Raw genomic sequence first — 57,671 nt, forward strand, 5'->3', positions numbered from 1 at the left:
GTCGATCACTCGCTGTCGCGGGTCGCCCGCAAGGGTTGTATGGCGATCGTCCGCGCGGAGGGCGAGAAACGGCCGGAAATATTCGACGCCGACCCGCCGTAAGACGCTCCCCTTTCAATTGATGTACGTTCTGGCGACTTTGCCGAAGTGCGCTTCATTCTTCACATCGTCAGCCGATATGGCAACACTGAAACACGCTATCGGAATACGCTGTGGTCGAGTTCCCGTGTCGAGGCATTGCTAGTCAGTACGTTGGCAGGTCGGAACGGAACGGTAGTGAGTGTGGAGTTACTCAAGCGGAATCTCGACGAGAGACATCTCATCTGTCGCGAGCGCATCCCGCAACGCCTCCTCGAGTTCGTCCCATTCTCCGGGGCGATACCCCTCGATACCGAAGCTCTCGGCGAGCGTCATGAAGTCCGGATTCGTGAGTCCCGTTCCGAACGATTCGCCGCGATGAGCGCGCTGCTTCTCGGATATCAGCCCGTAATCGTCGTCGGTAAAGAGGAGGATCGTGTAGCCACACCCCACCCGCGTCGCGGTCTCGATCTCGGCAGCGTTCATCAGGAACCCGCCGTCGCCGGTCGCTGCTACCACCTCCGCGTCGACCGCGAGATCCGCCGCGATCCCGCCCGGAACCGAGATTCCCATCGACGCCAAGCCGTTCGAGATAATGCACGTGTTGGGTTCGTAGGTGAGGAAGTTCTGTGCGATCTGCATCTTGTGGCTTCCGACGTCGGAAATCAGGACGTCTTCAGCGCCCATGACGTCCCGTAACACTGGCAGTACCGTCCGGACGGTGAACGGATCCTCCCCCGATGGGTCGGCGGCGACGTCGTCGAGGATGTGTTTTCGTAAATCGCTGTACCACGTCTCGTCGAACTGCGTCTCGCTTTCGCCCATCCGTTCCGTGAGGTTCCCGAGTGCTGCCGAAAGATCGCAGATGAGTTCGAGGTTCGGGTTGTACGCATCGTACACCTCTGCCGGTTCACTGTCGATGTGCACGATAACGGTGTCCGTGCCTTTGTTCCAGCCGGCTGGATCGTGTTCGGCGATGTCGTAGCCGACGGTGAGGATGAGGTCGGCCATTTCGATCGCGTCCGAGGCCTCCTGATGGTCGCCGGAATCGAGAGTCAACAACGACTGTGGCGAGCGGTCCGAGACCGTTCCCTTTCCCATATACGTGGAAGCGACGGGGATGCCAGTCGTCTCAACGAACTCGCGGAGCCGTGCCGCGGCGTCCGTCCGTACCGCTCCGTTCCCCGCGATAATCAGCGGCCGGTCGGCTTCTTCGAGGAATGCATGGGTTCGTTGAAGCAGTTCCGAGTCCGGCGATGCGAGCCGGACACGCTCACGAGGATCCATTGGGGTGGTGTCAGTCTCCGAGCCGGCGACGTCCTCGGGGAATTCGAGATGGGTCGCGCCGGGTTTCTCGTATTCGGCGACCTTGAACGCCTTCCGGATGGATTCGCTGATGATGTCGGGATCGTTGAGCTGCGTGTTCCACTTCGTGATCGGGCCGAACATACCGACGATGTCGAGTGCTTGGTGGCTCTCCTTGTGCAGACGCTCCAATCCACCCTGTCCCGTGATCGCGACGAGAGGAGCTTTATCCAAGTTCGCGTCCGCGACGCCTGTCACGAGATTCGTCGCACCGGGGCCGAGCGTCCCGAGACAGACGCCCGCGTCGCCAGTGAGTCGCCCGTGAACGTTGGCCATAAACGCTGCTCCCTGCTCGTGTCGGACCGGAACGAACGTGATTTTGGAGTCCCGAAGCGAGAAGAGCAGATCCTCGGTCTCTTCTCCAGGAACACCGAACACGTACTCGACGCCTTCGCCCTCGAGACAGCGCACGAGCAGATCCGATGCGTTCATTCGGTCGGCACCTCGTCTTCGTCACTCTGTTTTGGCTGCTGGAGCCAGACTGTCTTTCGATTGACGAACTCCTTGATACCGGCTTCGGAGAGTTCACGGCCGTAGCCGGATTCCTTCACACCGCCGAACGGGACCCGCGGATCGGACTTCACCAGTTCGTTGATGTATGTGCAGCCAGCGTCGATACGGCTGGCTACCCGCTCGCCGCGCTCGAGATCGTCCGTCCAGATGCTTGCTCCGAGACCGAACGCCGTGTCGTTCGCTTTCTCGATAGCTGCCTCCTCGTCGGGAACTCGGTAGACGGCTGCCACGGGGCCGAACACCTCCTCGGCGTCGACGGGACATCCCTCTGGAACGTCTACGAGCACCGTTGGCGGATAGTACGCCCCGTCGCGGTCGAGTGGCTCACCGCCCGTGAGCACCGTCGCGCCGGCGTCGACGCTCTCAGTCACCTGTTCGTGAACCCCTTCCATAAGGTCCTGTCGCGCCTGCGGTCCGACGTCCGTGTCGTGGTCCGTCGGGTCGCCAACGGTGAACGACTCGACTTCCCCGACGAACCGCTCGATGAACGACTCGTAGACGGCGTCGTGGACGACGAATCGCTTGGCAGCGATACACGATTGGCCGCCGTTCAGGTTCCGCGCCCAAGCGGCGGTCGTCGCGGCAGTTCCGACGTCCGCGTCGTCGAGGACGACGTACGGGTCACTCCCGCCGAGTTCGAGGACGGTCTTCTTGAGATTCTCGCCGGCCGTGCCGGCGATCGCTCGCCCCGCCGAGCTGCTCCCAGTCAGTGTCGCCGCTTTGATGCGTGGATCCGAGAGGACCGCGTCGACGCGATCCGACGGGATCAGCAGTGTCTGGAACGCACCGTCGGGAAACCCGGCGTCGCGGAACACGTCTTCGATAGCGAGTGCGCACCCCGGCACGTTCGAGGCGTGTTTGAGAAGCCCGACGTTCCCCGCAGCTACGTAGGGGGCCGCGAATCGAAACACCTGCCAGAACGGGAAGTTCCACGGCATAACTGCGAGTACGGGCCCGAGCGGTTCGTGGACCGTCTTCACGGTCGAGCCCGGCGGACTCGGATGCTGTTCGGCCTGTAGATAGCGTCCCGCGTGCTCAGCGTAGTGATCACAGACCCACGCACACTTCTCGATTTCGGCCTCGGCCTGAGCGATGGGTTTGCCCATCTCGCGGGTCATCAGTTCCGCGTACTCGGCCGTCCGGTCACGAAGCAACGTAGCCACCTCCGCGAGTTTCGTTTCCCGTTCCGCCACGGACCAGTCTCGGAACACCTCGAACGTCGATTCGGCCCTTGAAAGCCGGTCTTTGACCTCCCTGTCGTCGTGTTCGTCGTATGTTTCCACCGTCTCGCCGGTTGCGGGATTGGTTCTTTCCATTAGTGTGTCAGCTCTGTGTTGCTGTTTTTTGAGTGGCTATCGGGTGACAGTCTCCGTCACCCTTCGACGCGGCACATCCCATCCACAGATCGGGACAGGCGAGTCTCACTACGTTCTGGGCCGTCCGTCGCCACCTCGATCTCTCGGCGCTCCGCAAACCCGTCAGTGTCTGTTACAACTCCTCATACTACGTCACGAACTCACTTGAATACCGGCGCTACTCCCCGGGGCAGTGTTCAGATGCAACACCGCGTGGCCGAGCGTCCGTAATCGCGGAAAAAACGCTTTTAGACGGGGCTCTCAAACCATACAGAGACTCATCGATGCGCGCGTTGTGCGCCCAGTCGATGGGTCGGAACTCGCGGCGCTGGATCAGTGATCTATCGGCTTCCTCACGTAACTTGCCGCGCAATCACGCCACAATATCGAGCCAAAGGTACTTTTGTTCAAGAAACCGAGGTGTACTATGGTCCCGCTGGAGATGGGTTGGCGGCAGCTGTTGTTCGAGAACTGGCCGGTCGATCCGGACCTGCTGGACGCGCATCTCCCGCCCGCGCTGGAACCCGACGAGTTCGACGGCTCGGCGTGGCTGTCGGTGGTTCCGTTCACGAACGTCGCCGTCAGACCGAACGGGGGATCCTGAGATGTCCGGAACCGATCCCGGCGTCGACCGCGACGGAGACGGCGATGACGGCGACAGCGGCAATGATGGCGACGCCGGCAACGACGGCGACGACGGAGCGCCGGGGCAGATATCCGAGGTTCCCGAAGGACCCGTGATCCTCTTCGACGGCGTCTGCAACCTCTGTAACGGCGTCGTGAGCTTTCTGATTCCTCGCGACCCCGAGGGTCGGCTCCGGTTCGCACCGCTGCAGTCGGAAGCCGGCCGCGCGCTGCTCGCCCGCCACGACCTCCCCGCCGAGGATCTCGAAACCGTCGTGCTCGTCGAGGGTGATCGGGCGCACACGAAATCCGACGCCGCGATCCGCGTCGCGGAGCTACTCGGGTGGCCGTATCGACTTCTCGCGTTGGGGTGGGTCGTCCCCCGCGGCGTTCGCGACGGAATGTACGGTTTCGTCGCCGAGAACCGCTACGAGTGGTTCGGCCGGAAAGAGCAGTGTATGGTCCCCGACGAGGACGTCAGCGACAGGTTCCTCGGTTAATCGTCGACGCGTCTGGCGGGGGCGAGAAGAACTGTACTGGGCATTCTCGCGATCGGTGAGATCTCGCGCTCGCCCTCGAAGCGGGCGACGTCACCCGCTCGCAGCGAGTGCGTCTCGTCGTCGATGTCGAGGTCGACCGCGCCGTCGACAAGGTAGAACACGATGTCCCGACCGGAATGTCTGTGTGGTTCGATCCGCTCGTCGGCGTCGAGCGAGAGCCGGACGGTCTTCGGATCTTCATTCGAAAAGACGGCGGCGTGCGGTTCGGCTTCGAGCGCGGGGAGGGTTTCGACGGTCGCCATAGTCGGACCGAGGGCGGCCAGCGGCCCATTCTCCCCTGTCCACCAAATAAAGGTTCGAAGTTCCCGCGGGATTCCCGCCAAGTAGTGTCGAACACCGACTCTGAGCGCCAGAGACACTCAGTCTGCGGCCTGAGCGTCAGTAGGTGGTGCTACTCCTGGGAGGTTTGGGAGCGACAGATCGACGCGCCGGAGCAGTTGTGCGTTGATTGCGACGATCACCGTACTCAGCGACATCAGCAGCGCACCCACAGCGGGCGACAGCAGAATCCCGATCGGAGCGAGGACGCCCGCTGCCAACGGAATCGCGAAGACGTTGTAGCCGGCGGCCCAGACGATGTTCTCCTGCATTTTCCGGTAGCTCGCCTTGCTTAGCTTGACGAGGCGGACGACGTCTATGGGGTTGTTCTGCACGAGGATGACGTCTGCGGACTGGACGGCAACGTCGGTTCCGCTTCCAATGGCGATCCCCACGTCGGCTCGCGTGAGTGCAGGTGCATCGTTCACGCCGTCGCCGACCATCCCCACGAGCTTCCCCTGATCTTGGAGTTCCTGAACTTTCACGTCCTTGTCCTCCGGGAGGACCTCCGCGAACACCGTGTCGATGCCGAGTTCGTCGGCAACGGCGTTTGCGACGTCTTGGGAGTCACCGGTCAGCATCGCTACCTCTATGCCGAGGTCGTGGAGGGCGTCGACAACGCGGTAACTCTCCTCGCGGATTACGTCGGCCATAGCGAAAGCGGCAATCAACTCTCCCTCGCGGACGAGATACACGACTGTCTGTGCGTTCTGGCCGGCCTCGTCAGCAAAGTGTTCGAGGTGAGAAGGAACGTCGCTATCGAGCTGGGTCAGCAGATTTGGCCCGCCGACGTGCACCTCTTCCCCGTCGACGTTTGCTCGGACCCCCCTTCCCTTGATCGCCTCGAAATCGAGCGCGTCAGGGACGCTGATATTTCGATCGGCAGCAGCCTCGCGGACGGCACGCGCAATCATGTGCTCTGAATCGCTTTCGACAGCTGCCGCCAGTGCCAGCGCGTCGTCTTCGTCTACGCTGTCGACGGTCGTCATATCGACGACGCCCTGTTCGCCTTCGGTGAGCGTTCCCGTCTTGTCGAAGATGATAGTGTCAAGCTTCCGTGCCTCCTCCATCGCGATCCGGTCGCGGACCAGCATCCCGTTGCGAGCTGCCAGCGACGTGTTGATCGCGACTACCAGCGGAATAGCGAGCCCGAGGGCGTGCGGGCAGGCGATGACGAGCACCGTGACGACACGCTCGATGACCGTCGCTTCGAACGTCGTGGCGACAGTCCAAGCGACCGCAGTCACGGCGGCGGCTCCGACGGCGACGTAGAACAACCAGCCAGCCGCTCGGTCGGCAAGGACCTGCGTTCGGGATTTGCTTTGCTGGGCCTCCTCGACGAGGCGCATAATGCCGGCGAGGGTCGTTTCCCCACCCGTCGCACCGACTCGAACCCGAAGGCTCCCGTCGCCGTTGATCGTCCCGGCGATAACTTCGTCGCCGGATTCCTTCGAAACCGGCTTCGATTCACCCGTGATCATCGATTCATTGACGTCCGAGTCCCCGTCCTCGACGACGCCGTCGGCGGGCACGCTCGCACCCGGCCGGACGAGCACGAGATCGCCTTCCGCGAGTTCGTTCACTGGGACTTCCTCGGTATCGCCAGCGTCGGTAATGCGTTCGGCTGTGTCGGGCATCAGCTTCGCCAGTTCGTCCAAGGCACTGGAGGCCCGTCGCACTGACCGCATTTCGATCCAGTGGCCCAGCAGCATAACGTCGATCAGCGTCACGAGCTCCCAGAAGAACGCCGACTCCGTCGGGAAGAACACGCTCGCGAGGCTGTAGATGAACGCGACCGTGATCGCCATCGAGATGAGCGTCATCATCCCCGGCGCACGGTCTTTCAGCTCCGGCACCGCCATCCGGAGGAACGGAATTCCACCATATGCGAAGACGACTACCGCGAAGACGGGATTGATCCATTCGCTACCCGGGAACGCCGGGACGGAGAATCCGAGCCACCCCTGAAGCGTTTCGCTGTAGAGAAGAACGGGAATCGACAGGAGCGTCGAGACGAAGAACCGTCGGCGGAACATCTGCTCGTGGCCCTCGTGCATCCCGCCGTGTCCCTCCTCTTCGCGGAGCTGCTGCGGACCTGCCTCGTCTTCGAGTAGCGCTCGTTCCGACTCCGGCTCACTGTGAGAGACATTATGCTTACCTTGACCCTCTCTATGACGATGACGGTCCGAGTCGGTACTCGAATTGTTTGACTGATCGTCCATTATCGACCACTTGCATCTGTATACGCTTCAACAGGAGGGTCGATCTAACGGTACTGTTTAGTTAGGAGTGAAACCAGCGTGAACGGTACAGAGAAGACTGTGGAAGCCCCCGCGGTCCCTTCTATTCCCGATGGACGCGAAGCGTCCATCGACGTCCCGCTCGTTTCACTCGTGGGACTCCCACCCGCCAGCGGTTTTCCGGCCGCAATCGCGTAACTAAACACGACCGACCGAGTATGGCGAATCGTTGGGGATGGCGGGCGTGGTTGCGTTCTGCGATTCAAGGATACGTCACGGCAGAGCCGATCTCGGGGCGACGAAATCAGACTCGTCTGGTGGGAGACTCTAGAACGTGGACGCCAGCGAGAACGAGTCGGCCGTGGACGTCTCGGAGTTGTTCGAGGATTCCGTTGTATTGGTGGTCGTCGAATTCGAGGTTGCCGTCTGTTCGGCGGGATGCCCCGTCTCGGCCGTGACCGTTCCGCTCGTCAGTTCAGCGAGCGGGGCGCGAATCGCGTAACTCGGCGTCTCGATCTGGATTGTACTCTGCGCGTCCACCTGTACAAACTTGAGTTCGAGCGTGTAAGACCCGTCGTCGTTGATCTCGGCAGCTTCAATCTGATCGGTGGGCGGGTGGAACGCCCAAACGGTCTCGCTGGCGTCTGACTCGTCCGTCCGTCCCTCGATCGTCCGGACCGTGTACTCGCGGTTGGTGTCGTCGCCCGCGAGCGGGTAGTTCCGATCCAACCACGCCTGAAACCCCTCATCGATAGCGTACACGTCCTCGAATCCGTTGGTGAGTAGTGTCGCTGCGCGAAGCGATGAGAGGTGATGCGGGCAGTGGCAGTAGGTCACGACACGGTCCGACGTGTCCCAGTCGTTCGCCGGGTCCATCCGTCGACCGTCAGGTGCCGGGCTGAGGACCGCTCCGAAGATGTGCGAAACGTCGTATCCAGTCTCGCTTCGGGCGTCGACGAAGCGCGCCTCGCCTCGCGCATACCAGTAGTATGCGTCTTCGATCGGGATGAGCGGGACTTCGATCGTCTCACCGTCGATATCTCGTCGCAGGACGTCGTAGGAACTCGTGTCGATGTCGCGTTCTTCGGGCACCGTGTCGAACTCGGGCGGATACCCGTCGTCGGGGGCGGAGTCAGTCGGTAGGTCGTCGCCATCGCGGGGGCCCTTCATTCGGTTTTCAGGCACGGACGTCGCTGTCTCCGTCGACGACGATGTCGTCGTTTCGTTCGACGTGGTTGTCGATCCCGAAGGCGTGCTGTTCGAACAGCCGGCGAGGCCGGCGATGGTGGCTACACCGCTCAGCTGGAGGAACCGTCGGCGACTTGAATGTCGTTGCGTCATCACCGATCCGTAGTCGGCATCAGGTGTTTATTATATGCGGAGTAAGCGGTTTCTGGAGTGATTCGACCGTCGGACCGATCGATTCGACGGTGTACTCGGCCCGTTCAGCTGTTACACCGGCTCTCGGGTGGACCGCGTATCACCCTCCTAACCGATCAGAGTTGGTCCCGGCGACGTAGCGTCGCTCCCAATATCGGCGATCCCGGAGCGCCTCACGCCCCGCGTCCGTGAGTGAGTACTCGTTCGTTCGCCCGTTTTTGCTCCCCTTCTCGACGTACCCGTATTCGACGAGTTGATTCAGATTCGTGTACACACGCCCCGCGAGCAAGTTGCGTCCCTGCGTTTCTTCGAGCTCCGTTTTGATAGTCTGTCCGGAAGTCTCGCTCATCCCTCGCACGACGAAAAGGAGATCGCGCTGAATAGCGGTCAATTGGTGAACCTCCATAGTCGTACAGAAGGATATCATCCCACATGAACTGCTGCGATAGTTGCTAAAATAAACACTCCCTAGTGTCACAGGAGGTCCGGCCGGCGCGAGCTTCCAGTCGCTTCGTCTGGTGTTACGATCCTCCTAACCGGTGAAACCCTCGTGGAGCGGAAACTCCAGCCGGTGAGGTGAGCGCTCCCTCTCGAACGGGGAGTGTCGGCCGTGGATATCCGACGGTGCAGCGATGCGTGCCGCCGTTGCTTATCCCTCCCATAGTAAGGAGTCGGGCGTTCCTCCGAAGAGCGTATGTTCGGAACGAGTGGCGTCCGCGGGACGATCGGAGAGGAAATCACTGCGGATCTGACGCTATCGCTGGGACGGGCCCTCGGGAGTGAGAGGTCCGATCTCATCGTCGTCGGGCGCGATGCGCGCACGAGCGGGGAGATGCTCGAACACGCGTTCATCGCGGGTGTCACGGAGTGCGGGGCCGACGTAATCCGCATCGGGACGAACTCGACGCCGACGATTGCGCGGTCGGCAGAGTGGCTGGGGGCCGACGCCAGCGCGGCGATCACGGCGTCGCACAACCCGCCAACCGACAACGGCGTGAAGTTGTGGACGAGTTCCGGCCGGGCCTTCGGACGCGATCGACGCGAGCGTATCGAGCGCCGCATTCGTGACGAGAAATACGAGTTTGCAGCGTGGAACGGGATCGGGTCCATTCAAGAACGAGACACGTACGAACGCCACCGTCAGGAGCTCCGAACGAGCGTCGATCTCGAAACTCCGCTCTCCGTCGTTGTCGGGATCGGGAACGGAACCGGCCGGTTGACGGCGGACGTTCTCGCGGATCTCGGGTGTACGGTCTCAACGCTCAACGGACAGCGCGACGGGCGTTTTCCCAGTCGGCCCAGTGAACCCACCGCCGAGGCCATTCGTCCGCTCCGAACGCACGTTGAAGCCGTCGGTGCCGACCTTGGAATCGCACACGACGGGGACGCCGATCGGATGATCGCGGTCGACGGTGACGGGCGCGTCGTCGCGGGCGACACGCTTCTATCCGTGTTCGCTCGGGAGGCGGCGGCCGAAGGGGATCAAATCGCCGTTCCCGTCAACACGAGTCTCGCGGTCGACGACGCCGTCGCTGCCGTTGGTGCGGACGTCGTTCGGACACGAGTCGGCGACACGTTCGTCGCCGAGCGCTGCGCCGAATCGAACGTCGTTTTCGGCGGCGAACCCTCGGGGGCGTGGATCTGGAGCGAGGAGACGCCCTGTCCCGACGGCACGCTCGCGGCATGCAAACTCGTCGAACTCGTGTCCCGCCGTGGGCCGCTGGCAGACCTTACCGACGAGATCGACGGGTATCCACTGCGTCGGGGAAGCCTCAGAACGGATCACAAGCGGCGCGTTCTCGACCGGATTGAAGCGCCGCTCCGCGCGGGGTACGAGCGGATCGACGACCGCGACGGGATCCGCGTCGAGACCGATAACGGGTGGTTCCTCATTCGAGCGAGCGGAACGCAACCGCTCGTCCGAGTGACTGCCGAAGCGCGAACTGACGCCGAAGCGGACAGGCTGTTCGACGAGGCGATGGCGATCGTCGAAGAGCGCGCCGATCTTGCTTCGGCACCCGACCGCGCGTGAGGATTCGGGCGTATTATGATAGTACTCCTATAGTATTCGATGGTTTCTTCGGCTATTTAATTCGTGTATCTCGATTTGGGATTTATCCTCGTGGCACTGAAATCGAGTGATTCTGTGTGCTTACCGATCACACGACTATATCAACACTGCATATGTGAAGGACGTTCTTCTCGGGGATCCGGTACGTCTTTCGATACGAACGACAGTGAATCCACAACTAACTCGACGCCGTTTTCTCACGGCCACCGGAGGGCTCGCGCTCGTCGGCGCGGCCGGAACGCAGCCCGTCTCTGCCAGCTTTTCGCCGGGTGCCGTCGGAACCGCACCGCACCTCAGCGATCGATTGTACCCGACGATGGGAACGGACGACAACAATCCCACGCTGGTCGTCTACGTCAACTTTCTCTCGGAAGCCTCACAGTACTTCGTACAGCACAATTTGGAGGATATCGTCCGCGAGTACGTGGCCCCGGGCCACCTCAATCTCGAGGTGCGGTTCCTCTCGTATCGACCGGACGACGTCGGCACGTACCTCGTCGGCGATGACGAGGGAGAGGCCCGTGCTGCGCGCGCCGCCCACGGCGTCTGGGACGTCGAATCGGAGAACTTCTGGACGTTCTTCGAGTTTATGTTCTGGAACTTCACGACGAAGACGTACACTCACTCCCGGTTGGAGGCGTATATGGACCTCGCGGGCGTCAGAAACGTCACGAAGATTGCCAACCGGGCATACAGGGACCGATACGACGCACTCGTTCGCGGCGCGACCGACGACGCAGTCCGGTACGGGATCTCTGACGTGCCGCGAATCCGCCTACTCCGCGATCACAAGCACGGGAACTATGCCGGTGTTCTCGGCTGGATTCAGAAGCGCCTCGACAGAGCCAACGAAGGGTCGGTTCGGACCCACTCGCTGCTTCCGGGGACCACCTACGAGACGCCGGTGTACGTCATCGAATCGGGGAGGCCCGGGCCGACGGCGTTCGTCGTCGGCGGGATTCACGGTGAAGAACCGGAGGGATACACCGCCGCGAGGAACGTGACTCGGCTCCGACCGACGGGCGGGAAACTCGTCGTCGTTCCCTACGCGAACAAACCCGCCATCGATATCGGAGCGCGGTACACGACCGACGGCGACCTCAACCAACAGTTCCCGACGGGAGAGGAGCCGTCGTCGACTCTCGCCCGCGCGCTCTGGGACGAAATCCGTTCGCACGACCCGGACGTCGTCGTCGACCTCCACAGTTCGAGCGGCATCTACAAGCACGACGGCAAGGTCGGACAGGCCATCTTCCCGACTCCTGCGACGCCCGAGAACGCGGTGAGAACCTGCGAATACCTCAACGATCAGTACTTGGAACTCTCGGAGTACCCGACGTACTACGACTTCGATTGCGGGAACACCTTGGACGGATCGCATCCGCGACTCGTTCACAAGGTGTACGGCGACCTCCGCCTCCCGGGATATATCGTGGAGACGACCCGAAAGGAGACTCACTTCGAGGAGGCAGTGACGTGGGAACTCGCCGTGGCGCGCGACCTGCTCTGGCGGCACGGTCTCCTGTACGGATAACGCGTCCTCTGAGACGCCGGTGAACAGTGTACACGGACTGTGCGCTTATCTCACCGATAATAACGCCCCTCCGGACCGCACCGGTGGAATATGCAGGCAATTATACTCGCCGCCGGACGCGGGACTCGAATGCGACCGTTATCGAACGCGACGCCAAAACCGATGCTTTCGGTCGCCGGCCGGCCAATCGCCGAGCACACCGCTGACGCGGCGGTCGAAGCGGGAGCCGACGAACTCCTGTTCGTCGTCGGTCACGGCCAACACCGCGTGCGAGATCATTTCGGGGCTGCCCACCGGGACGTTCCTGTCACGTACGCCGTCCAATCAAAACAGCGCGGAACCGCACATGCTGTTCACGCCGCGAAAGAGCATATCGATGGGCCGTTCGCAGTCCTCTCCGGCGACGCCCTCTACGATTCCAACGGCATCGTCAGACTGTTCGAGGCCGCACCGAGTGTCGCTTCTATCCGCGTTCCGGACCCGGGGAACTACGGAGTGTTGACCGTGGCCGACGGTGCAGTGACCGATATCATCGAGAAACCGGACGCGCCACAGAACGACCTCGTGAACGCGGGCGCGTACGTCTTCCCGGCTGAGGTGCGCGACGCTCTCGACGTTCCCGAGAGCGAGCGCGGCGAGCGCGAACTCACCGACGTGCTCGAACGTGTCATCGCGAACTTCAACGTCACTTCGGTGACGCTCGATCGGTGGATGGACGTCGGGCGGCCGTGGGAACTCCTCGAAGCGAACGAGTGGAAACTCGGAACGATCGATCGACGGGTCGACGGCGACGTGAGTGACGACACTACGATTCGCGGAGACGTCGTCGTCGAGGCTGGTGCGACGATCCGAGAGGGAAGCGTCATCGACGGACCGGCGGTCGTGTCCTCCGGCGCGGAAGTCGGCCCGAACGCGTACGTCCGTGGGCGGACGTTTCTCGGCCCAAACGTCAGCGTTGAACACGCAGTCGAGATCGAAAACAGCGTTCTCCTCGCGGATACCCGGGTCGGTCACCACTCCTACGTCGGCGACAGCGTCGTCGGGCGAGAGGTCGATTTCGGCCCCGGACTCAAGGTGGTCAACCGCTGTCAGGACGGGAGCGACGTCGTCGTCACGGTCAAAGACGACCGCGTCTCGACCGGTCGGAAAAGTTTCGGCGTCATCGTCGGTGACGAGGTCGAGACGGGAATTGACGCCACGCTCGACGCCGGCGTGAAACTTTCCAGCGGGACTGCGACCCCGGCCGGCGAAACAGTGACCCGAGACCGATAGCCCCCTCACACCGGATTGTCGCCTATGCGAGAGTGAACCGCCTCGGAGTCAAGTGGTTTGAGAGACCTACGGTCTCTCGTCAGTGCCGGACTGCCGTCCGGCAGGCAGCCAGAGCGCAAAGCGTTCTGGCCACATCACGAAACGGCGTAGCCGTTTCGGACGACCCCGAGGCACTCGGCCTGCTCCGCCTGTAGACCCGCACTTGGTAACTGTCGCCGACGGCGATCACTGATTTCTGGGGGCCGGGGCCGGATTACGTGGTAACCGCCGGCTGCTCGTCGCCGACCAAAGAAGTAACGCGCTCGAACAACTGCTTTGCGCTGCGCCTCGATGTCCCCTCTGCAGTCACCTGAAGGGCAGGTTCGGTTCGATCCGGCCTGACGACGAACCAAGCGTCGCCGGTTTCGCCGAGCACGCAGCCGTCAGTGGAGACGGATTCGAAGCGTTCCTTCGCGTCTGCGGCGACCCGGATCATCTCGCTGGCGAGACTGTCAACCCCGAATGACTTACAATAGAACGGATACGCAGGAACGTCCGTGAGCTGCTCCGAGAGAGCCGCCCCGTCGTCAACGAGCCTAGCGAGGTTAATCGCCGACAGCGCGGCGTCCGGACAGGGCGACTCCTCCGGCCACTGGTGGACGCCGTTCGGGTCACCGCCGAAGACGACGTTTGCGGACCCTTCCGGACGTGGCCAAGAGCTCTGCTCCGCCTCGGGCTTGGAGATCTGTCCCCCGGCGTCGGCCACGACGTCGTCGATCCGTCGACTCGCTCCTTGGGGGATCGCAACGCACGCGTTACGGCCTGCGTCGCGGACCGCGCGTCGCGCGAGCAACGCCACTAGCGAGTTGCCCTCGATGAGCTCTCCGCGTTCATCGACAACGACCAACCGCTCCGCGTCGACGTCGTGTGCGACGCCGAAGTCAGCGTCGGAGGTCGCGACCGCACGGCGCAGCGTCGCGCACACGTCGTCGTCCGGCGAGATGCGTCCCTGCGGGAGCGCGTCGTCGCCGGTGCCGGCGAGGCGGTTCACCTCACATCCGAGACGACCGAGAGCCTCGACCGTGACAGGGGTCTCGTGCTCGCCGACAGCCACGACTACGCGTGTATCGGAGAACGTCGGACGATTCTTGCAGAGTCGGTCGACGTGATGGGCGGTGGCGTCCTCCCAGCGGCGTTCCGATCCCAATTCCTCCCACGACGCGATGTCGGCTGTCGATCGGTTGACCCGGCGGACGATTTCGCTCTGCTGCTTCCACGAGAGCGGGGACCCGTCTCCGTCAAACAGCTTCAGACTGGTGCGTTCGGGTCGGCCGTCGACAGCGACGACCGCGACGCCGACGTCACCGCCGAGCCGCCTGACACCGTTCGCGACCGTTGGGCCGGCCGTCTCCCCGAGTCGAACCACCGTCCCACCGCACTCGCGGACCCCGGTGGAGACGGCGTCGGCCAAGAGCCGTGCGCTCTCGCTGGGGGAATGTCCGAGGACGACCTCGTCGCGGTTGCTGGTCAGGGCACGGCCGGTCTTGAGGGCGAGTTTCGCGGTCACGTGGGAACCGTACGTACCTCGGATACGGGCTGATGCGAACATACCACACTACACCGCCGAAGCGGTGATTACTATCGACCAGATAACCCGATGCAGCGCCGTTTAGCGTCTGCCAAAACCACAGGTGAAGCCGCGCTCCCGACGGACACGTCCTAATCGACGCCGACGTGGAGGTCCCAGTTGCCCCCTCACCGCGTTCACAGCGCGAGGCTGATCGTCCCACAGAGGAGGAACAAGAACACGATCTGGTGCGTCCGAACGAGCGATAGCCGGGTCAGACCCGTGTGCCCTAATCCCGAGGTGACGAGCGCGAGTCCGACGAACGTCGCGCTCACCGGGGCGGATTGGCCCGAGAGCATACGCTATTTCACCCTCCCGATCGAAGCTCCTGAGATGCGGTTCGACTCGGCCACGTTCTGATCGAGCACACCGCTTGCTATGCAAAATCGACACTTGCTTATGTAGGCGATAACCGAATCGGGAGAACCTGCCCGGATACTGGTGTCCACAGGTTGCTGCGTCAGCGCTCGGCCGTCACATGCGTATGAAAAAGTAGAGGACGACGAGCCCGGTCGGAACGAGTGCCATCGACGTGCCAAAGGGGATCAGATCCGACGCTGCGACGGCGACGCCGAGCAGGCCGACCACAAGGACGGCGAGGTTCGTCAGCAAACTCTTCGACACCGTTACGCGCTCTTTGGTCGACGCGGTCGCGTCCGACGAACTACCACCGACGGACGTTCCGGGCCGTCGATCCGAATCTGGCGGCACCGATCGCCTCGTTGACTCGTAATCAGTCGCGTACACGCGGCCAGTTGCCTCGTCGAAGACTACCCGCCCACTCGCGTCAAGCGCGGGGAGGTCGAAGTCGTAGAGAGTACTGTGTATCTCCTCGTCGGTCGGGACCATTCCGTCGGTCTCTGCGTGGAACCATTCGGAGAGCTGGACCGTCAACTCGCCGACCGTGTACGCCGTTGTCGGGCGTTCGTCGACGAGCGAAACGACCTCGTCGCGGCGGTCACTCTCCGAGACGCCACCGAACCCGGGCACAACGGCGAGTTCTGGTGTGGCCCCCGTCTCAGTATCGTCCGAGTCACTGGGCGACCGCGTCGGAGACATCCGTGTCTGGATACATCGCATCTATAAAAATAAAACCCGGGTGTGTGCCCGTCTGTTGTACGCCAAAACCACTACCCCAACGCGTGAACGTGCTTATCTGACCCATAATAATGCGGAGACAGTTCCGAGCACCGACAGCGGTAGAATCCGCAGGTTATGCTATGAGAGGCACACATCGAAACCAGAACAGAGCCGAGCAGTCCGCGGGTGACACCGCGATCGAACCGAACCGGGAGGGGCCACGTCGATGACCGATCGGATCTCGATCGCCGACCCGGAACTCGGAGACACGGAACTCGCTAACGTGAAGTCGGTCATCGAGTCCGGGATGCTCGCAGACGGTCCGGAAGTTCGCGACTTCGAGGTCGCGTTCGCGGACTACTGCGACGTCGGGCACGGCGTCGCGACGTCGAACGGGACGACCGCGCTACACACGGCGCTCGAAGCCGTGGGCGTCGAACCGGGCGACCGAGTAATCACCACGCCGTTCTCGTTCGTCGCCACAGCGAACGCGATACGTATCGCCGGGGGCGACCCCGTATTCGCCGACATCGACCCGGAGACGTTCAATCTCGATCCCGATCGGGTCGAGGCTATGCTCGAAGCTCTTGACGGCGACGTGGAGGCGATGGTCGTCGTCCACCTGTACGGTCTCTCAGCACCGATGGGTCGCCTTCGTAGCATCGCCGACAAATACGACGTGGCCGTCATCGAGGACGCCGCGCAGGCGCACGGCGCGAGCTACCGTGGGGACCCGGTGGGGTCGCTCGGGGACGTCGCGTGCTTCTCCTTCTATCCGACGAAGAATATGACCACCGGCGAGGGTGGGATGATCGTCACCGACGACGAAGCCATCGCTCGGCGGGCGGCGAGTTTCATCAACCACGGGCGGGAGTCCGACGGCTACCGTCACGTCTCGGTCGGCCACAACTTCCGGATGACGAGCGTCGCGGCGGCGATGGGTCGCGCTCAGCTCGATCGGCTCCCCGAGTTCGTCGAACGTCGTCGTGAGAACGCGTCGCGTCTCGACGATCTGCTCGCAGACACGGACGCAGTCACGCCCGCGGTCCCGGACGGATACGAACACGCCTACCACCAGTACACGATCCGCGTTGGCAATCGAGCGGACGTGGCCGAACAACTCGACGAGCGGGGTATCGGAACCGGTGTATACTACCCACGGTGCATCCACAACCAACCAGCTTACGACATCTACGACGCTCAGGTGCCGAACGCAGAACGGGTTACAGACCAAGTGCTCTCATTGCCAGTCCACCCCGCTCTCGAAGATAAAGACGTTTCGCGAGTCGGAACCGTCCTCCGCGATGAAGTGTCGATCGTCTCGCCCGAGGATCCGATCGCTGTCGTGGAGGTGGCCAATGACTGACGAGCGACTGAACGCCGGGGTCATCGGCGTCGGCAATATGGGACGGAACCACGCGCGCGCGTACGAGGAAATCGATGAGACGAACCTCGTCGGCGTGTTCGACGTCGACAGCGAACGCGCGACTGATGTGGCCGCCGAGTACGGAACGACCGCTCTGTCACTGGATGATCTGCTGGCGGTCGCCGACGTCGTCTCTGTCGCTGTTCCGACGCAGTTCCACTATGAGAACGTCAAACGCGCCCTCCAGTGTGACGTTCACGTGTTGGTCGAGAAGCCCTTCGTCGAAGAGCCCCGGAACGGCCGGGAGCTGATAGACCTCGCCGACGAACGCGACCTCGCCTTGCAGGTAGGACACATCGAGCGCTTTAATCCGGCGATCCAGACCCTTGGCGACCTCGTCGACGACCTCGACGTCTACGCGGTTTCGACTGAACGGCTCGGGCCGCCTGTCGACCGGATGATCGACGACACCGTCGTGATGGATCTGATGATTCACGACCTCGACATCGTCCTCGACCTCGTCGACGGCGAAGTCGAATCATACAACGCGGTCGGGACGCCCAAGGGCCGCTACGCAAACGCGAATCTGCGGTTCGACTCGGGGGTGACCGCATCACTTACGACTAGTCGGGTCACCCAAGAGAAGGTTCGGAAGCTCACGATCTCGGCGGCCGACTGTCGGGTGAAAGTCGACTACATCGACCAGAGTATCGAGATCCACCGATCGTCCGTCCCCACCTACATCGACGACGAGTCGTTCCTCCGTCACCGTCACGAAAACATCGTCGAGACGCTCTCCGTCGAACAGGTCGAGCCCCTCAAGAGCGAACTCCGGTCTTTCGCGAACGCCGCCCGGTCCGGGTCGGATCCGATCGTCGACGGGAAGCAGGGCCTTCGTGTGTTACATTTGATAAAGTCTCTCGACGCAGAAACCGGGTCGACGGAGAATCGAAAGACACCGGTTCGAATCGACGCGGACTGACGCGTTCCGCTGTGGTCACGGGGGATTTCTGGAGATTATACCGGGTTCACTACCCCGGAATGTGCAGCGTCGCTGCCGATGCCGAATTGTCTTCACCATCCTGCCACCCCAAGCCGTTGGGCGTGAATCGCTGACTGTCCGAGGGCCGGAGCCTCACCTACGCATTGTTCGCTGGCTACCGACTACTGCCGGATATAACGGGCAACCCCACCTCTGCAGCCATCATCCGGCGCGTCTGTTCGGAAAGAGAGCGCTCGTAGCGGTCCGCGTTCGTCGTAGCTCGGATATCATTTTTAACCGGAAACGGTCTGTGAGGTGCCCAACCTCTCCCCCGTTCGCTCCGAATTGTCCCGGGTATACCACCGCTTCTGGGATCGTCTAAAACCGGTTCGTGTCCCCGACAGAACAGGCCTGAAATAATATCAGAAGAGAGATATTTGTGCTCGGTTTTTGGATGAGTTGAATTGTTTCTCGGAAGGTCAACTCGGTTCTATTCGGATTTAGGAACTCCCACGTCAGACAGATATTAGAACCCCTATGTAATTGCTGTCTTGCGATTATCTCCTGAAACAGTTCGAAACAATACCGAAACGATGCTGCAACAGTCGGGAACAATCGAGATGGACTTGGGCATTTATTTGGGTCCCGGATAACAGTCAGGGCGAGTATGACTACTCAAGTAAGCGGGAACGAAAATGCGCTCGTCGATCAGCACGCGACGCCGAAAGAGCAGAGAACCGAGCTCGGGAAAGACGAGATCTATCACCTGCTCCAAAACGAACGGCGTAGGAAAGTACTGGAGTATCTTCGCGACCGTGAAGGGCCTGTTCAGATGCGCGACATCGCAGAACAGGTCGCCGCGTGGGAGCACGATACGACCGTGCGGGCGTTGATGTCTGACCAGCGCCAGCGAGTGTACATTGCGTTGTATCAAGCGCACCTGCCGAAGTTAGACAAGGAGGGCGTCATCGATTACAACCAGAGTCGGGGGATCGTCGAGAAGCAGCCCCTCGCAGAGGAGCTGATCGCTCACCTCGAAACACCCGACGAGCGGGCCGATGACGCCGAAGACGAGCCGGACCGGTCCTGGGGGCGGTACTACCTCGGCGTCTCGGGTGCGAGCTCTCTGTTGATCGGAGCGTCGGTTCTCCAAGCGCCGTTAATCGGCGCTGTTTCGTACCTGTCGGTCGCGCTGGCGATTATGAGTGGCTTCACGACACTCACGTTCTGGCAGGTCCTCGACGATCTCCGTGCGGTCGATGGTAGTTAGAGCTGCGAAGGGAATGGTCTATTTCCAAATACCTCGGTACAGGCGTTTTCGGGGCTAATTACCATACGTATATATGCGTAATTAAAATGTGTTACATTACGGTGGGAAGAGCAGTATGACAACGACGTTCGGTTGCGGGAGATTCATATTGGCTAGTGAAAATTACGCACAAGGACAACGCAGGTACCAATGAGTTCCGACCGCTTCCGATCGCTACCGTTTAAGACGGAACCCGTCCTACAGGCCCTCCGGAGCGACAGGGTCATCCGTGGAATCGTCGATACGGTGGGCGGCGCGGGGAAACCGACTGGCACTTTCGGTCGGATCTCGTTTCTTATCACGGTGTTTGCTCTCGTTGCAATCGTCCTCGCTGCGCCTGTTTCGGCGGCGAACGGATCACAGGTAAACGTCCGAGCGGAGTTTAACAAAACCGTACCCGCTAACCAAACGGACGAATCGGTGCTACTCTGGAACTCGGAGCCGAATACACTGAACGCGACGTTCACCGCTACGAACCAGACGAGTATGTACGAAGTTTGTGTGGAGGACGATACCGGGGAAAACGTGATCTGTAAGACGAGAAGCAGCATTTCGGGGGAGCACACCGTGCAGTTCACCTACGAGAATCTCTCCGCGTTCGAGGATTCGAGCAACGTCACGGTCTTCGTTCGGGACGATTTCCCCGGTCGGTCCGAGACGCTTGGAAACGACACGATCGAAATAAGGACCATCGCTAAGGACGGAGACATCGACGGAGACGGACTCTCGAACGTGAACGAGCTGAAGAACGGGACGTCGATGACGACAAGGGACACCGACAGAGACGGTCTCGAAGACGGCCCGGAAGTGAAAAACTACGGTACGTCTCCGACCTCACCGGACACCGACGGAGACGGAGTAAACGACGCGCAAGAGGTCTCCATCGGAACCGATCCACGAGAGGTCGACACCGACAACGACGGCCTGAACGACAATGTGGAGGTCAAACTGGGCACGAATCCGGCAGATAGGACGACTACAACGGTGCTTCTGCTCGCGAGTGGAACGTTCTTCGGCGTGGTCGCCGTCTGGGGTTGGATGGCGTTCGATTATTCACGGCTCACGTCAGCGTCGTTGCTACCGACGGGATCTGCCCCGTTCGACCGCCTCGTGGACGACGACGGTGAGTCGAACGAGGAACAGCAGGAGTCAGCCCTGTCGGTGGAGTTCGACGAGAACGAACTCCTGCAATCGTCACAACCGATGTTGAGCGACGAGGACAGAGTCATCCAACTGCTGCGCGAGAACGGAGGGTGGATGTACCAGGGGCGAATCGTCAAGGAGACGGACTGGTCGAAATCGAAGGTCAGTCGCTTGCTCTCTCGGATGTCCGACGATGAGATGATAGAGAAAATCAGCGTCGGACGGCAGAATATCGTCGCCGAGGAGGGGTCGATGCCGGAGGGTGCAAAGTCGCCTTTCGATGAGTAACCGCTCAGGCGTCGTTCGTAACGCCGGCCCGGAGACCTTCGAGCGCGTTGAAGGCCAGCCCCGGTAGCTGTGACGGGGCGATCGTCGCGCCAGCGCGGAAGTAAGCCAGCGCGGTCCGGAACCGACCCTCGCGAAGATACGTCGACGCCAGCGCGTGCTTTTGGACGCCGGTCACGTTGTACCCACGCGTTTCGAGTTCTACCACGTCCTCCGCGAACGTCTTGAGGAAGTGAGCGTTTGCGCGGCGAACCGCGTCCGCGCTCGGGCCGCCGGAGGGGTATCGACGTAACAGCGGCCCGTCGACGTATGCGATTTTGCCCTCCTTGAGCACGCGAACGAGGAACTCAGTGTCTTGATACCGGTCGAAGGATTCGTCGAATCCGCCGATCCGGTCGACGACATCGGACTCGACGACGAGCGTCGACCCTGCGCTGGTGTGGACGTTCTCCAAGAACACCTCCTTGATGAGGCCTTCTCCCCCCTCTGCCCCCTCCCGTGAGGAGTGTCCGCCGACGAGCGATTTACACCGCTCCCAGAGGGAACTCGTCGCGCCGTCGTCGATAAGCGTCGTCCCGCAGTAGGCGGCGATCCACTCCTCGGAGCGCCGCTCTAGGGTCCGTATCTGTTGTTCGAGTTTTTCTGGAGCCCACTCGTCGTCGGAGTCGAGGAGCGCGATGTACTCGCCTATGGCGGCGTCGATACCCGTGTTCCGGGCGGCGCTCCCCCCGCGGTTCGTCTCGTGGGTGAGGTAGGTCACGCGGGAGTCGTCGTACGCGGTAACGACGGAGTCGGTGTCGTCGGTCGAAGCGTCGTCGACGACGATCACTTCCAGATCCGAGAGCGTCTGATCGAGTGCGCTGTCGATGGCACGCGGAAGGTCAGACGCGCGGTTGTACGTGGGAATGATGACGCTCACTGTAGGCATCGAGTATCGATCGACAGTCCCACCCAGCGTCCCATTATTATCGGGCGGGTAACCGAGCGGACTGTGTTTGGGTTATCACTCGAATAATAATACCCTGCTAATTCAAGGCTGACGTATGGATCTCGATGAGGTGCACGAGCGAGGGGAGCGCGTCCTCGACGAGGTGTCCCGGTCAGTCGTCGCTGATAGGGCCGTGCTGCGACGTGTTCTCACTGGCGTGCTCTCCGGAGAGCACGTCCTCTTAGAGGACGTTCCTGGGACCGGGAAGACCCTGACAGCGCGGAGTTTCGCCACCGCACTCGGGCTGTCTTTCTCTCGGATCCAATTCACGCCGGATCTCCTTCCGTCCGACGTGACGGGGACGTACGTCTTCGACGACCGCGAGGGTTCGTTCGAGGTCAACGAGGGACCGTTGTTCGCCAACGTGGTCCTTGCCGACGAGATCACCCGTGCCTCTCCGAAGACGCGGGCCGCCCTCCTCGAGGCGATGACCGAGCGGCAGGTGACCGTCGACGGCGAGACGCATCCGCTCCCTAGCCCGTTCTTCGTCGTCGCCACGCAGAACCCAGTCGGGCGGGGAGAGGGTACCTTCTCGCTGCCGGAGGCACAGAAGGATCGGTTTCTCATCAAAGACAGCCTCGGCTACCCCGACAAAGCGGCGGAACGGAAACTTCTCAACCGCCGAGACGCACGCGACACGTCTACTCCGTCCGTTTCGCGCGTCCTCTCCGCCGATGTCTTGAACGAGATGCAGCAGGCCACCGAGACCGTCTACGTCGAAGACGGGATCAAAGAGTACATCGTCGACATCGTCCACAAGACTCGCTCGGACCCCCGCGTCGCCGTCGGGGTCTCTCCGTACGGCTGCCAGCGGCTCTTCGAGGGCGTCCGCGCGACAGCCGCGATCTACGGGCGGAGTTTCGTTGTCCCCGACGACGTGAAAGCGATCGCCCACGAGACGCTCGCTCACCGCCTCGTCCCGACCGCCGAAGCGAAGGTCGAAAACATAGACCGATGTCAGATCGTCGATGACGTGCTCGCGGAGGTATCCGTCCCAACTGTCAGTCGTGGAGGGCGAGCGTGAGCGTGACCAGCCTGTTGAGTGCGAGTGAAGCGGTAGTCCGTTGAAAAAGATTCTCGACGAACAGTCCGACGCCCATCGATATCGAGCCGGTGAGGACCGTTCCGGCGACCTCAGAGAGGGGCGTTCGATCGGGAAGGGACCCGCCCCTTTCAGAGGATGGGCGCGTCTCGAACGCTGGCTTCGCGGCAAGACAGGCACTCCGCTGCCGAAGAAGACGTCTCGGGCGTTTATGGATCGTCTTCTCCCTCTGTTCCACACAGTCGGTCAAGACAGGCCCGCGCACGTCGGCGTCGCTCCTCGGTGACCGGCGCGTCGCCGTACTGTACCTCCTCAAACAGCTCCGTCAGCGACCAGACGGTGTTTGCGTCCGCCCCTTCCCGGCGGGCGAGGGCGGCCCGTTCGCGCGGTGTCAGTGGCTCTCGGTCTTCGAGTTTCAGCCGGCGGATCATCTCGTGCCACGCCTCGGTGACCTCGTTCTGCGGCCGCGGAGTGTCGACACCGTTCTCTACGGTCTGTGTCCCGGCCTCGGACGGAGGACTTCGTTCGTCGCCGTCGGACTGCTGACGGTAGCGCTCGATCATCCTTGGTCCGTACCGAGCGGTTAGTGCGGTCACGGCGAGTGCGATGATCGCGCCGAAGACCACGAGGAGTCGGGCTAGCAACGACTGGAGGAAATCGAGGAGGCGCGTCAGCGCGGCAGTCCGCAGCGTCGACGCGTTCGACTCGGCTGCGGGCCCCCCGGCGTCCGACGACTCGGTTGAGACTTGGCTCTGTCGCGCGCGCACGGCACCGGACCCCATCACGCCCGCGGACGGTCCCGACTCACCGGCAAGCGTTCGATACGTCTGCTGGATCTCGCCGCCCCCCTCTCCGCTCACCGGGAGCGAGGCGTAATCGAGGTCGACCGCCTCGCCCGGGGTAGAACCCACCGCAGATTCGAGAGAGCCCGCCGCTGACCCAACGGCGAGTAGACAGACGAGAGCTAGCGCGAGAGTGAGCACTCGATCTCCGTTCATTCGAACCACCCTCCGTGAATGTGAATTGATATCACGTTTGTGGGCCATCGCGCGTCTTCGCTACTAATTATCCGGCCGATAAGCGGCGGCTACGTACTCGATAATAACGAGGGAAGCGTGTGACGTAGCGGTCGAGACGGAAATGGAACGCAAATCGAACACAGTGAAACGCGTAAGTATCGCGCTTCTCGTCGGCCTCCTGATGACGACAGCGGGCTGTTCGTCACTGACTGGTGCCGACGGACCGACCGTCGAGACCGAGACCGGGACGACCGCCGCCGTCGAGACCAACGAAACGACGAGTGGGGAATCGACCACAGAGGACGGACACTCTCACTCACAGACGGAGTCGGGGTCGAACGTGTCGACCGAAGCCAATAGGGCGGAGATAGACGCCGAGCACACTGGAGAGATGGCCGTGATGATCGACGGCGATCGTGTCGATCTTGAACGGAGTCTCGGCGATGACGCCCCCGTGCGTATGAACGATGTCGACACGTGGTCCACGAACGAGAGCGTGACGCTCGCGAATGTCCTCTCAGTGGCGGGAGTCGAGGCGGACGAATCGTCGCTCTCCTACGACGGGGAATCCTACGACGAGTCGGTAAACGGGACAGAGATCAGCTATCGTGTCGGTAGCCACGAGGTCGATCCCGAGGAGTACGTGCTCGAATCTGATGACAAGGTCTGGGTGCTGATCGTGACTGACGATTCGGACGTCGCCACGCCCGGGGAGTACATCCCGCCGGATCAACTCCACGTCCACGGAACGATAGACTTCGTTGTCGACGGGACAGAACTCGACTTCAGCCGCGAAAAATACCAGCAGGCCGGACACAACGATCACTTCCACTTCGAGGGCGGCCACGCGGAACCGTGGCACGCTCACTCGCCACACGTCACGCTCGCCTACGGGATGTCGACGCTGGAAGGCATCAATATGACCGACGAGGCCGTCGTCTACAACGGGACGAGATACCCTTATGACGGTGAGCGCGGGACCGCCACGGTGACGGTCAACGGCGAGCCCGTCGATCCGACCGAGTACTATCTGAAGAACGGCGATTCCGTCGCGATCGAGATCGGGTCCTCGGCCTGATCTCCCGCTATCCCGGATTTATGCACGTACGTCACCGGACAGCACGCGGTCAGGACTCGACACGCCATCGATATCAGCGGCTCCGACCGACGAGGACATCCACCGCGGGAGACGCGAAGGAACGACGATGAGACGGAATATGGTCACTGCGTTCCTCTCTATCGTGGGAGGACGCATCTTCATCGTGCTGTCCTCGGTGATACTAACGCCGATTCTCATCACGACCCTCGGATTCGAGCTGTACGGGCGATACAGCACACTCACAGCGGTCTTCGGCATCTCGACGATCCTGATGAGTTCGGGGATCAACAGCGGCGCTCGCAAGTACCTCTCCGAGAACCGAACGCACCGGGACTGGGAGACTCACGTCTTCGGATACTATTTCCGCTTAGGAACCGTCCTAGCGGTGTTGACCGCGGTAGCCTTCGCCGCCGCGGCGCGGTTTGGAATCGTGACGAGGTACTTGGGCTCTGAGTACGTCGTCGGGTTCTACGGGCTGGCCGGACTGACCATTGCGACGCAGTTCCGCGAGTACTCACGACGCGCGCTTATGGGGCTCAAACAGGAACACCGTTCGGAACCACTTCGGGTTCTGAACAAAGTCGGCTCCCGAATCGTTCTCATCGGTATCGCGTACCTCGGATTCGAGATCGGCGGACTGATGGTCGGCCTCGTCGTCGTCAACAGCCTCGTCGCGCTGCTCGCGCTGTGGTGGCTCCGAACCAACGTTTCGCTACGCGGTATCTTCAGTACGACACCGGAACGGTTCCCGACGAGAGAGCTGTTCAGCTTCAATCACCTCTCGGTGGTATATATGCTGTTTCTCACGTCGATGTACCACGTCGACGTGCTGATGCTCGCCTCGCACGTCACCGAGACACAGGTCGGATACTACAAGTCCGCGCTGGTCATCAGCCAGTTCCTCTGGGTCATTCCGCGATCGATCCAGTCGATGCTCATCCAGTCCGTTTCCGACCTGTGGGCGGCCGGCAGAACCGCGCAGATAACCGAGATCGCCTCGCGGGTGACCCGCTATGGGATGTTGGTCGTGATCCTGTTATCGATCGGGCTCGGGGCGCTGGCGAAGGACTTCGTCCCCCTCTACCTCGGCGAAGGGTCGATGCCCGTCGTTCTGCCGCTCCTTGTTCTCCTTCCCGGAACGATCGGATTTGCCGTCGTCAGGCCGATTCTCGCGATCAGTCACGCGAAGGCGGATATGAAACCGCTCATCGCGGCGACTGGTGCTGCGGCGCTGCTCAACCTCGTTTTGAACGCTGTTCTCATCCCCCGATACGGAATCACTGGGGCGGCCATCGCGACGACGACGGGGTATTCCTCGCTCCCGATATTCAACCTGTTCAGCGCGCGCTATCTCGGATTCAAGCCGTTCGCCGACGCGCGGATCGGCCGCGTGCTCGCGACGGGGCTAATCGCGGGCATCCCGATCGTCCTGCTCTCGATGACGCTTGACCAACGCCTCCTCGCGCTGGCAGTCGTCCCACCGGTCGGGTTCGTCGTCTTCGTGACGGTGGCGTTTCTGCTTGGATCGGTCGACGTTGACGAGGCGCTCGACGTACTGTCGTCGCTCCCGGGTCCGATCGGAGCGCGCGCCAGCGCCATCCACGGACGTCGTACCGGACTCGGTGGTGACGGGCCGTCTTGGGGGAACGAGTCGTGGGGCGACCGTCACAAGGACACGCTCCAGCGCGGCCTTCTCGTGGTCGGGGTGCTCCTCTCGCTCTCCGGCGTCGTACTCGCCGTGGGAACACCCGGAGTCGACGTCGGACCGTCGGTCGATGGTGACTCCCCGGTTCCGGGGGTGAACGCCACAACGCCGGTCACGGACACCCCGGTGCCGACGACGACCGAATCGGGGACCTCGACGGCCACCGCGACCGAGACTCCAGATCCGTCGACGCGGACTGAAACAGAGAGTACGACCGAGACAGCCACGTCGACGGAGACGACTGAATCGGACGACGACGGCGGATTCTTCGGTGGCGGCGACGGAACGCCCACTGAAACGGCCACAGCGTCGGAGACGGCGACACCCGAAACTTCCACGACGTCGGAGACTACGACGACGCAGACGTCGACGACGGACACGACGAGTTCGCCGACCACGGATACCGCGACGACTACCGAGTCCTCCACTACGGATACCGCGACTACCACTGAGTCGTCAACGACAACAACCGCAACCGCCACGGAATCATCAACGACGACTACCGCAACCATCACGGAATCATCGACCACGGACACTACGACGACGACTGAATCGTCCACGACGGCTACCGCAACCATCACGGAATCATCGACCACGGATACTGCGACGCCGACGGCGACAAACGAGACCACCGGAGATGGCACTTCGACAGCAACCACGACCGACTCCCCGACGACCACTGCCACGGAGACGTCCGACGGATCGCTCCTGATGATACAGCCGCTCTCTTCGATCGGGTCTTGGTGGGCACAGACCGGAGGAACGCTGATGTACCACTCTGCGCTCTTGGGATCGATTGGGATCTTGGCCGGGCGAAACCTACGGTAGCGCGTCTATCTGGTCTCGACTGACGATAGTAAAGTGACCCGTGCGACGGGAAAGGGAGTGGTCTGAAACGGGGCTTCGTGAGCGTGATTATCAGGGCGTCGGGGCGACAGGCGTGCTTCGATGTTCGTCGAGGACATCGACGTACAGGTCGGCGATCTGCTCACAGACGGTCTCCCACGTGTACTCGTTCGCGTACGATTCGATGGCATCCTCGTCCCACTCGCGGTCAAGGGCGGTTTCGATCGCTCCCGCGAGTTCGTCGTGTGCCTCCGGCCCCTCCACGAGGAGACCGTACTCGTCGCCCGTGATGACTTCCTCACTGCCTCCGTTCTCGGTGGCAACTACGGGCGTTCCGCAGGCCATCGCTTCCAGTTGGACGACGCCGAAGCTCTCGCTGTAGCTCGGAAGGACGAACAGGTCTGTGGCGTTCAGCCAGTCGTTCAGCACGTCCGATTCGAGGTAGCCGAGGAGGGCGGTACGGTCCTCGATGCCGAGCTCCGCGGCGAGCGTTTCGAGCTCGCCGTACATCCCGCCCTGACCGCCGATGACGAGCCTCGCGTTCGGTTTGGATTTATGGACTCGGGTCATTGCGCGCATCAGGTGTTGGAACCCCTTCCGGGGCTTCAGGGTCCCGAGCGCGAACACCACCGGCGATTCCTGATCGATGCCGAGTCGCTCCCGTGCCACGGCTGTGGAGATCCGCTCAAAGGTATCGGTGTCGTACCCGTTCGGGACGTATACCACGTCGTCGTTGTACGCCTCCAGCTTCGATCGGTCGCTCCGGTTGACGCGAATGAGCCGATCGGCGTCCTCCCACGCGGTCTTTAGTCGGTCGTTGTCGGACTCGAGTTGTTGCTCGAACCAGTTCCGATTTGCGTGGACGGTGAGAACGTACGGAATGTCGAGTTCCTGCTTGAGGCGCGCGCCGACGTAGCCCGATGTCCACGTGATGTGACAGTGTATCAGGTCGAAAGACACGGGGTGCTCTTCGAGTTTTTTTTCGACTTTCCTAGCGTGCTGTTGCCCGAGGAGGTGATCGCGGTGGAAATCAACGGGGAGATACAAGAGCGGAACCTCGATGACCTCGACGTTGTCCGGGACGTTCTTGCGGGCGATCTTCGCATCTTTGCCGAATCCCGCACCGGCGTCAATCGAGAGCCGCGACGCAACGTCTGCGAACCAATTGTACCTGACGCAGACGGTGACAGAGTTCACGTACTCCGCGAGGACGTCCACCTGTGACTTCACGAAGTGTTTGTAGCCGTGTGAGACGACGAGCAGGTCCGTATCGGCTAGGCGTTCTTGGGTCATCCGTACTCGTTGTTGCTCCCCCGAGACTATGATTATCGGGAGGGTAAGGTCACAGTCCTCTCAGGCGGGAGGCAGTTCAGAGGTCTCGATGACGAACCCTTTCGCGCCGCGATCACTGTATCCACCGTAGAGCACGGAATCGGTGACGACCACGTCAGTGCCGGATTCGTACAGTTTCATCGCTTGCCGTTTACTGTACGACCGCGCGGTTATCTCGTCGAAACGGGTCCGGTTGCCCTTGTTGATGAACGGGTGATGGGTAGACGAGTAGCTCCCGCCGACGAACAGGGTGTCGTCGGAGAGAATCTCCGCACAGCGCCGGTAGTGTGACCCGGGCTGGTCGACGGTCAGGTTCTCGAACCGAGCGTTCGCACGTTCGACCCGAATGGCCTCTCGCTGCACATTGCCGGGTGCGTTCCCGGAAATCGACACCTCCTTCACAAGCACCATCGAGTCATCGGGGGCGTTTCGCCCCTGCAGGTAGATCGCGAAGTTCGATCCCCCGATCTCAATGGTGGAATCGAGAATGTTCAGGCTGCCGGCATCGGGCGTGGTCTGGATACCGCGGGCGCATCCGTTGCCGTCGTCGTTCAGGACGATCTCACAGTTCTGGACGGTCGCCGTCTCCACGTTGTTGAGGACCCGGATGGCATTCTCTGCGGGGCCGGTCACCTCGACCGTAGTGTTCTCGACGGTGAGCTCTGCGCCGTCGTCGAGGCGGATACCGCGTTGGCTGATCCCCGGGACCAGGTCGTCGATGACGACTGTAGCGTCGCGGACACTGCTCCCGTGGCCCTTGAGACGGATCGAGGAGACGGTGCTGTTCCTGTACGTGCCGCCCTCGACGCGGACGGTGCCTTTCGCACCCGAAACGTACAGCCCGTTGTCGGGGAATCGACCGAGTTCGCAGTCGACGATTCGGAGCGTCCCCGCGCTGTTGGGGTCGATGAGCATCCCCGTCGGGCCGAGCGAGATGTCTCCGATGGTGTTCTCGGTGAACTCACCGCCGTCTGGCGCTTTGAATCGCTCGACGGTCCCTGTTCCGTTCGCGTTCATTATGCTGAAGAGTGCCGGACCGAACGTCCCCGTGTCGTGTTGTCCGTCGATGGTGACGTCGCGGACTTCGAGTCCGTCGGTGACGTACCCCTCTATGGCGCGGATCCCCGTCTGTGTCCCGGTGAAATCGAAGGTGAATCCCTCGAAGAGGAGGTTGCGTCCGGGGGCATAGATGACGCCGAGTCGGAAGAACCGTGCCGGACCGTCGAAATCGCCTTCTGTGATGACGTTTCCGTCGATCGCGTCGATCTGCCCGTGCGCGATCGTCGCGTTCGGCCCGTAGAATCCGAGGTTGTCGAACCCGGTCTTTCGGAGTTGGCGATTCATTAGGTACCGGCCTTCCGGGAAGACGAGGAGCGTGTCGTCGCCCACGTTCGCCGAGAGCACGGTATCGATCGGGGTGTTTCCCGTCGGGTCGGCCCCCAGATCGACGACGTTGAGGACCGAGTCGAATCGGTCGAGATACGCCTGCGGAACGTCGACCGTCATCGTATCCGCTTGGGCAGTGGGAGCGGTCACAGACATATACCCTCCCAGTGCGAGCGCTCCGGCCGCCCCGAGGAGATAGGATCGTCTACCAAGTTTTGAGCCATCGCAGGTGTCCGGTTCGCAGTCCTCCGGGGAACGAGTTTCTCGGTTCGTCTCTTTCATACGAGAGAAGACTCAACGAACCGACTACCGTCTCTCCCTTCATATGTGTGCTCTTTAAATATAACTCGGGCCCTGATTGTTGAGTGTTAACTCGGCTCTATTCACCCGTCTCTATGGGTACATCAGTGTCGTATGTGTCATCGTGGACCTGCAGTTCGAGGGCTTCGTTGTCGTCGTGATCGAGCACGATGCCGATGAGGAGGAAGGCCGTTCCGAGGAGTAGGCCGATTGCCCAGCTCCCGAGTCCCGACGGCCCATCGCCGTCGTGCATCATCCCCGATCCGACGAGACCGGCGGACGCAATCACCGAGACGACTGCTCCGAGGAAATAAAATGCGGCCAGCGGGTGGAAGTTCCGCAGCAGATACTTGTGCTTCAGCCGCCAGAAGTAGTTCCGCAACAGCATACCCGAAACGCGGGGGACGTACTCTCCGTAATCGATGTGGCTCTTCCAGTCGTCGTCGTAGAGGTACTCCGCGGAGCACGCGACGTCGGCGACGCGGAGGTTCTCGACGTTGAGTTTGACGAGCAGGTCGTTACAGTACCCGTAGTACTCGTACATATTTTCGATATCGGCCGACGCCAGCGCCTCATAGGAGATGGCGGTGTAGCCGTTCTGCGGATCCATCGTCCGCCAGTAGCCGCTCGCGAACTTCGTCAGATACGAGAGAACCGAGTTGCCGACGAGGCGGAACCCCGGCATCGCTTCGAGGTCCTCGCGCTTCATAAACCGGTTTCCCTTCGCGTAGTCGGCATCACCTTCGGCGATGGGGTCGAGATACTTCGCGAGTTCGGTCGGATTCATCTGACCGTCGCCGCCGAGAACTGCCGTGATGTCGACTTCGTCCTCGAGTGCGCGGGCGTATCCAGTCTTGAGTGCGCCGCCGACGCCGCGGTTCTCGTCGTGTCGGATCGGGACTACGAGATCCTCGTACGCCCCCGCTTCGGGCGTTCGTTCAGCGTTGACCGCCTCAGCGTGTGTTACGATCTCATTCCACGTGTCGTCTGTCGATCCGTCGTCGACGACATACGCCACGTCGACAAACGATGGGATCGTGTCGATAACGTCCCCGACGTACCCTTCCTCGTTGTAGGCAGGCACGACGACGGCGATAGAGTTCTCCTTGTACATAGAATTGGGATTCGGTACCTCTGGGTCGGACTTCCGGGGCCGTTATTATGTGTCTCGTAGCAACGAGAGGGAGACTGTCTCATAGGCAGGTGGTTCCGATTCGGAAGCCGCTTCCACGGCTTATCATCCGAATAATAACCGGTATTCGTCAGTGATGATCACATACTGATGCCGGTAGGACGTGATGAGGACTCGCGGCCGATCTATCTCGAACTCAGTCTCGAAGACCCGCGATTGGTACTGTCTTCGTTTACTGCTAACACGCCGAATGCAGTGGAGCTCGAGTTTCAACCGACCGATGGGCTGGGCTGGGACTGTGCTTTCGTCGTCGTCGACGGGGGGACCACCGAGTCGTTGCTAGAGACGCTGCAATCGGACACGACCGTCGAAGACGCGGATTTCCTCGGGAAAATCGGGGACGAAAGGCGGTTCAGAGTTCTCTTTCGAGACGGCGTACAACTGATTCCACAGTCGTCGACCGAGATGGGCGTCCGCATCATCTCGGTTCGCCACGAAGACGGGTCTTGGCGCGTCCAGATGCAACTTCCCGCCCACTCGACGCTGCACCGGGTGCAATCGCACTACCACGATCGCGACATCTCGTTTCACGTCAAGCGTCTGCACGTCGCTCGTGAGACTGACGCCGGGTCCGAGACGGGGCTGCTTCCGGCGCAGCACGAAGCACTGCTGATTGCCCACAAGAGCGGCTATTTCGACGTTCCGCGCAAAACGTCACAGGAGGAACTCGCCGCCCGACTCGGGATCTCGAAATCAGGAGTGTCACAGCGCATCCGCCGTTCCATCAGCAGGCTCATCGAATCCACGTTGTCTCCGTAAGAGCGGCCGACATCCGACCGAGACACGCCCTGTGCTCTCAGATTGGTCTCCCGTGAGGCGAACTCCCGGGGACCAAAACACTACGGCTAGAGGAACCGGTTGTCGCTGTACGTTACGTCGACATCACCGTACTCCCAGACACCGTTGTAGACTGCCGATTCGGAGATCGAAACGTCCGCGGATTCCTCGAGGACCTTCATACCCTCGTCGCCATCGAGCGATCGAGTGGTGATGCCGTGGAACGTCGTCCCATCGGCCTCGTTGACAATCGGGATATGGGTCGCGTAGTAGTGACCCCAAGTAAACTGACAGCCATCACCGAGGATCTTGATCGCTCGCCGGTAATCGGTACCCGTCTGTTTGACGTCGAACCGATCGAATTCACCGTTGCCTCGTTCGATTCGTACCGCGTGGCGACCGTGAGTGCCATCCCCGCTCCCGGTGATACTCGATTTCAGGACGGACACCCGATCTGCGTCCGGGCTACTTGGCCCTTTGACGTGGAATGCGCACCCGGGCGTATTAAATTCGATCTCGGTGTTTATCAGATCGATCTTCCCTGCCTCCGGTGAGACAGAGATTGCCTTCGTCGGAACGTGTCCGTCGACGGTGACGTTGGTGTTCTGAATCCGTGCCCACTCGACGTCGTTTAGGATACTGATTGCGTGTCCGTTGGGTTCTGAAAGACGGATTTCGACGTCTTCGATCCAGTTGTACGCCCCGCCATCGAGCCGAATGGCGCGCTGATTGCTATCGTCTTCTCGGTGGCTGTCGACGACGACTGTCGCGTCGTGGATCGAACTGTAGTCGCCTGAGAGGCGGATACACGCGATATTACAGTTTTTAAAAATCCCGCCGTCCACGACGACTCGGCCGCTGTCTGTCGAGCAGTACAGTCCGTTGTCCGGCCATAGACCGACCTCGCAGTTTCGAACCCACAGTTTTCCCTCGTGAGAGGGTGAAACGATGATGCCCGTGGGGCCGACGTCGATATCACTTGGCGTGTACTTGGAGAACTCACCACCTTCCGGGATCCGGACGTTCTCGATTGAGCCAATCCCGGAGGGATCCGTGACATCGAACAGGAACGGTCCGAATTTCCCGCTGTCGTGCTGACCGACTACTTCGAGATCTTGGACCAACAGATCGTCGCTGACCTGTGCCTGTACTGCGCGCAAGCCAGTGTGGTCCGTGGTGAAGTCGAAATCCAACCCCTCGACGTAGAGGTCGTCTCCGGGCTGATTGTACGTTCCTAGCTTGAACAGCCACCGACCGTCGTATTCAGGATCAGGAACGATCGTTGCGTCATCGCCGCTGAGACCGAACCCCTGGAAACCGACGTGGCGGTACTCGTCGTCCATCAGGTACTGCCCTTCCGGGAAATACAGTATCGTGTCGTCATCGCGCGGCAACTCCTCCAAGACGGGATTTATCGATTCTCCGCCCGTCGGGTCGGCTCCGTACTTGACGACGTTCAACCAGTCTTTATCCGCAGAGGCCGTCCCTGCGAAGGAGGCGGCTGCGAGCACCCCTCCCAGTCCTCGAAGAACCCCTCGGCGTGTGACGATCCGGTCGCTTCCATCTCCGCGATGTTCCGACATCGAGAACCAGTCTCGACGCCCGCCTAATGAGTATTTTTAGGGTTTTTCGTATTTTTCAGCTTGAATATTCTGAATTCAGTATGAATCTCCGCTGATTATCGTATCGACTCACCCGGGAGCGTTGAGGGGAAACGAGCGGACGAGACTGATTATGTGACGTATTTAACCTTTCGGCGTGCCCACCGGATTCCCGGCATCCCGTCCATAACCCAGCGGACGGCGACGATGACGAAGATAGAGACGTATCCGAGCACTAATCCGACGTTTTCGGTGTGCATCATCTGAAGGAGGAACGTTCCGAAGTACTCGGTGAACCGCTCGAAGAACCCGAGATCGCTCTCGTACGGGGGCTGCGAGACGAGCGGCCAGAGGGCTCGAGCGACGTTCGGGCCGTTCGCGCGGAGGGCGAGCACGTCGGCGAACAGGTGGGACCCGTACCCCACGAGGACGGCGACGGCGACTCGCGTCTTACCGCGCGTCCACAGCACGGCCACTACTCCGAGCGCGATCGGTCCGGCAACGAACAGGGAGTGGGCCGGCCCGTACCCCGTGGCGACGAGCCCGAACGTCCACGAGAGCGGTTTGTCGACGAGATCGGGAAGTTGGGTCGCCACCGCGAGAGCGAGACCAGTTCCGTCTTCGATGGGCTGCTCCCAGACGAGAGCGTTCAGGGTCGAATACAGCACGTAGCCGAAGACGAGGTGCTCCCACGGCCACATCAGGCGACCGTCCTCCTAGCCGACGACTGTCGCTGAAATTGCGTGGGGCCGTCACCGTCGACTGAAACGACGAGTTGGACGGTTCGGTAGGCGTTCTCTCGATCCACATCCTCGGGAGCCTCACCCTCGTAGACGTGGAAAACCAGTCTGAGTCCGTCGCCGGACATCGTCGGCTGCACCTCACGATCGAGATACGCCGTTTCTCCATCCTCGATCGTGTGTCGTGTCCGCGAGAGTTCGTCCTCATCCACCACTTGCGTTCCGTTCGCCGTCTGCTCTGTTCGCTGGAGTTCGGTGACGACAGTGTACGTCGTCGGTTCGTGCTCGTGGCTCTCCAGTGCGAGCGTGTACACCGTTGTCTCTCCTCGGGAGAGCTGCCTCGGGTAGTCGCTCGCGGTGTATCCGGTCCCGTTTTCTGTCACGAGGTACGCTTCGGTGAACTCGGCGTCGGGTCCCCGAGTCTCGACCATCGCGAACCCGATGCTGCTGAGGAACACGAGGACACTCACGATAACCAGTATGTTAACCACGAAGGGGACCGGTGAACGCCGTACCGACGAAAGCGAGGAGCTCTGTCCTCCGCCGGACGACGATACGGTCCCGACGATTATCGAAAGCGCCGGGAGACCGGCACGGGCGTCCGAGGGAAGCGACGCGCGACGAGCGAAGGCGAGGGAGGTGAGGACGATCGTTACTACGAACACACCCAACCCCACGATAGCGGCGTCGAACCCGCGACCGAGCGCGTTCGTGAGCAGGGCGACGGCGGCGACGAGCGCTAAGCTTGCGGTGGCCGAGAGGACCAGTCGAACTGAGTACAGGATCCCGGCCGTGTGTCGCGCTGGACGGGTCAGCGACAGGTCGCGCCCGAGACGGTCTGCGTCCACCTCAGACCGTCTCTCCGGGAATATCACCGCCAACAGCGCGTACCCGGGGTATAGGACGATCAGCGGCACGACGAAGAGACTTCGGACGAGCGATCCCTCGATGTCTAAGAGGATCACCGCAAGGGCGGCGATCGCCCCCGCGATGACGAGGAGTAAATCGAGTGTCCACCGGCGGTGAGACGACGTCATCGCCTGCGGCTTTCGCCTCCGCCCTCAAAAATGGACGAGACCGTTCACGCCGGAATATCCGGCTTATCGGGCCTTATACGACTGCTAAGCCGGTTCTAAACCGCCCGCATACTGCCTCTCGTCGCAGATAGTTCGAAAATTCGGAGAATCGGGGTGGGAGGAACGGCGGTGGCACACGCTATCACATAGCCAAACGCGCGCTGGCCCCATAGAGAGGCCGCTTACCGTCCAGATAATAATGTCCGTCTCGCGTGACCTGCGTGCTGAACCGCGGGTCACATCGACCCGCGTGTGATCACCGTATGCGCACCAAAACGAAAATTCTCGCGTCACTCGTCGCACTGTTCGTGCTCGTCATCGTTCCCCGGTTGGTCCGCGGAACGGCTCCATCGGACGAGGTGAGGACGACTGTAGAGGCATCGTCCGTATGAACACGTACGTCACAGGGACCGGCTGCGAGATCGATGAGGACGTCACGATCGGCTACCCGGCGGGAGACGATCCCGGGAAGGCGGTCATCGGCGACGACGCCCGCATCCGCTCGGGGACGATCGTGTACAGCGACGTAGATATTGGGGATAGGTTCGCCACCGGCCACAACGCGCTCGTTCGAGAAAACACTCGAATCGGCGACGACGTCGTCGTCGGGACCGATACGATCGTCGACGGAACGTCCGTCGTCGGCTCTAACGTTAGCCTCCAAAGCCGCGTCTACGTGCCCACGAACACGTACGTGGGGAGCGACGTGTTCGTGGGCCCCGGCGCAGTCCTGACAAACGATCCGTACCCGGTCAGGCGGGACGTCGACCTGTCGGGACCGACGCTCGAAGACGGCGTCTCGATCGGAGGGAACGCGACGATTCTCCCCGACGTGACCGTCGGTGAGGGAGCGTTCGTCGCCGCCGGTGCCGTCGTCACCGACGACGTCCCAGCCCGTACCCTCGCAGTCGGCGCACCGGCAGAACATCGCCCGCTACCGGCCGCACTTAGCGGAGAGAACACGATATGAGCTCGAAATCCACCATCAGGGCGGTCTACGGATCCACGCGACCTGAAGACGAACAGATCGACGCACTGACGTCGGGGCAGGTACCTGTCGGCGTCTATGGTCTCGGCAAGATGGGGCTTCCCCTCGCCTCGGTCTACGCCGAAACCACGGGTAACGTGGTCGGCGCGGACGTCGATCCTCACGTCGTCCGGGAGGTCAACGCCGGTCGCAGTCACGTCGTCGGCGAGCCAGGACTGGAGGACCTCGTCGAGGAACAGGTCGAACGAGGGTCGCTCGTCGCCGACACCGATCCCGGTGACGTCGCAGCGGAAACGAACGTGCACGTGGTCATCGTCCCGACGCTCATCGACGACCGCGGCCGCCCCGACCTCTCGATAATCGAGGCGGTGACGGAGAACATCGCACGGGGGCTCGACGAGGGCGACCTCGTCGTCTTCGAGTCGACGCTCCCCCCGCGAACCTGCGCCGACGAACTCCTGCCGAAACTCGAAGCCGAGAGCGGGCTCTCCCTCGGAGAGTTCGGGCTCGCGTTCTGCCCCGAGCGGACCTCCTCTGGACGGGCGTTGAAAGACATCCGGGGCGCGTATCCGAAGGTCGTCGGCGGCGCGGACGCCGAAAGCACACGCGCCGCGGCGCTCGTCTACGAGCAGATCACCTCGAACGACGTCATAACCGTTTCTGACACCACGACTGCGGAGGCGGTCAAGGTCTTCGAGGGCATCTACCGCGATGTCAACATCGCGCTCGCGAACGAACTCGCGAACCACGCCGAGGAGTTCGAAATCGACGTCACGGAGGCGATCGACGTCGCCAACACGCAGCCGTTCTGTGACGTCCACGCGCCCGGCGCGGGCGTCGGCGGGCATTGCATCCCGTACTATCCGAAGTTCCTCATCGAGCGATTCGATGCGGAGTCGTCGCTTATGGAGACGGCCCGCGAGATCAACGACGAGATGCCGCACGTCACCGCGCAGGCGACGCTCGACCGACTGGAGGGGCAGGGCGTCGATCCCGCGGATGCGACCGTCCTCGTCCTCGGATTGGCCTACCGGGCCGGCGTCGAAGAGATCCGAAAGACGCCGGCGCTGCCGGTCGTCGAACACCTCGACGACGCCGGTGCCGACGTCATCGCCACCGACCCTGTCCTCGACGACACCGCCGCGTTCGAGAACGCTGGCGCGACGGTGGTCGACGATCCGACCGGCGACGAACTGTCTGTCGACGCCGTCGTTCTCGTGACCGCCCACGACTCGTTCGACCGCCTCGACGTTCCGGCGCTCGGCGAGGGCGAACGCCCGGTCGTGTTCGTCGACGGCCGCCAAGCAGCGACGAAGTACCGAGACGACGACGATGTTGTCTACGAGGGGATCGGCCTCTATGACTGAGACAGTCTGCGTCGTGGGGCTCGGCTACGTCGGCCTCCCGCTGGCGGTCGAGTTCGATCGGGCGGGGAAGGAAGTAATCGGATACGACGTCGACGCAGTGAAAATCGACGAACTCGCGTCGGGGACCGATCCGACCGGCGACCTCACCGACGACCGCGTCGCGGCTTCCGATGTGTTCTTCACGGCGGAACCCTCGCACATCTCTGATGCGGACTTCGTCATCGTGACGGTTCCGACACCGGTCGACAGTATGGAAAACCCCGACCTCCGATTCGTCGAATCGGCGGCCGAGACCATCGGGGAGTACATCGTGCCGGGAGTTACTGTCGTGCTCGAATCCACCGTCTACCCCGGTGCGACCGAGTCCGTCCTCGTTCCCGAACTCGAATCTGCGTCCGGTTACACCGTCGGCGAAGACATCTTCGTCGGCTACTCGCCGGAACGCGCCTCGCCGGGGGATGCCGGACGAAACGTCCGGGACGTGGTCAAGGTGATCGGCGCAAACTCCGAGTCAGTCCGCGATGACCTCGCAAAGCTCTACGGAAGCATCGTCGACGCCGGTATCCATCGAGCGCCCGACATCGAGACCGCAGAGGCGTCGAAGGTCATCGAAAACGTCCAGCGGGACATGAACATCGCCCTCGTCAACGAACTGGCCATCGCGTGCGACCATATGGGCCTGACGACGGAAGACGTGCTCGAAGCTGCCGGGACGAAGTGGAACTTCCACGACGGCTACTCACCGGGATTCGTCGGCGGACACTGCATTCCGGTCGACCCGTTCTACCTCACGTACCGCGCCAAGCGTGAGGGGTTCTCGCCGAAGCTCGTGTTACAGGCCCGCGAGATCAACGAGTACGTCCCCGTCCACGCAGCGCGAAAGGCTGTCAAGACGATCAACGAGTCCGGCCGCGTCCTGAAGGACACGCGGCTCCTGATCCTCGGGCTGGCCTACAAACCCGGGGTCGGAGACATCCGCAGCTCCAACGTCGGGACGATGATAGACGAACTCGCCGAGTACGACGTCGAGTGCGTGGGATACGATCCGCACGCCGCCCCCTCCGAGTCACGGGCGGAATTCGACATCGAGGTGGTCGAAGCGGTCGACTTCGAGGCGTACGACGGCGTTGTCGTCTCGACGGCACACGAGTCCTTTGGCGACTACGACCTCGAATCGATGGCCGCCTCCCTCGGACCGGACCCGGTAATGGTCGACGTGGCCGACGTGTTCGACGCTGACACGGCGACTGACCTGAGCTTCCACTACGCGCAGTTGTGAGTGTGACGATGGACATCCTCATCACGATCCAGCACCCGGCGCACGTACACTTCTTCAAGCACGCTATCGACGAGTTCGAGGCGTGCGGCCACGAGGTGTACGTCCGCGCCCTGGATAAAGACGTCTCGCTGTCGCTCCTCAAAGAGTACGACATCGAGCACGAGGTCATCGGCTCGCCAGGTGAGTCTTTGCCTGCCCTCGCGCTCTCGACGCTAACGATCGAATACCGTCTCTACCGCGAGGCTAGGCGGATCGAACCAGACGTGATAACTACCGTCGGCGGCTTCTATGCCGCCCACGTCGCGCGGCTCGTCGGCACGGACTGCGTTGTTTTCACCGACACTGAGCACGCGACGCTCTCGAACGCGCTGACGTTCCCCTTCGCCGACGAGGTCGCGACGCCGGAGTGCTACCGCGACGACACCGGAGCGAACCAGTACCGCTATCCAAGCTATCACGAACTCGCGTACCTACACCCGGACCGGTTCGATCCGGACCCGTCGGCGCTCGATGGATTGCCGGTCGGCCCCCACGACTCCTACGCAGTCGTACGGCTGGTCAGTTGGGGCGCGGCTCACGACGTCGGCGACGAGGGGATCGAAGACCTCTCGGCGCTGATCGACCGCCTCGAACGAGCGGGTGCGACGGTGTTGGTCTCGGCCGAAGACGACGCGCTTCCGTCAGAACTCCACGGATACGCCCTCGACGTCGCCCCGCACCTCATCCACCACGTCCTCGCGTACGCCGACCTGTTTGTCGGCGAGAGCGGGACGATGGCCGCCGAAAGCGCCGTTCTCGGAACACCCACTGTGTACGTTCACAGCGCGGAGCCGGGTCTAATGCAGGATTTGGAAACCCACGGGCTGTTGTTCGGCTATCACGGAGAGCGGCGGAACGAGCGCGCCGTGAATCGAGCGGACGACATCCTGCGATCGACTGATGTCGACTGGGAGGAACGACGACAGCGCCTCCTCGAGGAGAAGGTCGACGCGACGGACGTCGTCGTCCGGCGCGTTCTCACGGCCGCCAGTGAGGTCAGAACCCGAGAGCGGCGCGTTCCCGCCACCGACCCCCAGCGCTCCTAAACGGTATCTCCGAAACGGCCGAACGCACCTGTTTCACGGGGCTCTCCGTCGGCTCTCTCGAGGACGCGCTCGCACGAGATCGGTGACAGATTTGGCTCGGACGCGTACTCGACGTCGCGAAGCCGTTCGTCCCACGGGATCGGGTCCACGAAGCTGTCCTCGGCTGTGGTACTGTTCCCGTTGGCCGCTCCGTTGCTGATGCCGTTTCCAGCCGTTCGGCTCCGTTGGTGGGCTGTCGAGTCCCACTAACAGTGAGACAATCGGGAGGCCACCGGTACGATGGGCGCGATTCCGCCGAATTCGGCCGTTTATTGGCTTTATAATAAGGGCAGTTTGGTCGCTACGTGACTTTGATGACACTGCTGGATACCGTTCGGCCCTCGATCCGGGACGGCGACGTGACCGTATTGGTGGCAGGCGTTGGGACGCTGGGGGCGTCGGGGATCCTCAAAGCCCTCCGACAGACCGACGCGTTCGACGCCCACATTGTCGGGGTCGACGCGAATCCGAACGCACGCGGGTTCAGTCTGGTCGACACTGCAGCGACCGTTTCGCAAGAAGAACCCGGAGCCCTCGTTGCCGAGATACACGAAATCGCTTGGACCGAGAACGTGGACGTAATCTTCCCGCTCGGAACCGAGTATCTCCGCCCGCTCTCAGAATCGAAACCGACCTTCGAGAGCGAAGGCATCCGAGTGATGGTTGCTGATCCGCGTGCCCTCGCAATCGCCCGGGACACGGGGCGTCTCTACGGGGAACTCGTCAAGCAGGGACACCCCGCAACGCCTGAGTTCTACCGCGTTTCGACCCACGACGAGTTCGTCGATGCGGTTCACGCGCTCGGGTATCCGGACCGATGCGTCTGTTTCAAGCCTCCCATCGGCACCGACCTCTCCTGTCTGCACATCCTCGACCCGGAAATAAACCGATTCAACGCCCTGCTGAACAAGCAGTCGAACAGCATCCGAACCACATTAGACGGAGTATTGCCGGCGTTCGCCGAGACGACGGAGTTTCCAGACCTCATCGTGACAGAGGACCTCCGAGGGGAGAAATACAGCGTCGACGCGTTGGTCCGGACGGAGGACGAACCGATTCTCGTCACTCGATTGCACACCGAGACCGACGAGAATCGGTCGTTCACCGGAACCGTCGAGGAGGATTTCGAGCTGATGGAGTACTCCCGGGAAATCTGTGACCTGATCGGGGTAGAGTACAACGCCACGCTTCGGTTCAAGCGTGGCGTCGACGGGACGCCGAAGCTCCTCGGCGTCCACCCTCGGATATCGAAGAGCATCACCGCCTGCGTCGGAGCGGGAGCGAACATACCCGCACTCAGCGTTCAGTACGCGCTCGGCCACGAACTCCCGGACGTCGACGTCGAGTGGGGGACGCACGTCACGCGCGACTGGCAGGACGTGTTCTACGGGCCGGACCGGGAGCCGAGTACGATCTGATTGAGCCGCCGGGCCGCTCCCGAAACGGCTCGACGGTCACCCATCTCACGAGATGAATCCAATATCTTCCGCCTACGATCGGTTGCAACGCGCAGAGTTAGACGTACTCGCCGCAGCTGTCGGACTTGCGCTCGCGCTCGCACTGTTCCCGCTCCGGTTCCTGTCGTCACAAATATTCATTGTGACGCTCCCAGTGATCCTCGGGGTCGCGTGTCTGTTGTACCTCGCCGCAGCGCGCGGAACGGGGACGACAAACGGTCTGCCGACGGTGACGCCGTGGGTCAGTCGACTCCTCTCGGCCGGCGTCTTCCTCGGCCTCGCTGTGATGGTCGCACTCGCCGTCCTCCAAGGCAAGCGGACCATCCTGTTTATGGACGTTGGCGGCGTCATCGGCGTGATCCTCCTGCTGCAGATCCTGCTCTCGCCTGACGAGGAACTGCGGCCGGCGGTGTATCTCGCCCAGTTGCTGGCGTACTCCTTCGTCGTCCGCTTCGCCGCCCTCTATACCGCGCCGGGATACATCGGAATCGACATTTGGTCGCACACGACCTTCGTCGAATCGATACTGCAGACCGGATCGCTGTCCGCGCTCAATGACATCAAGTACTACGCATCGCCGCTGTTCCATTTGCTCGCGGCGGCGGCAACGAATCTATTGGATCTGTCCCTCCGAAACGGCCTGTACCTCTCTCTGGGGGTCGTGATGCCGCTCGCGCCGCTCTTCGTCTACGGGACGACGCGGCTGCTGATTCCCGTGCGGTGGTCGCTCGCCGCGGGAGCGCTCTACGCGATGGGGGATCAGGTGATCCGCTGGGGGATCCACCTCATCCCGACGAGTCTTGGCCTCCTGTTCTTCCTCGCGTGTCTGTACTGTCTCGTTCGGATCACGCACGCGAGCGAGCGGTGGCGCGACTTCGGGCTACTGGTTCTGTTCAGCAGCGCGGTTATCCTCACTCATCAAATCTCGTCGTTTATTATGCTGGTACTTCTGTTCTCCGGGCTGCTCGCGCAGGTCCTGCTTCGGTTTAACTTCTTTTCGGCAGAGCCGAACCCACTGTCGTTCATCGGTGGGGGTTCCAATCCGGTGAATTTGGGCGGCCTCGTCGTCTTCAACCTCGGCCTCATCGTGTTCACGTGGTCGTTGACGCCGTACAAGGGAGAGACCTTCCTCGAAACGGTGCTCAACTACCTCTACATCAACCTGTTCAACGCGGGCTTCCTGAGCGGCGTCAGCGGGAGCGGTGGATCGACCGGTGCGTCGGGCACGGCGGGATCCGCCGGACAGACGTTCCTCTCGCAGGTGTCTACCTACGTGACAGAGGCCGGGTTCCTCCTGCTCATCTTCGCCGCAGTCCTTGGGTGTCTCACCGTTCTCAAGCGGTCGCGGGCGACGCAGACGACGTACACCATTCTCGGTGCGATCGTCGCGATGCTGTTCGTCGTCCTCGGATTGCCCCTGTTCGGCATCGAGAGCTTCGTACCGGGTCGCTGGATCGCGTTCCTGTACGCGCTGTTGGCGATCGTCGGTGCCCTCGGGTTCCGTCATCTCGCAAACCGGACCTCGCTCAAAATCGTCGGCGTGGTTTTGCTCCTGTTCGTGCTGGTCTACCCGAACGTGATGATTATGTCGAACGACGGGGCGATGGACAATCCCGCCTTCCCAGACCAACACGAGCGGCTCTCGTACACCGAACAGGAACTCGCCGCAGTGGAGACGTTCGGCACCGTTCGGCCGACTGGACGGGGCGGAGAGATCTACACCGATCTCCCTTATGGGACCGTGTGGGAGCGGACGAATGCCTATCCCGCCGAGCCGTTACCGGCCGAGGGAGGACGGCCAGTTCCCCAGGGGATAACCGCCCACCGGGAGTACCAATCCGAGGGTGCGTCCTACTTCCCGAACGAGCAGGACGTCACGCAGAACCTCAATCCCACGAAGACCGAAGTCTGCCCCCCGACGACCAACCACGTCTACGCGAACGGTGAGGTCACGGTCTGCACGCTCCCGGGATCCTGAGAGGCCAGTCGTACCGCGTTATACGAGTGGGGAGAATACCCGCGCCCTCGCCGAGGGGGATGTCAATCGACGACCGCCGAACGCGCCGACGGCTCGCCGGAGTCCCACCCGTCAAAACCCGTGCCATCCGCCTCGTCCGAATCCTCTCGGTCGGTGTCGTCTTCGCTGTCTGATGTGTTCCCCGCTGGAGAGTCGTCGGGTGTCCCGTGTTCGGTCGATCCGTCTTCCGACGCTGATTCGTCGTTCGCTGCGCGTTCGAACTGCGCCCGCGTCGCCTCGGGCTCCACCGTCGGCGCGGTCACGGTATCGTCGTAAACGACGCGTGGGACGGTGCTGATCCCGACCTCGTTCGCTCTCTCGGCGGACGTTTGTACGTCCCGGGCGTACGTTCGGTTTCGAATCGCCTGCCGAATGCGATCGATGTCGTCCACGCCCGCCCGCTCGGCGAACCGGACGAGGGTCTCGGTGGACGCCCACTCGTACCGCTCTTGTGGTTGATTCGCGAAGACGTACGATAGGTACGTCCAAAACGACTCGGGGTCGACGTTCCACACGGCAAGACCAGCCTCGCTCGCCCTCGGCGCGTCCGAACCGAGGTACGGGTCCTCGTTCAGATATGCGACGTTGCGGAGTTCAATTGCCACATCGCCGGTGGTGACGAAGTCGTCGATCAGGACGCCCAGTTGCCCCCTGACGAACTCTTGGGTGTACGGACATTTCCAGTTTCCGTACAGTGTGAGGGTCATCTCCGCCGTTCCGATGGTCGGATACCGCGGATTCGTCGATCCGTTCGGTATCGGGGCTGATGGGAGCTCGAAGCCCGGTTCGTCGATTGATCGCGGGTGGACCTCGGCCGACGTGTCGTCACTCGTCCGATTGGCGCTGGCGTCTGTCGTCCGTTCGGTCGATCGCTCGGTTCCCGATCCCGTCTGTCGATCCGAATCGGAGTTCGCCTCCTGAGCGATGCTCGCACAGCCGCTGAGCGACGCGATCGCTGCGGCACCGGTCAGGCTGAGCACTCGTCGTCTGTCTACTTCTCTGTCACCCATACGACACACACCGGCCGTAACGGCCATTATTATCGGCTCGGTAAGGCAGTTCCTCGCGGGTCCCCGCCGTTGGTCGATGGCTAAACCGGCCGATCGTCGTAACTAGGCGAGACCGTCGAAACCGCATCTCCGAGCGCCGAATTTCGTCGATCCTCTCGGCGTGCGTCTCCTTAGCGCGTCTATAGTAATGCCGGCGTCTCTGCATTGGGGTCTGTAGGGGCAACTCGTCCCCGCAGCCACCCTACCAACAATGACACAACAGAGATACGCTTCGAAGGAAATGAGCACTTCCGCATCGGACGCACCTCACGACGTGCGAACTGCCAACGGCAGCCGTCATCCGGAGGTGTGCTGATATGTGCGGTATCATCGCACACGCGGGGGATCGCGAAGCGCTCGATCCGCTCGTAACGGGTCTCGAAAAGCTCGAATACCGCGGGTACGACTCCGCCGGGATCGCGGTGAAGAACGGACACGGGCTGGACGTCTGGAAGTGCTCCGGACAGGTCTCGGATCTGAAGAGGACCATCAACACCGTCGACTCCAGCGCGACTCTCGGTATCGGTCACACTCGATGGAGTACGCACGGACCGCCAACCGACGAGAACGCACACCCGCACACAGATCACTCGGACCGCGTCGCCGCGGTTCACAACGGCATCATCGAGAACTACGAGACGCTCAAAGAGAAACTCTCCGAGGACGGGTACGAGTTTACGAGTGACACGGACACCGAAGTCATCCCGAACCTCATCAGATACTACCTCGATCACGGAAACGAACCGCTGGCTGCCTTCGAACACGCGGTGAGCGACTTGGACGGAAGCTACGCGATCGCGACCGTCATCGAGGGGAACGACTCCATTTTCGCCGCCCGACAGGGGTCGCCGCTCGTGCTCGGTCTCGAAGAGAACAGTTACTATCTGGCGAGCGACGTGCCGGCGTTCCTCAGTCAGACGGACACCGTTCTCTACCTCGAGGATGGTGACGTCCTCGAGGTTCGTTCCGACGGCGTCGAAATCATCGATGAGGAGGGACAGCTGGCGCAACGCGAGGTCGAGCAGGTCGACTGGCAGCCCGGTGAGACTGAGAAGGCACAGTTCGACCACTATATGCTCAAGGAGATCCACAGCCAACCAGAGTCGCTTCAAAAGACGCTCGAGGGGCGTTTCGACCGCGAAAAGGACGAGATCGATCTCGACTTGGGACTCGATCTCTCCGGGATCGACTCCGTCCAACTCGTGGCCTGCGGCACCTCCTACCACGCTGCGATGTTCGGCGCGAGCCTGCTGAACCAGTGCGGCGTCCCGGCACGGTCGATTCGCGCGAGCGAGTACGACGTCTCCGCGGGCACCCCGTCCGAGAGAACTCTCTTTATCGCCGTCACACAGAGCGGCGAGACGGCCGATACGCTCACTGCACTGAGTAGCGCGAAAGAGGCTGGTGCCTCCACTCTCGCGGTGACGAACGTCGTCCAGTCGACGGCCGCACGCGAGGCGGACGAGCCGCTCTACATCCGCGCGGGTCCCGAGATCGGCGTCGCGGCGACGAAGACGTTCTCCTCGCAGGCCGTGACGCTCACGCTCCTCAGTCAGTTCCTCGCTGAGGTCACAGACGACGGCTCCCCGTTGGACACACTCCCGGAACTCGTTTCGGACCTGTCCGAGCTCTCCAACGCTGTTGAGCAGGTGCTTCAAACGAGCGACGCGGAGCGTCTTTCCCGGGAGTACCTCAACGAAAGGGCGTACTTCTTTATTGGGCGCGGACTCGGATGCTCCGTCGCGAAGGAGGGCGCACTCAAGTTCAAGGAGGTGACGTACGAGCACGCAGAGGGATTCGCGTCCGGCGAGCTCAAACATGGTCCGCTGGCACTCGTTACTGAACGAACGCCGGTATTCACAATCTGTGTGGACGGTAGTCGGAAGACGGTGACGAACGCCGAAGAGGCGAAGACCCGAGGTGCGCCCATCGTCGCGGTCTCCCCGCCGGATCACGGGATCGTGGATACAGCCGACGAACACCTCTACGTCCCGGAGATGCATCCGATCTGTACGTACCTCCTCGCGAACGTCCAGTTGCAGTTGCTCTCGTACTACAGCGCGACGGAACTGGACCGCGCGATCGACAAGCCGCGTAACCTCGCCAAGAGCGTGACGGTCGAATAACGATATTCCACCGAACAGCACCCGTATATAATGAACAAAGAACTGTTTGGCGTTCTCGACGGCGACGGCGCGTTCGACGATCTCGTTTCCCGGTCGAGTTTCGACTGGGCCACCGAGGGCGAGCGCGCCACCGTCGCCATCCGGGATCCCGCACTCGGGTTTCCCGGACGCTCTGCGACGTATCACGACGAGCGAGGCCACTGCGTCCTCTGGGGCGAGGTGTATCCTCCAGACGGCGTCTCCGTCTCCGCAGCCGAATACACACTCGACAGGTACGCCGCGGTCGGGACTGATGCGTTCTCGGAACTCAACGGATCGTTCCTCGTCTTCGTCGAATTCGACGACGATGTCGTTGTCGCAACTGACCCGGTCCGGTCGTGGCAGTGTTTCTATACGGACACCGCCGACGGACGGGTATTCGGGACGAATCCACATCGCGTGCTCTCGGCTGCGTCGGACCCCAACGTCGACACGCGCGGACTACTCGAATATGTCCATATGGGCGTCGTCGTCGGTGACCGAACGGTGTACAAGAGCCTCAAGAATGTTCCGTTCGACGGCTACATTACCGCCGACGACGCCGGGACCCTCTCCCGGTTCGTCTACGACCCGGCGGACCCCGAAGAGTTCGATTACGTGAGCGAACTCGCCTCGCGCCTCAAACGCGCGATCGGACGGAGAACGAGCAACCCCGGCTCGCACGGCGTCCTCCTCAGCGGCGGGTACGACTCGCGAGCGCTCGTCGCCCAACACCCGGACATCGACATCTGTTACACGCTCGGGTCATCGGGCCATCCGGAGGTGGAAGTGGCCAAGCGGATCGCTCACCAGTACGGCGCAGCGCACGAAACGCTGGTGGCAAACGACGAGTACCTCAACGTGGACAAAGACGTTATCGAGTACTCTATCGGGACCCGCGAATCGATCCACATCCACCACGCCGGGTGCGACGACAAGATGACCGTTGACACGATCTTCCACGGTTTGCTCTTCGATACGTTCCTCCGCGGTCACTTCCTGCCGCGAAACGTCGTCGACATCTTCGGCAACAAATTTCCGCTGGACGGGCTCGACCCTGATCCGGACCCGACGGAAGTGTTGTCGTCGAAGTTCGGCTATCATCCGGCGTGCGATCACGTCTTCCCCGAGTGTTACGACGAGTTCGACACCAGTATGGACTTCATCGACGACGTCGTCTGTGAACAACTGGATAAGTGGTCGGAGCGGTACGATAACGTTTACGACAGCATCGCACTCGTGGGAATTCAGAATCAGCCGTCGGTCCCGTTTCACTTCGAGCTGGCGGACAACTACGTCGAATCGTTCGTCGCGGTGGACGCCGAACTCCTCGAATGGCACCTGAAGACGCCGCCGGAGGAGCGGAACACGGAGACAGTGAAACGAGCGATGCGGAAACTCAACCCGAACATCTTCCGCCACCAACCTCCGGACAGGCCACACCATTCCTTCCAGAAGAACCAGATCGAAAAGTTCCTCCGCAAGAAGCTGCCGGGCCTCGAACCGTTCAGCTCGCCGTGGCCCGATATGGAGGCGCAGTACGAGCAGAACGAACTCGACCGCAAACTCTTCCCGAAGTACCCCAGCATCCACGACCTACCCGTCAGGGTGAAACTCCGAATCAACGACATCACAACGTGGATGAACGCTGCATCCGACGAGAACGCGTTCACGCCGGACGACGTGCTGTGTCCGCGATCGAGACTTTCGATGGGCATTTGATGCGGTGGAGACTGCAGAGCGGAAAGAGCGCGCAATCGCCCACGTCGTCAACTGCTGCGTGCTCGGGGCTCTTGATTCGTTCACGGACGTCGTAGAGAGCACCGTCACCGGACATTCCTGTTCACTCCGAAGTCTCCTCCTCGGTGTCGGTGGTCGCTGGAGCGTGTCGACGCCGGTGTGCAGGGCAACAGCGGCGGCTTCGCGTTCGGCCCCGCCGCCGTTCGCGTCGACCCCGGGACCACGGTCGTCTGGGAGTGGACCGGCGGCGTCGAACACAGCGTGGCGGCCGTCGACGAAAGTTACGCAAGTCCCGAACAGGGGAGGGGCACGTGGGGGCTCGTATTCGACGGAATCGGTATCAGCAAGTACGTCAGTTCCGCGGACGGGGCTGAGATGCGGGGTACGATCGCCGCCGGAGATGTCTTCGGAAGCCCCCGCGCCCGCGACAAGCCCGCCTGACACCGGTTGGACGGCCGCAGTTGCGTAACTAAACGCGACCACGTTAGCGTTGTCAACGCTTTTGTTCACGCCCGAACAGCAAACGGGTATGGACCTCCGACTGGACGGCAACGCGGCGCTTGTGACCGCATCGAGCAGCGGCCTCGGGAAGGCCTCCGCACGGGCGCTCGCCGCCGAAGGTGCGAACGTCGTACTCAACGGCAGGGGCGAAGAGCGTCTCGAAGCGGCCGTCGACGACGTCCGCGACGATGCGGTCGCCGGCGCGACCGTCGTCGGACACGCCGCGGATCTGACTGACGCCGACGCGGTGGAGTCGCTCGTCGACCGTGCCGTCGCGGAGTTCGGCGGCCTCGACCACCTCGTCACGTCCGCGGGCGGCCCGCCCGCGAAACCCTTCCTCGAAACGACCGACGAGGAGTGGTACGCGGCGTTCGACCAACTCGTGATGAGCGTCGTACGGACCGTCAGAGCCGCCGAACCGCACCTGCGCGACTCCGATCACGGGACCCTCGTCACCATCGCGTCGGTGAGCGTCAAGGAGGCGGTCGACGGTCTCGTTCTCTCGAACGCCGTGCGAGCGGGCGTTGTCGGGCTGGAGAAGACGCTCTCGAAGGAACTCGCACCGGAGGTCCGCGCGAACGCGGTCCTTCCGGGGACGCACGAGACCCCGCGCGTGGAAGAGCTCGTCGAGCACGGCGTACAGGACGGGACGTACGACTCCTACGAGTCGGGGATCGAAGCGTGGGCCGGAGAGATCCCGGTCGGGCGGATCGGCGATCCGATGGAGTTGGGTCGGACGGTCGCGTTCCTCTCCTCGCCGCAGTCGGCGTACCTCTCGGGCGCGGCGATCCCGATCGACGGTGGCGAGAGCGCGTCGAACCTATGAGCCGGCGCGCACCGCAATGACGCTCCGCGTCGACTGGCGCGTCAGCGTCGGTCTCGTGGGGACGATCCTCAAGTGGCTGTGGGTCCCACTCTCGCTCCCTCTTGCGCTCGCGCTCTACGACGGGACGACGGTTCTCCCGTTTCTCGTCCCGATGGTCGGTACCGCCGCGGTGGGTGCCGGTCTCGAACGACTGCCGGAGACGCGCGATCTACGGGCCAGAGAGGCGTTTCTGATGGTCGCGCTGACGTGGCTGAGCATCGCGCTCGTCGGGACGATACCCTTCCTGATCGCCGGGAACGGCGTCCTCGCAGAGCCGGTCAACGCGCTCTTCGAGAGTATGAGCGGGATCACGACGACCGGCGCGACCGTGATCGTCGACTTCGAGGTGCACTCGCGGGCAATCCACCTGTGGCGCTCGACACTGCAGTGGCTCGGCGGCCTCGGGATCCTCGTGCTCGCAACCGCACTGCTCTCACAGCTCTCCGTCGGTGGCGCACAGCTGATGGAGACGGAGACACAGACGCGGGATCTCAACAAACTGACGCCGCGGATCTCCGAGACGGCCGCGCTCCTCTGGAAGCTCTACGTCGGGCTCACGGGGCTGATGGTCGCCGTCCTCGTCGGCCTTCGCATCGTCGGACTCGCCCCGGAGATGACGGTTTTCGACGCCGTTGCACACGCGTTCACCGCGGTATCGACGAGCGGGTTCTCGCCTCGCAGCGACAGCATCGCGGCGTTCTCTCCGGCCGTCCAGTGGGCCGTCATCCCGTTTATGGCTCTCGGTGCGACGAGCTTCATCCTGATGTACTTCGCTCTGCAGGGAGACTTCTCACGGCTGCGGCGGAGCGACGAGTTTCGGTTCTACCTCACGATCCTGGGGGTGTTTACCGCCGGGATCGCCGCGGTACTCGCCACCAGCGCGTCCCCTCGATTCACCGTCGAGGAGACGGTCCGTCACTCGCTGTTCCAAGTCGTCTCGATCGTGACGACGACGGGCTATGCGAGCGTCGACTTCGACCTCTGGTCGCCCGCGGCGAAGCACCTGCTCTTCGTCGCGATGTTCACCGGCGGGATGGCCGGTAGCACGACCTGCTCGATCAAGGCGCTCCGCTGGCTCGTCGTGCTGAAGGCGTTTCGCCGCGACCTCTTCGTCGCGACGACGCCGAGCGCGATCCGCCCCGTCAGGCTGAGCGGACGGGTCGTCGACGAGGAGACGGTCCGCGACATCTACGCATACACGCTCGTAAGCTTGGTCTTCTTCATCATCGGGACCGTGTTCGTCGTCATCGATGCCTCCCGCGCCCGGGTCGCTGTCACCGAGTTCGAGGCGATGAGCGCCGTCTCGGCGACGTTTTTCAACGTTGGACCCGCGTTCGGCATCGCCGGACCGCTCGCGAGTTACGAGTCGTTCCCGGCGTCGACGAAGCTCGTGATGGTCTTTCTGATGTGGATCGGTCGGATCGAGATCATCCCGGTGCTCGTCCTTCTGACGCCCTCGTTCTGGCGCTCGTAGGCGCGCTGTGAGGCGCTTTGGCACACTCTCGCGGCCACGAATCGGAACTCACGTAACCGTCCATCTCTCAGCCGAGCGTGTGACGGCCTCGACGACTTCGACGGCGACGACGCGTTACGCGCGACGGATGCTCGTGACCGTCTCGCTCGGGTGGGCGCTGCTGCAGACCGGCCGGTATCTCCTCTCGCCGCTCCTCCCGACGATCATCGTCGATCTCGGCATCACCGAAGCGACCGCGGGCATCGCGCTCGCGGTGTTTCAGGGGTCGTACGCGCTCGTCCAGTATCCCAGTGGCGAGTATTCGGACCGCTGGAACCGGACGACGCTGATCGTTCCCGGACTGATCGTGATCGCCGGGGGTTTCGCCCTGTTCGGGCTGACGACCGGACTGGCGATGTTCCTCGTCGCCGCGACGGTCACGGGGATCGGAAAGGGACTGTTCGCGATTCCCTCGCGAGCACTGCTCTCGGATCTGTTCACGACGAACCGGGGTCGAGCGCTCGGAATCTACGCCGCCGGGACCGACCTTGGCGGCCTCGTTTCGTCCGGGATCGCGGTTCTGGCGCTCACTTACGCGACGTGGCGGACGCCGTTTTTCCCCGTCGCTATCGCGCTGGCGCTGCTCACGGTCGCCTACGCGTCGATGACGCGGGAACCGTACGACGTCGGGAGCTCCTCGCTCGAGCTCCGAAGCACGGTGGGTCGACTCGTCCAGAGCGCCCGACAGCGCGAGACGATCCTCGCGTTCTCGCTGTTTTACTTTATGGTCGGCGGCTTCATCAACTTCGCACCGACGTACCTCGCGCAGTCGAAGGGGTTCTCCGAGAGCCTCGCGGGGCTGACGTTCGCCATCGTGTTCGCCGTCGGGTTCGCGGTGAAACCCGCCGCGGGAACGCTCGGAGATCGGTTCTCTCGGCGGGGGATCGCCGTGAGCGGTCTCCTCTTGGCCGCGGTTTCGCTCGTCGCACTCGTCGTGGCCGCATCGAACGTCGCGATCTGGGTCACGGTCGCGCTCCTCGCGCTGGGGTACAAGACGGGCTTCCCGCTGGCCGACGCGATCATCCTCGACGGCGCGCCGTCGGACGGGATGGGCGCGGATCTCGGGGCCGCGCGGGCGATCTTCCTGAGCGCGAACGCGCTCGGGCCCGCCTACGTCGGGATCGTCGCCACGTACGGCAGCTACGACGCCGCCTTCGGCGGGTTCGTCGTCTGTCTCGTGGTCGCGGCGGCACTGTTGTTCAGAAGCCGGTAGACGATCCTCACAGCGACGCCGGTTCCGGAGCCCGCCACGCGAGGACGAGTCCCACGACGGCGAGCAGACCGACGAGGAGGAACGCGACGTCGAACCCCGCGTTATCGACGACCGCGCCGCCGGCGATGGGCGAGAGAAACGCGCCCGCCAGCCCGACGCTCGTCTGAAACGCGACCGCGGTGGCCGCGACGTGGGGGTCGACGACCTCGCGGACGTACGTGAACGAGAGCCCGAGGGTCAACTGGATCGCAAAGCCCGACAGGAGCAGCGCGCCGACTAACAGCCAGATCGATCCGAGATGCGTGAACGCGAAAAGCAGCGGCGCGGCGACGGCGAACGATCCGACGAGCACCGGTTGTCGCCGACCGCCGAACACCCGATCCGAGAGGAGGCCGCTGCTGATCCGCGAGAGGACGCCCACGGCCGGGAAGATCGCCACCACCGCACCGCTCACCGCGAGCGAGAGCCCTATGTCATCGGTGAGATACGACGATCCCCAGCTGTTGATGAACAGATAGAGCGCGTAGCTGAGAAACCCGAGCGTGCCGACGAGCCAGACGGTCCGGTTGCGGAGGACGGCCCCGAAGTCGGCCGCTGAAGGCGCGTCCCTGCGAGCAGCGCCGAGCCCGCGACTCGCCGGCCAGAAGACGAGCAGTCCGACGAGCGCGACGCCGGTGAACGCCACAAAGATCGCTGGCCAGCCGAATCGGGCCGCGATGAGCGGGCCGGTCCCCTGTCCGATCGCGAAGCCGACGGGGCCGCTCGCTGTGAAAATCCCGACGGCGGTCGCGCGGTGCTCGGCGCTCACCGCGCGGCTCACGATGTCGATTCCGGCGTTCCAGACGACGACGTAGGCGACGCCGCCGACCGCCCGCGAGGCGATCACCGACCAGTAGTTCCCGTTTCGTCCGGCGATCCACCCCCAGACACCGGCGACGAACAGCGCCAGTACGGCCAACGCCATCGCTCCCCGCGTGTCAGTCCGATCCAGTAGCGCACCCGCGGGGAGGCTCGCGACGACCGCGGTTCCGAACATAACGCTGACGAGGAGGCCGGCGACCGTCGAACTGACGTTCAGCGACTCCTTGATGAGCGGCGTCACGCTGGCCGGAACGATCTCGTAGGCGGCCAATCCGGTGGACATCAGGCTCGCACCGGCGACGAGGCCGATCGTCCGCCAGTCGGTCGCGTCTCCGCGAGCCGACTCACCCCCGTCGAGTCGAGCGCTTTCGGATCCCGTCGTCATCAATACAGGAACGTGTCTGCTACCGTCTCTAGAAGCCACCGATCGGCCACTAATGGGACGCCGCCGCGCGCTCGACGGGGCGGCAGTTTTGTATCGGCGAGGCGTAGCCCACACTGATGGAACTCGTCTCAGTCGCCGCAGTCGCCGAGAACGGCGTCATCGGACGCGACGGCGATCTACCCTGGGAGAGCATCCCCGCAGACAAGCGTCAGTACCGCCGACGCGTCGCTGACGCGCCCGTCGTCCTCGGCCGGCGAACGTTCGAGTCGATGCGCGAGGATCTCCCGGGCAGCCACCAGATTGTCCTCAGTCGGACCGAACGCGCTTTCGACGTCGACACCGCGTTTCACGCGAGCAGCGTGGACGAGGCGGTCGCTATCGCCGAGTCGCTCGGTGCCGACACGGTGTACGTGCTCGGCGGCGCTGCGATCTACGAACTCTTCCAACCGCACGTCGATCGGATGGCGTTGAGTCGAATTCCGGGGGCGTACGACGGCGACGTGCGATACCCCGAGTGGGAGGAGTCGGAGTGGCGGTTGGCGTTGTCGGAGCAGTGGGACGGGTTCACGCTCGAAGAGTGGGTGCGACGAATCCGATGAAATAGCGAGCAGTCGGGTTGCACTGAGCGAGCCGTATCCTCGGCGTACGGCCACATCTCGATCCCGCGTCGGTTGTCCCGAACTCCCGCCGTGTTCCGACGCGGCTCTCTGTCAGGTCACGGGGGCGTTGGCCGCTCATTAGGATATAAACCTTCGTCGTCCTTTCGATCGCCCCCGGCCCCGTCAGCTGCGTCGCGTCATTCGTCCAATCGCCCCCGGCCCAGTCATCTGCGCCGCGCCGATCGCGCGCCCGCGTCAGGTACATACGAATCGACGTCCAATACCGGGTATGACACTCGAAACGGCCACGTTCGGCGGCGGATGCTTCTGGTGTACCGAGGCGGCGATGAAGGAGCTGGCGGGCGTCGAGTCTGTCACGTCGGGGTACGCGGGGGGCGAGACGGCGGACCCGACGTATCGGGAGGTCTGTTCCGGCTCGACGGGCCACGCGGAGGTCGTGCAGGTCGAGTTCGATCCCGACGAGATCACGTACGCCGACCTGCTGGAGGTGTTCTTCGCGACTCACGACCCCACGCAGCTCAACCGACAGGGCCCGGACGTCGGGTCGCAGTACCGCTCGATCGTCCTCTACCACGACGACGAGCAGCACCGACAGGCCGAAGCCTACGTCGAGGCGCTCGATTCGGAGTACGCCGACGAGGTAGTCACCGAGATCGAACCCCTCGAACGCTTCTGGCCCGCCGAGGAGTACCACCAAGACTACTTCGAGAAGAACCCCTCGGACGCCTACTGCCGGATGCACGCCGCGCCGAAGGTCGAGAAAGTGCGCGAGAAGTTCGAAAAGCTGGTTCGGACGACCGCGTAATTCGGACGACTGCGTAAGGCCGCGTTCTCGCGCGTCGCTACGAGCGGTTCCCGGCGAGTCGCCCCGGGATCCACTCGCCGTCGAAGTCCTCGTGAAGATACGGCTTCGCGTTCTCGCCGGCGTAGGTCGCGACCAACTGCCCGTCGCCTTCGAGGTGGTACTTGTACGTCGTCAGTCCTTCGAGACCGACGGGGCCGCGGGCGTGCGTCTTGCCGGTGCTGATTCCAACCTCCGCGCCGAGGCCAAAGCGGTACCCGTCCGCGAACCGCGTCGAGGCGTTGTGGAAGACGCTGGCGGCGTCGATGCGTCGCATAAACTGCTCTGCGTGCTCCGGCGTCTCGGTCACGATCGACTCGGTGTGCTTCGAGCCGTGCGCGTTGACATGATCGATTGCGTCCTCGAGCGAGTCGACGACCTTGATCGCGAGGATCAGATCGCCGTACTCGGTGTCCCAGTCGGCGTCGCTCGCGGCGTTCATCTCGGTGATCTCGCGCGCCCGATCGTCACCGCGGAGTTCGACGTCGGCCTCGCGGTAGCGATCTGCGAGTCCGGGCAGGAAGTCGGCGGCGACCGACTCGTGGACGAGCAGCGTCTCGACGGCGTTACACACCGCGGGGTACTGCACCTTCGCGTCGAAGGCGACGTCCGCGGCCATCTCGAGGTCGGCGTCGTCGTCGACGTAGACGTGACAGATCCCCTCGGTGTGGCCGAGGACCGGGATCTTCGTGTTGTCCTCGACGTAGCTGACGAATTCGGAGCTTCCGCGGGGCATCAGCAGGTCGACGGCGTCGTCGCGTTCGAGCAGCGTCTCGACGTCCTCGCGGGCCTCGATGAGCTGGGCCCAGCCGTCGGGGACGTCAGCGACGGCGTCGACGATGACGTCGTAGAGGATCCGGTTCGAGTGTGCGGCCTCGCTGCCGCCTTTCAGGATCACGCTGTTCCCGGACTTGAGGCTGAGCGCGGCGATCTGGACCAGCGCGTCGGGTCGGGACTCGAAGACGGTCCCGAGCACGCCGATCGGGACCGCAAGCTTGTACAGTTCGAGGTCCTCATCTAGCCGACGGGCCGCGAGCGTTCGACCCAGCGGGTCCTCCTGCTCTGCGACGCTGCGGACCATCTCGGCGATGCTTTCGAGCTTCGACTCCGAGAGCTTCAGCCGGTCGACGAACGCCTGGGTGTACTCGCCCGCTTCGAGGAGCTCCTCGCCCGCCTCGACGTCCTTCGCGTTGGCTTCGAGGATTGCGTCGCTGTGTGCCTCGATAGCGTCTGCGATGGCGTACAGCGCGTCGTTCCGCGTCGATTCCGAGAGGTTCGCGAGTTCAAGCGCCGCGGACTGTGCTTCCGTCACTTTCGTTTCGGCCGATTTCTCGGTCGTGGTGGTGGGTTCGGTCATCGTTGAGTTGGGTCAGTAGTTGTCGGGGAGCAGTGTGTATCGGTCGTTCAGTGGTCGTTGATCGGGATAAAGATGGTTCCGACGGGCTGTTCGGTGGCGATCCGTTCGAGCACGTCCGGTTCGGTCGAGCGAGCGATGATTGCGGGACGGCCGTGTTCGCTCATCG

Annotated in this window: 47 protein-coding genes and 3 pseudogenes (2 of these 50 cut by a window edge); 28 read left to right on the forward strand and 22 right to left on the reverse strand. The window is 62.5% G+C overall.

Annotated elements, in window-relative coordinates:
* Positions 1–102 (forward strand): annotated as a pseudogene (nirK, locus tag U5919_RS08045) (copper-containing nitrite reductase) (it extends 974 nt beyond the left edge of the window).
* A gap of 186 nt (positions 103–288) precedes the next feature.
* Here the strand turns inward: nirK and U5919_RS08050 are convergent.
* The 3 genes and pseudogenes from U5919_RS08050 to U5919_RS08060 form a co-directional block, all read right to left on the reverse strand.
* Entirely contained in the window at positions 289–1,875 is a 1,587-nt protein-coding gene (locus tag U5919_RS08050) for an acetolactate synthase large subunit (RefSeq protein ID WP_336023400.1), read from the reverse strand.
* On the reverse strand, positions 1,872–3,272 hold the full coding sequence (locus U5919_RS08055; protein WP_336023402.1) for an NAD-dependent succinate-semialdehyde dehydrogenase: 1,401 nt from the start codon (positions 3,270–3,272) through the stop codon (positions 1,872–1,874). The genes U5919_RS08050 and U5919_RS08055 overlap by 4 nt, the downstream gene beginning before the upstream one ends.
* A 246-nt stretch (positions 3,273–3,518) precedes the next feature.
* A pseudogene (locus U5919_RS08060) lies at positions 3,519–3,684 on the reverse strand (IS5/IS1182 family transposase); the annotation flags it as partial.
* A gap of 69 nt (positions 3,685–3,753) precedes the next feature.
* Here U5919_RS08060 and U5919_RS08065 point away from each other — a divergent pair.
* Both U5919_RS08065 and U5919_RS08070 read left to right on the forward strand, forming a co-directional pair.
* Positions 3,754–3,906: pseudogene (locus U5919_RS08065) on the forward strand (DUF2071 domain-containing protein); the annotation flags it as partial.
* A 10-nt stretch (positions 3,907–3,916) separates the two neighbouring features.
* Positions 3,917–4,435, forward strand: a complete 519-nt coding sequence (locus U5919_RS08070; RefSeq protein WP_336023405.1) for a thiol-disulfide oxidoreductase DCC family protein — start codon at positions 3,917–3,919, stop codon at positions 4,433–4,435.
* Here U5919_RS08070 and U5919_RS08075 read toward each other — a convergent pair.
* The 4 genes from U5919_RS08075 to U5919_RS08090 form a co-directional block, all read right to left on the reverse strand.
* Complete coding sequence (locus U5919_RS08075; RefSeq protein ID WP_336023407.1) at positions 4,432–4,737, reverse strand: cupin domain-containing protein; 306 nt, start codon at positions 4,735–4,737, stop codon at positions 4,432–4,434. The genes U5919_RS08070 and U5919_RS08075 overlap by 4 nt on opposite strands.
* 117 nt (positions 4,738–4,854) lie before the next feature.
* Positions 4,855–6,870, reverse strand: coding sequence for a copper-translocating P-type ATPase (locus U5919_RS08080; protein ID WP_336023886.1), 2,016 nt, complete (start codon positions 6,868–6,870; stop codon positions 4,855–4,857).
* A gap of 510 nt (positions 6,871–7,380) precedes the next feature.
* Positions 7,381–8,223, reverse strand: coding sequence for a rhodanese-like domain-containing protein (locus U5919_RS08085; RefSeq protein ID WP_336023410.1), 843 nt, complete (start codon positions 8,221–8,223; stop codon positions 7,381–7,383).
* A gap of 310 nt (positions 8,224–8,533) precedes the next feature.
* Positions 8,534–8,782, reverse strand: coding sequence for a PadR family transcriptional regulator (locus tag U5919_RS08090; RefSeq protein WP_336023412.1), 249 nt, complete (start codon positions 8,780–8,782; stop codon positions 8,534–8,536).
* 345 nt (positions 8,783–9,127) lie between these two features.
* On the opposite strand from U5919_RS08090, the gene glmM reads away from it, so the two are divergent.
* The 3 genes from glmM (at position 9,128) to glmU (ending at position 13,310) form a co-directional block, all read left to right on the forward strand.
* Complete coding sequence (gene glmM, locus U5919_RS08095) at positions 9,128–10,465, forward strand: phosphoglucosamine mutase (protein ID WP_336023414.1); 1,338 nt, start codon at positions 9,128–9,130, stop codon at positions 10,463–10,465.
* Between the two features lie 355 nt (positions 10,466–10,820).
* Complete coding sequence (locus U5919_RS08100) at positions 10,821–12,038, forward strand: succinylglutamate desuccinylase/aspartoacylase family protein (protein ID WP_486617191.1); 1,218 nt, start codon at positions 10,821–10,823, stop codon at positions 12,036–12,038.
* A gap of 90 nt (positions 12,039–12,128) precedes the next feature.
* Positions 12,129–13,310 (forward strand): bifunctional sugar-1-phosphate nucleotidylyltransferase/acetyltransferase, encoded by a 1,182-nt coding sequence (gene glmU, locus U5919_RS08105; RefSeq protein WP_336023418.1) that lies wholly within the window; start codon positions 12,129–12,131, stop codon positions 13,308–13,310.
* Positions 13,311–13,563: 253 nt separating this feature from the next.
* Here the strand turns inward: glmU and U5919_RS08110 are convergent, their stop codons facing one another.
* The 3 genes from U5919_RS08110 to U5919_RS08120 all read right to left on the reverse strand — a co-directional run bounded on the left by U5919_RS08110 (position 13,564) and on the right by U5919_RS08120 (position 15,975).
* The gene (locus U5919_RS08110) at positions 13,564–14,898 is read right to left on the reverse strand and encodes a phosphohexomutase domain-containing protein (protein ID WP_336023419.1); all 1,335 of its coding nucleotides are present in this window, start codon (positions 14,896–14,898) and stop codon (positions 13,564–13,566) included.
* Between the two features lie 155 nt (positions 14,899–15,053).
* Positions 15,054–15,215 (reverse strand): hypothetical protein, encoded by a 162-nt coding sequence (locus U5919_RS08115; protein ID WP_336023421.1) that lies wholly within the window; start codon positions 15,213–15,215, stop codon positions 15,054–15,056.
* Between the two features lie 175 nt (positions 15,216–15,390).
* The gene (locus U5919_RS08120) at positions 15,391–15,975 is read right to left on the reverse strand and encodes a DUF7344 domain-containing protein (protein ID WP_336023422.1); all 585 of its coding nucleotides are present in this window, start codon (positions 15,973–15,975) and stop codon (positions 15,391–15,393) included.
* A gap of 247 nt (positions 15,976–16,222) precedes the next feature.
* Between U5919_RS08120 and U5919_RS08125 the strand changes: the two genes are divergently transcribed.
* The 4 genes from U5919_RS08125 (at position 16,223) to U5919_RS08140 (ending at position 21,084) form a co-directional block, all read left to right on the forward strand.
* The gene (locus tag U5919_RS08125; RefSeq protein WP_336023423.1) at positions 16,223–17,362 is read left to right on the forward strand and encodes a DegT/DnrJ/EryC1/StrS family aminotransferase; all 1,140 of its coding nucleotides are present in this window, start codon (positions 16,223–16,225) and stop codon (positions 17,360–17,362) included.
* Complete coding sequence (locus U5919_RS08130; RefSeq protein ID WP_336023425.1) at positions 17,355–18,344, forward strand: Gfo/Idh/MocA family oxidoreductase; 990 nt, start codon at positions 17,355–17,357, stop codon at positions 18,342–18,344. Before U5919_RS08125 ends, U5919_RS08130 begins: the two co-directional genes overlap by 8 nt.
* A gap of 667 nt (positions 18,345–19,011) precedes the next feature.
* A complete protein-coding gene (locus tag U5919_RS08135) occupies positions 19,012–19,614 on the forward strand; it encodes a DUF7344 domain-containing protein (protein ID WP_336023426.1) in 603 nt (200 codons plus the stop codon).
* 540 nt (positions 19,615–20,154) lie between these two features.
* A complete protein-coding gene (locus tag U5919_RS08140; protein WP_336023428.1) occupies positions 20,155–21,084 on the forward strand; it encodes a helix-turn-helix transcriptional regulator in 930 nt (309 codons plus the stop codon).
* A gap of 4 nt (positions 21,085–21,088) precedes the next feature.
* On the opposite strand, the gene U5919_RS08145 is transcribed toward U5919_RS08140, so the two are convergent.
* On the reverse strand, positions 21,089–22,009 hold the full coding sequence (locus U5919_RS08145) for a glycosyltransferase family 2 protein (protein ID WP_336023430.1): 921 nt from the start codon (positions 22,007–22,009) through the stop codon (positions 21,089–21,091).
* A 115-nt stretch (positions 22,010–22,124) separates the two neighbouring features.
* Here U5919_RS08145 and U5919_RS08150 point away from each other — a divergent pair, with 115 nt between their 5' ends.
* Positions 22,125–23,093: an AAA family ATPase gene (locus U5919_RS08150; protein WP_336023432.1), complete on the forward strand. Its 969-nt coding sequence runs from the start codon at positions 22,125–22,127 to the stop codon at positions 23,091–23,093.
* A gap of 227 nt (positions 23,094–23,320) precedes the next feature.
* On the opposite strand, the gene U5919_RS08155 is transcribed toward U5919_RS08150, so the two are convergent.
* Positions 23,321–24,109, reverse strand: coding sequence for a DUF4129 domain-containing protein (locus tag U5919_RS08155; RefSeq protein ID WP_336023434.1), 789 nt, complete (start codon positions 24,107–24,109; stop codon positions 23,321–23,323).
* Positions 24,110–24,272: 163 nt separating this feature from the next.
* Here U5919_RS08155 and U5919_RS08160 point away from each other — a divergent pair, with 163 nt between their 5' ends.
* Both U5919_RS08160 and U5919_RS08165 read left to right on the forward strand, forming a co-directional pair.
* Positions 24,273–25,208: a hypothetical protein gene (locus U5919_RS08160; RefSeq protein WP_336023436.1), complete on the forward strand. Its 936-nt coding sequence runs from the start codon at positions 24,273–24,275 to the stop codon at positions 25,206–25,208.
* 139 nt (positions 25,209–25,347) lie between these two features.
* On the forward strand, positions 25,348–27,762 hold the full coding sequence (locus U5919_RS08165; RefSeq protein ID WP_336023438.1) for an oligosaccharide flippase family protein: 2,415 nt from the start codon (positions 25,348–25,350) through the stop codon (positions 27,760–27,762).
* Between the two features lie 90 nt (positions 27,763–27,852).
* Here the strand turns inward: U5919_RS08165 and U5919_RS08170 are convergent, their stop codons facing one another.
* The 3 genes from U5919_RS08170 to U5919_RS08180 form a co-directional block, all read right to left on the reverse strand.
* A complete protein-coding gene (locus tag U5919_RS08170; protein ID WP_336023440.1) occupies positions 27,853–29,073 on the reverse strand; it encodes a glycosyltransferase in 1,221 nt (406 codons plus the stop codon).
* A gap of 60 nt (positions 29,074–29,133) precedes the next feature.
* Positions 29,134–30,654 carry a right-handed parallel beta-helix repeat-containing protein gene (locus U5919_RS08175; RefSeq protein ID WP_336023442.1) on the reverse strand — a complete coding sequence of 507 codons (1,521 nt, stop codon included), beginning with the start codon at positions 30,652–30,654 and terminating at the stop codon, positions 29,134–29,136.
* A gap of 223 nt (positions 30,655–30,877) precedes the next feature.
* Positions 30,878–31,912, reverse strand: coding sequence for a glycosyltransferase family 2 protein (locus U5919_RS08180; RefSeq protein WP_336023444.1), 1,035 nt, complete (start codon positions 31,910–31,912; stop codon positions 30,878–30,880).
* 168 nt (positions 31,913–32,080) lie between these two features.
* On the opposite strand from U5919_RS08180, the gene U5919_RS08185 reads away from it, so the two are divergent.
* Entirely contained in the window at positions 32,081–32,749 is a 669-nt protein-coding gene (locus tag U5919_RS08185; protein ID WP_336023446.1) for a helix-turn-helix domain-containing protein, read from the forward strand.
* 86 nt (positions 32,750–32,835) lie between these two features.
* Here U5919_RS08185 and U5919_RS08190 read toward each other — a convergent pair whose 3' ends face one another.
* From U5919_RS08190 to U5919_RS08200, 3 genes are all read right to left on the reverse strand, one after another.
* A complete protein-coding gene (locus tag U5919_RS08190; RefSeq protein ID WP_336023447.1) occupies positions 32,836–34,350 on the reverse strand; it encodes a hypothetical protein in 1,515 nt (504 codons plus the stop codon).
* A gap of 149 nt (positions 34,351–34,499) precedes the next feature.
* Positions 34,500–35,069 carry a metal-dependent hydrolase gene (locus U5919_RS08195; RefSeq protein ID WP_336023448.1) on the reverse strand — a complete coding sequence of 190 codons (570 nt, stop codon included), beginning with the start codon at positions 35,067–35,069 and terminating at the stop codon, positions 34,500–34,502.
* The gene (locus U5919_RS08200; protein ID WP_336023451.1) at positions 35,069–36,145 is read right to left on the reverse strand and encodes a DUF1616 domain-containing protein; all 1,077 of its coding nucleotides are present in this window, start codon (positions 36,143–36,145) and stop codon (positions 35,069–35,071) included. The genes U5919_RS08195 and U5919_RS08200 overlap by 1 nt, the downstream gene beginning before the upstream one ends.
* Before the next feature lie 427 nt (positions 36,146–36,572).
* Between U5919_RS08200 and U5919_RS08205 the strand changes: the two genes are divergently transcribed.
* The 6 genes from U5919_RS08205 to U5919_RS08230 all read left to right on the forward strand — a co-directional run bounded on the left by U5919_RS08205 (position 36,573) and on the right by U5919_RS08230 (position 44,377).
* Positions 36,573–37,154 carry an acyltransferase gene (locus tag U5919_RS08205; RefSeq protein ID WP_336023453.1) on the forward strand — a complete coding sequence of 194 codons (582 nt, stop codon included), beginning with the start codon at positions 36,573–36,575 and terminating at the stop codon, positions 37,152–37,154.
* On the forward strand, positions 37,151–38,539 hold the full coding sequence (locus tag U5919_RS08210; RefSeq protein WP_336023455.1) for a nucleotide sugar dehydrogenase: 1,389 nt from the start codon (positions 37,151–37,153) through the stop codon (positions 38,537–38,539). The genes U5919_RS08205 and U5919_RS08210 overlap by 4 nt, the downstream gene beginning before the upstream one ends.
* Complete coding sequence (locus tag U5919_RS08215) at positions 38,532–39,818, forward strand: nucleotide sugar dehydrogenase (RefSeq protein ID WP_336023458.1); 1,287 nt, start codon at positions 38,532–38,534, stop codon at positions 39,816–39,818. The genes U5919_RS08210 and U5919_RS08215 overlap by 8 nt, the downstream gene beginning before the upstream one ends.
* 8 nt (positions 39,819–39,826) lie before the next feature.
* On the forward strand, positions 39,827–40,903 hold the full coding sequence (locus U5919_RS08220; protein ID WP_336023888.1) for a DUF354 domain-containing protein: 1,077 nt from the start codon (positions 39,827–39,829) through the stop codon (positions 40,901–40,903).
* Between the two features lie 353 nt (positions 40,904–41,256).
* Positions 41,257–42,360, forward strand: a complete 1,104-nt coding sequence (locus U5919_RS08225; protein ID WP_336023461.1) for an ATP-grasp domain-containing protein — start codon at positions 41,257–41,259, stop codon at positions 42,358–42,360.
* Between the two features lie 82 nt (positions 42,361–42,442).
* Entirely contained in the window at positions 42,443–44,377 is a 1,935-nt protein-coding gene (locus tag U5919_RS08230; protein ID WP_336023464.1) for a hypothetical protein, read from the forward strand.
* A gap of 62 nt (positions 44,378–44,439) precedes the next feature.
* Here the strand turns inward: U5919_RS08230 and U5919_RS08235 are convergent, their stop codons facing one another.
* Positions 44,440–45,426, reverse strand: coding sequence for a DsbA family protein (locus tag U5919_RS08235; RefSeq protein ID WP_336023466.1), 987 nt, complete (start codon positions 45,424–45,426; stop codon positions 44,440–44,442).
* Between the two features lie 356 nt (positions 45,427–45,782).
* On the opposite strand from U5919_RS08235, the gene glmS reads away from it, so the two are divergent.
* The 6 genes from glmS to U5919_RS08265 all read left to right on the forward strand — a co-directional run bounded on the left by glmS (position 45,783) and on the right by U5919_RS08265 (position 53,441).
* On the forward strand, positions 45,783–47,591 hold the full coding sequence (glmS, locus tag U5919_RS08240) for a glutamine--fructose-6-phosphate transaminase (isomerizing) (RefSeq protein ID WP_336023469.1): 1,809 nt from the start codon (positions 45,783–45,785) through the stop codon (positions 47,589–47,591).
* A 30-nt stretch (positions 47,592–47,621) separates the two neighbouring features.
* Positions 47,622–49,331 (forward strand): asparagine synthase-related protein, encoded by a 1,710-nt coding sequence (locus tag U5919_RS08245; RefSeq protein ID WP_336023472.1) that lies wholly within the window; start codon positions 47,622–47,624, stop codon positions 49,329–49,331.
* A 177-nt stretch (positions 49,332–49,508) separates the two neighbouring features.
* On the forward strand, positions 49,509–49,790 hold the full coding sequence (locus U5919_RS15920) for a cupredoxin domain-containing protein (RefSeq protein WP_425604203.1): 282 nt from the start codon (positions 49,509–49,511) through the stop codon (positions 49,788–49,790).
* An 88-nt stretch (positions 49,791–49,878) separates the two neighbouring features.
* Positions 49,879–50,676 (forward strand): SDR family oxidoreductase, encoded by a 798-nt coding sequence (locus U5919_RS08255; RefSeq protein ID WP_336023475.1) that lies wholly within the window; start codon positions 49,879–49,881, stop codon positions 50,674–50,676.
* Between the two features lie 16 nt (positions 50,677–50,692).
* Positions 50,693–52,189, forward strand: a complete 1,497-nt coding sequence (locus U5919_RS08260; protein ID WP_336023478.1) for a TrkH family potassium uptake protein — start codon at positions 50,693–50,695, stop codon at positions 52,187–52,189.
* A 127-nt stretch (positions 52,190–52,316) separates the two neighbouring features.
* Positions 52,317–53,441: an MFS transporter gene (locus U5919_RS08265; protein ID WP_336023890.1), complete on the forward strand. Its 1,125-nt coding sequence runs from the start codon at positions 52,317–52,319 to the stop codon at positions 53,439–53,441.
* Positions 53,442–53,448: 7 nt separating this feature from the next.
* Here U5919_RS08265 and U5919_RS08270 read toward each other — a convergent pair whose 3' ends face one another.
* Entirely contained in the window at positions 53,449–54,687 is a 1,239-nt protein-coding gene (locus tag U5919_RS08270; RefSeq protein ID WP_336023480.1) for an MFS transporter, read from the reverse strand.
* 116 nt (positions 54,688–54,803) lie between these two features.
* Between U5919_RS08270 and U5919_RS08275 the strand changes: the two genes are divergently transcribed.
* Both U5919_RS08275 and msrA read left to right on the forward strand, forming a co-directional pair.
* On the forward strand, positions 54,804–55,286 hold the full coding sequence (locus tag U5919_RS08275) for a dihydrofolate reductase (RefSeq protein ID WP_336023483.1): 483 nt from the start codon (positions 54,804–54,806) through the stop codon (positions 55,284–55,286).
* A gap of 289 nt (positions 55,287–55,575) precedes the next feature.
* Positions 55,576–56,112 carry a peptide-methionine (S)-S-oxide reductase MsrA gene (gene msrA, locus U5919_RS08280; RefSeq protein ID WP_336023485.1) on the forward strand — a complete coding sequence of 179 codons (537 nt, stop codon included), beginning with the start codon at positions 55,576–55,578 and terminating at the stop codon, positions 56,110–56,112.
* Positions 56,113–56,149: 37 nt separating this feature from the next.
* Here the strand turns inward: msrA and U5919_RS08285 are convergent, their stop codons facing one another.
* The gene (locus tag U5919_RS08285) at positions 56,150–57,505 is read right to left on the reverse strand and encodes a glutamate-5-semialdehyde dehydrogenase (protein WP_336023486.1); all 1,356 of its coding nucleotides are present in this window, start codon (positions 57,503–57,505) and stop codon (positions 56,150–56,152) included.
* Positions 57,506–57,552: 47 nt separating this feature from the next.
* A protein-coding gene (gene proB, locus U5919_RS08290) for a glutamate 5-kinase (protein ID WP_336023488.1) crosses the window boundary here: on the reverse strand, positions 57,553–57,671 show its 3' portion. Its footprint extends 709 nt past the window's final position; the window shows 119 of its 828 coding nt (coding positions 710–828); its start codon lies beyond the right edge, outside the window — the gene reads right to left on this strand; its stop codon occupies positions 57,553–57,555.

Source organism: Halobellus sp. LT62 (genome assembly GCF_037031285.1).
GTDB classification, from domain to species: domain Archaea; phylum Halobacteriota; class Halobacteria; order Halobacteriales; family Haloferacaceae; genus Haloquadratum; species Haloquadratum salinisoli.

What these genes read in the sequence shown, in the direction of transcription:
- U5919_RS08050 (WP_336023400.1), bottom strand. Translation starts at nt 1,875, where the DNA reads ATGAACGCATCGGATCTGCTCGTGCGCTGTCTCGAGGGCGAAGGCGTC.
- U5919_RS08055 (WP_336023402.1), bottom strand. Translation starts at nt 3,272, where the DNA reads ATGGAAAGAACCAATCCCGCAACCGGCGAGACGGTGGAAACATACGAC.
- U5919_RS08070 (WP_336023405.1), top strand. Translation starts at nt 3,917, where the DNA reads ATGTCCGGAACCGATCCCGGCGTCGACCGCGACGGAGACGGCGATGAC.
- U5919_RS08075 (WP_336023407.1), bottom strand. Translation starts at nt 4,737, where the DNA reads ATGGCGACCGTCGAAACCCTCCCCGCGCTCGAAGCCGAACCGCACGCC.
- U5919_RS08080 (WP_336023886.1), bottom strand. Translation starts at nt 6,870, where the DNA reads ATGCACGAGGGCCACGAGCAGATGTTCCGCCGACGGTTCTTCGTCTCG.
- U5919_RS08085 (WP_336023410.1), bottom strand. Translation starts at nt 8,223, where the DNA reads ATGAAGGGCCCCCGCGATGGCGACGACCTACCGACTGACTCCGCCCCC.
- U5919_RS08090 (WP_336023412.1), bottom strand. Translation starts at nt 8,782, where the DNA reads ATGAGCGAGACTTCCGGACAGACTATCAAAACGGAGCTCGAAGAAACG.
- glmM (WP_336023414.1), top strand. Translation starts at nt 9,128, where the DNA reads ATGTTCGGAACGAGTGGCGTCCGCGGGACGATCGGAGAGGAAATCACT.
- U5919_RS08100 (WP_486617191.1), top strand. Translation starts at nt 10,821, where the DNA reads ATGGGAACGGACGACAACAATCCCACGCTGGTCGTCTACGTCAACTTT.
- glmU (WP_336023418.1), top strand. Translation starts at nt 12,129, where the DNA reads ATGCAGGCAATTATACTCGCCGCCGGACGCGGGACTCGAATGCGACCG.
- U5919_RS08110 (WP_336023419.1), bottom strand. Translation starts at nt 14,898, where the DNA reads ATGTTCGCATCAGCCCGTATCCGAGGTACGTACGGTTCCCACGTGACC.
- U5919_RS08115 (WP_336023421.1), bottom strand. Translation starts at nt 15,215, where the DNA reads ATGCTCTCGGGCCAATCCGCCCCGGTGAGCGCGACGTTCGTCGGACTC.
- U5919_RS08120 (WP_336023422.1), bottom strand. Translation starts at nt 15,975, where the DNA reads ATGTCTCCGACGCGGTCGCCCAGTGACTCGGACGATACTGAGACGGGG.
- U5919_RS08125 (WP_336023423.1), top strand. Translation starts at nt 16,223, where the DNA reads ATGACCGATCGGATCTCGATCGCCGACCCGGAACTCGGAGACACGGAA.
- U5919_RS08130 (WP_336023425.1), top strand. Translation starts at nt 17,355, where the DNA reads ATGACTGACGAGCGACTGAACGCCGGGGTCATCGGCGTCGGCAATATG.
- U5919_RS08135 (WP_336023426.1), top strand. Translation starts at nt 19,012, where the DNA reads ATGACTACTCAAGTAAGCGGGAACGAAAATGCGCTCGTCGATCAGCAC.
- U5919_RS08145 (WP_336023430.1), bottom strand. Translation starts at nt 22,009, where the DNA reads ATGCCTACAGTGAGCGTCATCATTCCCACGTACAACCGCGCGTCTGAC.
- U5919_RS08150 (WP_336023432.1), top strand. Translation starts at nt 22,125, where the DNA reads ATGGATCTCGATGAGGTGCACGAGCGAGGGGAGCGCGTCCTCGACGAG.
- U5919_RS08155 (WP_336023434.1), bottom strand. Translation starts at nt 24,109, where the DNA reads ATGAACGGAGATCGAGTGCTCACTCTCGCGCTAGCTCTCGTCTGTCTA.
- U5919_RS08165 (WP_336023438.1), top strand. Translation starts at nt 25,348, where the DNA reads ATGGTCACTGCGTTCCTCTCTATCGTGGGAGGACGCATCTTCATCGTG.
- U5919_RS08170 (WP_336023440.1), bottom strand. Translation starts at nt 29,073, where the DNA reads ATGACCCAAGAACGCCTAGCCGATACGGACCTGCTCGTCGTCTCACAC.
- U5919_RS08175 (WP_336023442.1), bottom strand. Translation starts at nt 30,654, where the DNA reads ATGTCTGTGACCGCTCCCACTGCCCAAGCGGATACGATGACGGTCGAC.
- U5919_RS08180 (WP_336023444.1), bottom strand. Translation starts at nt 31,912, where the DNA reads ATGTACAAGGAGAACTCTATCGCCGTCGTCGTGCCTGCCTACAACGAG.
- U5919_RS08185 (WP_336023446.1), top strand. Translation starts at nt 32,081, where the DNA reads ATGCCGGTAGGACGTGATGAGGACTCGCGGCCGATCTATCTCGAACTC.
- U5919_RS08190 (WP_336023447.1), bottom strand. Translation starts at nt 34,350, where the DNA reads ATGTCGGAACATCGCGGAGATGGAAGCGACCGGATCGTCACACGCCGA.
- U5919_RS08195 (WP_336023448.1), bottom strand. Translation starts at nt 35,069, where the DNA reads ATGTGGCCGTGGGAGCACCTCGTCTTCGGCTACGTGCTGTATTCGACC.
- U5919_RS08200 (WP_336023451.1), bottom strand. Translation starts at nt 36,145, where the DNA reads ATGACGTCGTCTCACCGCCGGTGGACACTCGATTTACTCCTCGTCATC.
- U5919_RS08205 (WP_336023453.1), top strand. Translation starts at nt 36,573, where the DNA reads ATGAACACGTACGTCACAGGGACCGGCTGCGAGATCGATGAGGACGTC.
- U5919_RS08210 (WP_336023455.1), top strand. Translation starts at nt 37,151, where the DNA reads ATGAGCTCGAAATCCACCATCAGGGCGGTCTACGGATCCACGCGACCT.
- U5919_RS08215 (WP_336023458.1), top strand. Translation starts at nt 38,532, where the DNA reads ATGACTGAGACAGTCTGCGTCGTGGGGCTCGGCTACGTCGGCCTCCCG.
- U5919_RS08220 (WP_336023888.1), top strand. Translation starts at nt 39,827, where the DNA reads ATGGACATCCTCATCACGATCCAGCACCCGGCGCACGTACACTTCTTC.
- U5919_RS08225 (WP_336023461.1), top strand. Translation starts at nt 41,257, where the DNA reads ATGACACTGCTGGATACCGTTCGGCCCTCGATCCGGGACGGCGACGTG.
- U5919_RS08235 (WP_336023466.1), bottom strand. Translation starts at nt 45,426, where the DNA reads ATGGGTGACAGAGAAGTAGACAGACGACGAGTGCTCAGCCTGACCGGT.
- glmS (WP_336023469.1), top strand. Translation starts at nt 45,783, where the DNA reads ATGTGCGGTATCATCGCACACGCGGGGGATCGCGAAGCGCTCGATCCG.
- U5919_RS08245 (WP_336023472.1), top strand. Translation starts at nt 47,622, where the DNA reads ATGAACAAAGAACTGTTTGGCGTTCTCGACGGCGACGGCGCGTTCGAC.
- U5919_RS08255 (WP_336023475.1), top strand. Translation starts at nt 49,879, where the DNA reads ATGGACCTCCGACTGGACGGCAACGCGGCGCTTGTGACCGCATCGAGC.
- U5919_RS08260 (WP_336023478.1), top strand. Translation starts at nt 50,693, where the DNA reads ATGACGCTCCGCGTCGACTGGCGCGTCAGCGTCGGTCTCGTGGGGACG.
- U5919_RS08265 (WP_336023890.1), top strand. Translation starts at nt 52,317, where the DNA reads ATGCTCGTGACCGTCTCGCTCGGGTGGGCGCTGCTGCAGACCGGCCGG.
- U5919_RS08270 (WP_336023480.1), bottom strand. Translation starts at nt 54,687, where the DNA reads ATGACGACGGGATCCGAAAGCGCTCGACTCGACGGGGGTGAGTCGGCT.
- U5919_RS08275 (WP_336023483.1), top strand. Translation starts at nt 54,804, where the DNA reads ATGGAACTCGTCTCAGTCGCCGCAGTCGCCGAGAACGGCGTCATCGGA.
- msrA (WP_336023485.1), top strand. Translation starts at nt 55,576, where the DNA reads ATGACACTCGAAACGGCCACGTTCGGCGGCGGATGCTTCTGGTGTACC.
- U5919_RS08285 (WP_336023486.1), bottom strand. Translation starts at nt 57,505, where the DNA reads ATGACCGAACCCACCACCACGACCGAGAAATCGGCCGAAACGAAAGTG.